This is a genomic window from Streptomyces sp. NPDC054757 (assembly GCF_053612185.1).
The window spans coordinates 1-55,267 of record NZ_JBSHBW010000042.1; the positions used below are offsets into that span (position 1 = coordinate 1).

The following is a 55,267-nucleotide window of genomic DNA, read 5'->3' on the forward strand; positions in this document are numbered from 1 at the left end:
GAGCTGTCGAAGGTGGGACTGGCGATTGGGACGAAGTCGTAACAAGGTAGCCGTACCGGAAGGTGCGGCTGGATCACCTCCTTTCTAAGGAGCACAGTACCGATTGCAGACAAACGTTCTGCACGGTCAGCTCATGGGTGGAACGTTGATTAGTTGGCACGGTTTCCCAAACCCTCTGTAAGTACTGCTTCGGCGTGGAACACAGCATCTGATGGGTCGGGCCGGGCACGCTGTTGGGTATCTGAGGGTGCGGACTTACGGTCTGCTCCTTCGCGATGCCGGCCCCGGTCGGTTCAGCGCCGGCTCGATCGGGGCGGTCGGTTCAGTGCCGGACGGTACGGTACGGCTGGCTCACCGTCGGCCGGTTCGGTACGACCGGGTCAACCTCCGGGTTCAGCGTCGGCGGCGACGGTGCCGACGGCAGGGGTGGGGCGGCTGGTCCGACGCCGGGTGCGGCAGACGGCGCCTGACCTCCGCCATGCCCTCACCGAGATCCGAGAGCCTGATACTCATGGCGCCCACGACCCGGTTCGTGGCGTCGAGCCGTCGGTCCAGGTCGTCCAGCCGACGCGACATCCGCGCCAGTACGGGACCCAGTTCCCGCAGCGCGGGACCGACCTCGCTCATCGCGGATTCGAGCTGAGTGAGGCGGTGGCCGAGCCCGCCGTCGTCCGAGCGGGGGGCCGGTACGGATGCCGTGTGCTGCTCCTCGGTGTCGAGGAGGTAGCTCCGCACCCGGCGGGCAACTTCGCTGTCGCGCAGCAGCATGGCGATGTTGAGGACGGTGCGGCGCGTGTGAACCGTGAGGCCCGAACGGGGCTGTGGATAACTCAGTCCGTGCGAGTGAAAGGGGGACAGGTTGTCCCCCTTGAATCCTTCGAGGTCAGAGCCGTGCAGGACGCGCAGTCCGTTTGATGTGAGCTCCTCTCGGTGGCGTTGGGCCAACTTCTTGATGACCTCTGTGGATACTTCGAAGTACCGCGCCACGTCTTGTGTGCGGAGGTGAATTCCGTCCGGCAACAGTGCGAGCGCCTTGACCTTGTCCAGGACGTCGACACGCCCCAGATGGTCCGCGCGTAGCGCTCGCGATTCGAGCAGGGCGATTTCGGTTGGCATGGATGAGCCTGCCGTTCATGGTCGATGAGTGCATGACAGAAACGGCCCTCTCCCCGGGCTTCAGGGGTGGAGATCCGCTCATCTACGTCACGTACTCAATGACCGGCCCGGCTTCCGCCCCCGGCACCGGCACTCCCCGACTTCACGCGCTCTCGTCGCCTCGAACCCCAGTTGCCTCCACGCTCCCTGACCAACGACCCGACTGTCGTACAAGTCACGCACGCCAGGCACACCGCGCAGGCACACCGCGCAGGCCCCCGCGTGCCGGACCGTTCGGCGGCTGCTCTAGACCCGGCGGTCCCGGGCCGCGAACAGGCCCACCACCAGCGCCACCGCACACACCCCGAGGACCAGGGCGATCGGCAGGGTCCAACTGCCCGTCGCCTGGTACACGGCGCCTGCCGTCAGCGGGCCGACCGCGGCCAGGAGGTAGCCGACCGTCTGTGCCATCCCGGACAGCCGCGCCGCGGTCTGCGCGTCGCCCGACCGCAGCACGATCAGGGTCAGGGCCAGCCCCACCGCGCCGCCCTGTCCGACACCCAGCACCGCCGACCAGAGCCAGGCACCCGATACCGGGGCGACCATCAGGCCCGCGTAGCCGACCGCGACCATCGAGGTGACCAGCACGATCAGCGGACGCTGACTGCGCATCCGGCCGGCGAGCAGCGGCACCCCGAAGGCCCCGGCGACCTGGATCAGGTTGTTGAACGCGAAGATCACGCCCGCTGCCGACCGGCTCATCCCGTGATCCGTGAAGATGGTCGGCATCCAGGCGATCAGCACGTACGACCAGAGCGACTGGAGACCCATGAAGAGCGTGACCTGCCAGGCCAGCGCCGAGCGCCAGATGCTCCTGGCCGGTCCGGTGCCGGCGGGTGCGACACGCACCTCGTGGCCGGTACGTCCGCGGGCGATCAGTACCTGGGGCAGCCATGCCACGGCGGCGACCGCGGCGAGCAGCGACCAGAAGGCCAGCGACGCCTGCCAGCTGTTCCCGAACGCCTTCTCCAGCGGGACCGAGGCCGCGGCGCACAGCGTGGCACCGCCGATCATCGCGCCCGTGTAGACGGAGGTCATCGACGCGGCCCGGTCGGGGAAGTCCCGCTTGATGAGCCCCGGCATCAGGACGTTCAGCAGCGCTATCGCGGTGCCGGCCAGCACTCCGCCGCCGTACAGGGCGAACACCGACGGCAGGACCCGGACCAGGATGCCGACGCCGAGCAGGACGAGCGCACACAGCAGGACCACTTCGGTACCGAACCGGCGGGCCAGCCAGGGCGCGATCACGGCCCCGACCCCGAGGAACAGCACCGGGACGGATGTGACCAGGCTCGACGCCGTCGACGAGAGCCCGAACGTGTCGCTGATCTCCCCGATCAACGGTGACACGCTCGCCAGCGCCGCCCGCATGTTGAGCGAGGCCAGCACGATGCCGACGAGCAGCACCACGGGGTGCGCGATCAGGGCGCGCCGTGCGGCGACACCTTCGGGGGATTGCCGGACGTCGGCCTCCGCGTCGGGAAGCATGTGGCCCAGGTCGAGCTGGTTCAGATCGAGCTGGTTCAGGTCGAGCTGGTCCGGGTCGAGCTGGTCCGGGTCGGGGCGGGACACGTCAGGTACCTCTCAGTGTTTCTGCGCGGTGCTGCTGCTGTGCAGCGGTTCTGTTCGTACGCCGACCAGCCGGCGGACAACGTCCATCGGCACCTGGAGCAGTGCGCGGGCCGCCTGCTCGGCCGCCGCCGGGTCGCCGCTCTCGACGGCGTCGACCAGGGCTTCATGAGCGGCGAAGTCGATCGGCGGCATCTCCCGGTCGCCAAGGGCGGCGACCAGGGACTCATGCATCTGGGTCGAGAAGAAGCGGTACACCTCGGCGAACGTGGCGTTGTGCGTGGCCTCGACCACCCCGAGGTGGAAGGCGAGATCGGCGTCGGCCGCACGGTCGCCCTGCTCGTGGAGGGTGGCGAGGGCTTCCCGTAGCCCTTCGAGGTCCGCCGCCTCCCTGCGGACGGCCGCCAGCCTGGCGGCCTCCGTCTCCAGGGCGACCCGCAGCTCCAGGATGTCCAGCACCCCCGCATGGCTCATCGTGCGGAGCACGGCGGAGGGGTCGGCGGTGGAGCGTACGAAGGTGCCGTTGCCCTGGCGGGACTCCAGGAGTCCGGCGTGTACCAGGACCCGCACCGCCTCGCGGACGGTGTTGCGCCCCACGCCGAGCTGTTCGGCGAGGTCGTGCTCGGTGGGGATGCGGTCGCCCACGGACCACTCCCCGCCGGCCAGCTGGTCCCGTAGCTGCTGGACGACGGTGTCCACGAGGGAGTGCCGTCCTGCCGTACGCAGTGCCATGTCGTCGCCCCGTGTTCGTCCTCACGATGGTGTCCGCGATATCCGGTCACCCGGTTGCCCAGTCATCCTACAACTACCTGCCTGCGGCCATCACTCACCCAGCCGACCAGGACCGGTCACCCCGCCCCGGTCAGCCCCGCAGCAGCCGCTCCAGCGTCACGGCGATGCCATCGTCCTCGTTGGACAGGGTGACCTCGTCGGCCACGGCCTTCAGGGAGTCGTGGGCGTTGGCCATCGCCACCCCGTGCGCCGCCCAGCCGAACATCGGGATGTCATTGGGCATGTCCCCGAAGGCGATCGTGTCCGCGGCCGTGAGCTTCAGCCGCCGGGCGGCCAGCGACAGACCCGTCGCCTTGCTCAGCCCCAGCGGCAGGATCTCCACGACGCCCTCGCCCGCCATGACCACGTCCACCAGATTCCCGACGCACTGCCGTGCGGTGTCCGCCAGCGCGTCGTCGCTCAGCTCCGGGTGCTGTATGTAGACCTTGTTGACCGGGTCGGACCACAGGTCGTCCCGGCTGTCGAAGCCGGCCACCGGGAGCGTGCCCTCGTTCAGCCGGTAGTCGGCGCTCACCAGCACCTCGCCGTCGAGCCCGTCCCGGCTTGCCGCCACCGCCAGCGGTCCGGTCTCCGTCTCGATCTTGGCGAGCGCGACAGCGGCCAGCCGGCGGTCCAGCGTGACGGAGGTGAGCAGCCGGTGCTCCCCCGCGTGGTACAGCTGCGCCCCCTGCGCGCACACCGCGAGGCCCTCGTAACCGAGGCCGTCGAGGATGGGCCGGGTCCATGGCACCGCGCGCCCCGTGACGACGATGTGCGCGGCCCCCGCCGCGGTCGCCTCGGCGAGTGCGGCGCGGGTGCGCTCCGAGACCGAACCGTCGTCGTGCAGCAGCGTGCCGTCGAGGTCGGTCGCGATCAGCCGGTAGGGGTGAGCGGGATTCGTCACTTCGACGCGGGCTCCAGAGTCTCTCGTCCGCCGAGGTAGGGCCGCAGTACCGGCGGGACCCGGACCGAGCCGTCGGCGAGCTGGTGGTTCTCCAGGATCGCCACGATGGTGCGCGGTACGGCGCAGAGCGTGCCGTTGAGGGTGGCCAGCGGCTGGACCTTCTTGCCGTCACGCATCCGGACCGACAGGCGCCGCGCCTGGAAACCGTCGCAGTTGGACGCCGACGTCAGCTCGCGGTACTTGCCCTGCGTCGGGATCCACGCCTCGCAGTCGAACTTCCTGGAGGCCGATGCCCCGAGGTCGCCGGTGGCCACGTCGATCACCTGGAAGGGCAGTTCGAGGCTGGTCAGCCACTGCTTCTCCCATGCCAGGAGCCGCTGGTGCTCGGCCGCCGCGTCGTCGGGGTGGACGTACGAGAACATCTCGACCTTGTTGAACTGGTGCACCCGGAAGATTCCCCGGGTGTCCTTCCCGTAGGTGCCGGCCTCGCGGCGGTAGCAGGGCGAGTACCCCGCGTAGCGCAGCGGCAGTTCGCCGGCGTCGATGATCTCGTCCATGTGGTACGCGGCGAGCGGGACCTCGGAGGTGCCGACCAGGTAGTAGTCGTCCTTCTCCAGGTGGTAGACGTTCTCGGCGGCCTGGCCGAGGAAGCCGGTGCCCTCCATGGCGCGCGGACGGACCAGCGCGGGCGTCAGCATGGGGATGAACCCGGCCTCGGTGGCCTGGGCGACCGCCGCGTTGACCAGGGCCAGTTCGAGCAGCGCGCCGATGCCGGTCATGTAGTAGAAGCGCGAACCCGAGACCTTCGCACCGCGCTCCGTGTCGATGGCCCGCAGGGCCTCGCCGAGCTCCAGATGGTCCTTGGGCTCGAAGCCCTCGGCCGCGAAATCACGGATGGTGCCGTGCGTCTCCAGGACGGTGAAGTCCTCCTCGCCGCCGACCGGGACGTCGGGGTGTACGAGATTGCCGAGCTGGAGGAGCAGGCGCTTGGTCTCCTCGTCGGCCTCGTTCTGCTCGGCGTCGGCCGCTTTGACAGCGGCTGCGAGCTGCCCCGTCTTCTTCAGCAGCTCGGCCTTCTCGTCGCCCGAGGCTTTGGGGATCAGTTTGCCGAGCGTCTTCTGCTCGGAGCGGAGTTCGTCGAACCGGAGTCCGGACGACCTTCGCCGCTCGTCGGCGGAGAGCAGGGCGTCGACGAGCGCGACGTCCTCTCCACGGGCGCGCTGGGAGGCGCGAACACGGTCGGGGTCCTCACGGAGCAGGCGAAGGTCAATCACCCCACCAGGTTACCGGTGCCCGCTTCCGCCACTCGACCTGATATTGGCTGTCCCGTTTGCGGCCCGTATCCAGGCGGCGCTTTGTCCGGATTGGTGCAATATCTATGGAATGGTGCATGGAGTGTCGGTGGGGATATCCGGATGCGGATGCCGGCCCGCTCCTCGCGGGCCCCGGTTCGCGGGCCCCGGTGGTCAATATAAGGTGACCGATTCCCTGGAACGAAGCATTCCGGACGAAATCGTTGACTCATTTCCCTTGCGCCGAGCGGGACTTGGCTTCACTTGTCCACAGGAATCCACAGCCCGGATTAGTTATCCACAGGCTGTGTGGGAAATCTGTGGATGGCGAAGGAGATGGTTCCGAAAGCCTCACAGGTAACCGGCCGTTCGCTGGAACTTCCCCTTCAAACCCCTTGCGTGCACTCATTCAGGTGGGAATTGTTCCCTCTGGAGGGTTGATCGGGAGAATTGGGGTGACAGGCACCCGCCTGTCAGCCTGTGGATGGAAGTGTCGTCACTAGGGCGATTTGTCGACCATGTCGTCTTGGGGTGTCGACTTGTCCCCAGGTCGAAATCCGCCCTGTGGATAACTTTTCCGCAGCGCGGAAATCAGCCAGTACGACGATCGCGGACCAAGCCTGCGCACACCAGAGCACGGTGGTGGGGGCTGAGCCCAGCCCCCACCACCGTGCTCTGGCAGTCCTTCAGACCCGGCCGTCCTGGCTGCGCGCCAGCCAGTCCGAAGCCGCCACGAACCCCGGGTCCGAGGTACCGGACCGCAGCGCCCGTACGTCCTGCGCCGTCACCCCGGCCCGCGGATAGGAACCGAGGAACCGCACCTCGGGGCAGCTCCGCTTGAGCCCCATCAGCGCCTCGCCCACCCTGCGGTCCGAGATATGGCCCTCCGCGTCGATGGCGAAGCAGTAGTTGCCGATGCCCTCACCGGTCGGCCGCGACTGGAGCAGCATCAGGTTGACCCCCCGCACCGCGAACTCCTGCAGGATTTCGAGGAGCGCGCCGGGGTGGTCCTCGCGCTGCCAGACGACCACCGATGTCTTGTCCGCGCCGGTCGGCGCCGCGGGCCTGGCGGGGCGGCCCACCAGGACGAAGCGGGTCTCCGCGTTCTGCGCGTCGTGGATCTCGGTGATCAGCGGTTCGAGCCCGTACGTGGCGGCGGCGAACTCTCCGGCGAAGGCCGCGTCGTACCGGCCCTCCTGGACGAGCCGTGCGCCGTCGGCGTTGGACGCGGACGACTCCCACACCGCTTCGGGGAGGTTCGCCCGCAGCCAGTTCCGTACCTGGGGCTGGGCGACGGGGTGCCCGGTCACCGTCTTCACATCGGTCAGCTTCGTGCCCGGACGCACCAGCAGCGCGAAGGCGATCGGCAGCAGCACCTCGCGGTAGATCATCAGCGGCTCGCCGCCCGACAGCTCGTCGAGGGTCGCCGTGACACCGCCCTCGACGGAGTTCTCGATCGGTACGAGCGCCGCGGCGGCCTCCCCCGTCCGTACCGCGTCGAGCGCGGCCGGCACGGACACCATCGGAACGAGTTCGCGGGTGGCGGCCTCGGGGAGCGTACGCAGAGCCGCCTCGGTGAAGGTGCCTTCGGGGCCCAGATAGGTGAAGCGAGTGGCTGACATACGGTCACCCTAATGGCCCGTACGCCCCGGGTCCCGAGGTCCCGGGGCCCCGGACCGGAGCCTCAGTGGCCTTCGAGCAGGCGCTGGCCCACGTACTCGCCGCGGCCGGGTGCCCCGGGCACCGCGAAGAGTCCGCTGGCCTCGTGCCGGATGAAGTCCGACAGCGCGTCTCCGCGGTCCAGTTTCCGCTGCACCGGCACGAAGCCCCGGTTCGGATCGGCCTGCCAGCAGACGAAGAGCAGCCCCGCGTCCGGTGTGCCGTCCCCGCCGATTCCGTCGTGGTACGAGAAGGTGCGGCGCAGCAGAGCGGCACCGCCGTTCTGTTCGGGGGCCGAGATCCGCGCATGCGCGTTGTCGGGGATGACGAACTTGCCGTCGGGGCCGACCTTGGTCAGGTTCATGGCGGTCGTCTCGGTGCCCCCGGTCAGCGGGGCGCCGTCCTTCTTCCGCCGCCCGATGACCTGCTCCTGCTTCCCCAGCGGGAGCTTCTCCCAGTCGTCGAGGAGCATCCTGATCCGGCGTACGACGGCGTACGAGCCGCCCGCCATCCACTCCGGCTGCGCCTCCGCGCCTTTGCCGCCGCCCGCCGGCACGAAGATCCGCCGCTCGAAGTCGCTCTCCGAGGGCTTGGGGTTCCCCGTCCCGTCGATCTGGCCCATCAGATTGCGGGTGGTCATCGGCTTCGCGGTCGCACCGGGCGAGCGGTTGAAACCGTTCATCTGCCAGCGGACCCGGGCCGCCGAACCCGCCTCGTTCTGGAGTGCGCGCAGGGCGTGGAAGGCGACGAGCGGGTCGTTCGCGCCGATCTGCACCCACAGATCGCCGTTGCTGCGTTTGGCGTCGAGGTGGTCGGACGAGAAGTCCGGCAGCGGGTCGAGCTGGCTTGGGCGCTGCGCGGTCAGTCCGGTACGGGTGAAGAAGGAGCGTCCGAAACCGAAGGTGACCGTGAGGGACGAGGGTCCCGCGTCGAGTGCGATCCCGGTGTCGTCGCCGAGCGGCTCGCCCGCCATCATCCGTTGGGTACTCGCCGACCAGCGGCGCAGCAGCGCCGCGGCCTGGCTGCGGCCGGCGCCGGCTGCCAGGTCGAAGGCGATCAGATACCCGGTGGACTGGGCGGGCGTGGTGATGCCCGCCTGGTGCGCCGCGTGCGCGGATCCGCCGGAATCGCCGCCTCCGGCGGTGTTCGGCGCCGGGTGGAAGGCCACCTCGGTCGACCCGACGGTCGTCAGCGCGGCCGCCGGGTCGGACTCGGTCGCCGCGTGCGCTGCGGCTCCGCCGGCGGCGCCCACGACGAGGCCGCCCGCCCCCACCGCGCCCGCGGTCCCGAGCAGCCGCCTCCTGGAGATGTCGTTCATTGCTGGTCAGCCGATCTCCACCGTCTTGTTCACGGTGGTCTCGTCGATGTCGGACGTCCGTACGGTCACCGCGACGTCCCAGGCGCCCGCCATCGGGATCTGGACGTTGTCCGCGCTCCAATGTCCGGTGAACAGGTGGTCGGGCGCGACGGGCAGCGGCCCGATCCTCTTCGCCTTGAGGGTGAGGGCGACCCGCACCTCGGGGACGTCGTACGGCTTGCCCGCCGGGTCGTTCACGAAGAGGTGCAGCTGGTTCTTTCCGCTGCGGCCCGGGGTGAGTTCGAGCGCCGCTGTCCCCTTGCCCCTGGGGCCGCCGGTGTCGAACGGGAGCGTGGCATTGACCGGTCCCGAAGGCACCGCGGCGGTGGACGACGAGGTGCTCCGTCCGGCCTCCTCCTCGGTCCTGCCCGGCTCGGTGGTGGTCAGGACCGTCGTCACGGCCAGCAGCGCCACGGCGACCACGGTCTCGGCGAGCACCGATTTCCGGAGCCCGGTGCGGTGCGGGTCGGCGTCCCGTACCCGCCGCTCGCGCACCACGTCCCTGGCGGCCCGCTGCCGGGCGAGCTGGGCGGCGCGTCGCGGATCGGCGGGGGGATCGGCCGGCGGGCCACCGGGGGCGGTGGCGCTCTCACCGCCCTCTGCCTCTCCCGTCACAGCGGTCTCAGGGACAACAGCGGTCCCGGAAGAAGCGACGGCCTCCGGGACGGCCGCGCTCCCGGAAGCAACAGCCGGCGGCTGCGTGGCGACAGCCGCTTGCGCGGTGACGGCCGGCTGCGCGGCGACAGCCGTCTCGGAGAGCCGCGCCGTCCAGCGCCGGGAGAAGTACGCGATGCAGACGACCACCGCGACGAGCCCCACCTTGACCATGAGCAGCTGCCCGTATCCCGTACCGAAGAGCGCGGACCAGGAGCCGACCTGCCGCCAGGACTGGTAGAGGCCGGTCGCCGCCAGGGTGCAGACGGCTGCGAAGGCGATACGGGAGAACCGGCGCACAGCGGCGCGTTCGATGGACGGCGTACGGAACAGGGCGACGAGCAGCGCGGCCAGTCCGCCGAGCCAGACGGCGACCGCGAGCAGATGCACGATGTCGACCGGCATCGCGATCCCGGGCTGGAGGCCGACCGACGCGTGCTCGGTGAGCGCCCAGGTCGCGGCGATCCCGGCGGCGACGACGGTCCCGCCGACGGCCAGGCCGAAGGTGAGGTCCTTCCGCTCCTTCGCCGCCTCCGGCTCCGTGGCCGCCGCGCGCCGGGCGTACGCCCCGAAGAGCACGGCGACGAAGAGCGCGGATGCGCCGAGCAGCAGCAGTCTGGAGACGAGCGCGGCGCCGGGTTTGGTCTGGAGCACACCCTTGAGCGCGCTCAGGTCGAAGACGTCCGCCAGGTGCCCCGATCCCGTGTAGGGCGCTCTGAGCAGCAGAAGAACGAGGGTGGCCGCGGTCAGGGTCAGCCAGCCGCGTACGACGAGGCGCTGCAGCGCCCGTTCGTTCGCCCCGCGCTGCCAGCAGGCGATGACGAAGGCGGCGCCGCCGACCAGGATGATGAATCCGGCGTACGCGGCGTAGCGCGCGGCGCCGTAGAGGACGCCGACGAGCCCGCCGCCCACGTTCTCGCCGGTCGCGGAGACGGTGGTCTTCGACGGCGCGCCGATGGAGAAGGTGAAGGCGCCCGATACGGGGTGGCTGTCGGCGGAGATGGCCTGCCAGGCCACGGTGTAGGTGCCGTTGGCGAGGCCGGGGCGCAGGTCGACACCGTAGGTGACCTTGCTGCCCTTGGAGAGGTTGCGGAGTTTCGCGGTGTCGGAGCGCTTGCCCTTCGGGTCGAGGACGCGGATGGACTTGTTGTCCATGGCGACCTGTTCGGAGAAGGTGAGCGCGACATCAGAGGGAGCCTTGGCGACCACCGCTCCGGCCTTCGGATCGCTTCCGAGCAGGGCCGCGTGCGCGGAGGCGGGGGCGGCCGCGGCGAACAGTGCGCCGAGGACCGCCGCCGCGACGAGCAGCAGCCATGCGAGCGGAGGCCCGGAGCGCGGTGGGGCGGTGGTCGCCGTCATGGTGTCAGCTCCTCAACTGTGCTGCGGGTTGTAAGTGGGCTGCTTGACGGGAAGTTCGGCCTTGAGCACGCCGCCCTTCTCGAAGTGCAGTTCCACGGCGACCTTCTGGCCGCGCTTGGGCTGCTTCTTGAGGTGCATGAACATGAGGTGGTTTCCGCCGCGCTCCAGGTCCAGTTCGCCGTGGGCGGGGACCGGGAGGGACTTCACCGCGAGCATCTGCTGGTTCTTGGTCGTGTGCATGGTGACGTCGTCGGAGAGATCACTGGTGACGGAGGTGAGCCGGTCGGCCGTGCCGCCGCTGTTGGTGACGGTTACGAAGCCGGCGGCCATCCCGCTGCCCCCGACCGGCTCGGGCATGAAGGACTCGGTGACCTTCAGCTCGGGCCTGCCACCGGAGCGGCTGTCGGCCGAACCCGAACCCGAACCCGAACCCGATCCCGATCCGGAGCCCGAACCGGACCCCGATCCCGATCCGGACGAGGAACAGCCGGCCAGCGCCACGGCCGCCGCGGCGGCTATGGCGCAGACGGAGGCCGCCCGCCTGCCCCGGTTCACGGCTTCTCACCCCTGACGATCTTCGGGAGGTCCTTCGTGTAGTCCTTGACCGTGGTGTCCTCGCCGTACAGGAGGTAGCCCTTGTCCGTCTTCGGTGAGAAGGCGACGACCTGAGCCCCGTGCATCGAGACGATCGTGCCGTCCTTCTCCTTCTTGGTCGGGGAGATGCCGATGCCGATCTGGCGGGCCCCCGCCTGGATCTTCTTGAAGTCGCCGGTGAGCCCGATGAACGACGGGTCCTGCGCCTTCAGCCACTTGCCCAGCTCGGACGGGGTGTCCCGGCCCGGGTCGGTGGTGACGAAGACGACCTGGAGCTTCTTCTGCTCGTCCTTGGGCAGCGCCTTCTTCGCCACGGCGAGATTGCCCATGGTCAGCGGGCAGATGTCGGGGCAGTGCGTGTAGCCGAAGTAGATCAGCGTCGGCTTGCCCCTGGTCTCCTTGCGGAAGTCGAACTTCTTGCCGTGGGTGTCCGTGAGGACGAAGTCCGGCTTGGTGAACGGGGTGTCGAGCACCGTCGCCGCCTGCGTCTTGTTCTGGCCGGACACATCGGCCACCGCGCTCTTGCCGGAGCTGCTGCCGCTGTCGCTGCCGCAGGCCGCGAGGGAGAAGGCGGCCGCCACCGCGAGGGCGGCGGCCGTGAGCGACTTCATGTACGTGCTGCGTGTCGTGCTGTGCATGGAAGAACGTCCCAAGTGCTGTGGGTGGTGTGGGCCCGTCAGGCGGTACGGCGGCGGCCGGCGAGGACACCGAAGGCGACGCCCGCGATGCCGATGACGATGCCGATGACCCCGAGGATCCTGGCGGTGTTGTCACTGCTGTCCGAGGACGAGGCGGTGGCAGTCTTGGCGGGCGCGCCGCTGTCGCCCGATGATGTCTTGCCGGACGCGCTGCCCGGTGTGGCGCCGGCCGTGTCGGCGGCCGGGGTCAGCTTGAGTACGGGCGCCGGGTTCTGCGGCTCGTCGGCGCCGGGCTTCTGCTCCTCGATCCAGCGCACGACCTCCTTGTTCGAGTACGTCTGCAGAGCCTTGAAGGTCAGCTGGTCGGTGTTGGTGGGCAGCTGGCCCACGGACACCGGGAACTGCTGGAACTGTCCGGGCTCGATCTTCCCGCCGGTCCAGGTGACCTTGGTGACGGCCTTGTCGATCTGCTTGCCCTCGATGGTCAGCGGCTTGGGCAGCTTCGATGTGGTGACGTCGACCTTCCAGCCCGGCACGGGCTCCGGCATCACCGAGGCGAGCGGGTGGTCGGCCGGGAAGTTGACCTCGATCTTGGTGGTCGACGCGTTGTCGCGCTCGTTGGGGACCTTGAACGCGATCGTCGCGTAGCCGCCCTTGGCCGCGTCGCCCTGCGGCTGGACGGTGACGTGCGCGAACGCGGTACCCGCGAGCAGCAGGACGGAGGTGGCGGCGACACCGCCGACCACGGCGATACGGCGGGTGAGCCGGGGGCGCCCGTTCCTGAGGGAGCCGGCGTTCGGCGAGTCGGTGCTCGGCGAGTCGGTGCTCGACGGGCCGGCGTTCAGCGGGTTGATGCTCATACGGAACACACTCCACGGTGCGAAAAGGAAGGTGGCGACCCGCGCGCCGGTGCGCGCGGACAGCACGGCACCCGCTCCCGTCGCTTCTCGCGTGGGGAGGTGCCGCGTCAGGCTGCGAACGCGTAGACCGCGGGCGGCCCGCGCCTGATCACCGTGTGCTGGAGTGCTTCGCCCGCTCTCCACAGGGGCGCGGGGAGAGGCGCGTACCCGGCGCGCGGCCCCTGGGCGGGTGCTCCCGGAAGCCCGGAACGCAGGGCGCGTACCAGCGCGAGCGCGCCGCGCAGATTACGTACGAGCGCCCCCTCGGCAACACCGTGCGACTGCCGGGTCAGACGGAACAGCGCGATCTCGCCGCGCCGCATGACCCAGCCGGTTGCCAGGGCTGCCAGCAGATGGCCGAGCACCATGGGGAGGCTCGGCAGCATGAAGAGGCCCGTCGAGGCCGTGGCTTCCGCCATGTGGTGCGGTGCGGTGGGGGCGGCGGCACCCGCCGCAGGGTCGAGGCCGGCGGCGGCGACGATGCTGTGGGCCCTGGCGGCGCTCATCGGGGCGGCGCCCGCGCCGCAGACCAGCTTCCCGGCGAGCAGGACCAGGGCGGAACTGTCGCTTCCGGAGCCACCTGACCCGGCCGTACCGCCCGTTCCGGACGCCCCGCCCATGCTCATGGCGCCCATCGCCATGGCGCCGTGCTGGCCGAGCCCGAACACCGTGTGCAGCGCCAGCTGGCCCGCGGTCATCGCCGCGGCGATGCCGGGCAGCGAGCGCTCCCGCCCGGCGAAGGGCGCGGCCACGACGAACAGCCCGGCGAACCCGAGGGCCAGCGGCCACCAGGGGACGGCCGCGCCGGAGGCCAGCGCATGCCCCGTCCCGGCCAGCACGACGCAGACCGCGGTGAAGACCGCGGTCCTCAGAAGCCGTGGACCGGCTCCGGCGCGTACGGCAGAGGTAAGCATGGCCGGGCCATCATCGCACTGGGCCCGGGACCCGCATACGGCAGGTCCGGAAGGTCACCATCCGTCCCGCCGGGTCCCACTCGCGCCCCGCGGGGCCCGGCTTCCGCGCCCATGAACCCCACGGCGCACCCGGGACACACCCGCCTTACACCGACGCACGGTGCACGCGCGTCCGCCGAATGAGCGTTATCACGTCAACTGTGTGCTTACGCCCCCGGACCGCGGCAATACGTAACCGTAATGTCGAGCCGCAGCCAGGAGGCTGGAGCATGAGCATCTGGTGGTCTCTGCATCTGCGGCGTGAAGCCGCGAGCGTCCCGCTCGCCCGCCGTCTTCTGCTCGGTGCCATGGAGACCGCCGGCGTCGATCCCGAGATCTCCTTCGAGCTGTCCCTCGCACTCAGCGAAGCCTGCGCGAACGCGGTGGAGCACGGGGGGACCGGAGGGCCGGGCGCCACGTCACCGGGGTACCGGGTGACGGCGTTCCTCGACGGTGAGCGCTGCCGTATCGAGGTCACCGACTCCGGTCCGGGTTTTCCCGCCCGGCAGAAGCGCCGCGCCGCACCTCAGAACGTACTGGCACATCCGGCGGCACCGGCACCGGCCGCGGCCTGCGCCGAGAGCGGCCGGGGCCTGGAGCTGATCGCGGAACTCTCCGACCACGCCGACTTCCGGAACAGGCCGGGCCGAGGCGCGATGGTCCGCTTCGACAAGGTCCTGAAATGGCGCGAGGACGCACTCCTCAGGGCCTCGTGACCGGCCCGCGGCGCGACCGTACGGGCCGGTTCGGTCACCTGGCCGCGCCGGCGAGGCCCTCGTGACCTCCCGGCCCGTGTGAACGTACGAACTTGACCGGGGCGCGCCGGGTCAGTGGGGGGCCGGCCATGACACGGCCGGACTCACCCCCACTGGTCCCGCTGCCCGGTTCACCAGGCCCGCGGGCGGATCAGCCCTGCTTGACCGAGGCCATCCAGGTCTCGACCTCGTCGGCCCGGCGCGGCAGCGCCGACGACAGGTTCCGGTTGCCGTCCGCGGTGACGAGGATGTCGTCCTCGATCCGGACCCCGATGCCCCGGTACTCCTCGGGCACGGTCAGGTCGTCCGCCTGGAAGTACAGACCGGGCTCGACCGTGAGGCACATACCGGGCTCCAGCGTGCCGTCGACGTACGCCTCGGTGCGCGCGGCCGCGCAGTCGTGGACGTCGAGTCCGAGCATGTGACCGGTGCCGTGCAGGGTCCAGCGGCGCTGCAGGCCCAGTTCGAGCACCCGCTCCACAGGGCCTTCGACCAGGCCCCACTCGACGAGCCTCTCGGCGAGCACACGCTGGGACGCGTCGTGGAAGTCACGGTAGGCGGCGCCGGGCTTGACGGCCGCGATACCCGCCTCCTGCGCCTCGTACACCGCGTCGTAGATCTTGCGCTGGAGCGCGTTGAAGCGTCCGTCGATGGGGAGCGTGCGCGTCACGTCGGCCGTGTAGAGGGAGTGCGTCTCCACGCCGGCGTCGAGCAGCAGCAGTTCGCCGGAGCGGACGTCACCGTCGTTGCGCACCCAGTGCAGGGTCGTCGCGTGCGGTCCGGCGGCGCAGATCGAGCCGTAGCCGATGTCGTTGCCCTCGACGCGGGCGCGCAGGAAGAACGTTCCCTCGATGTAGCGCTCGGAGGTGGCCTCGGCCTTGTCGAGGATCTTCACGACGTCCTCGAAGCCGTGCACCGTCGCGTCGACGGCCTTCTGCAGCTCGCCGATCTCGAAGTCGTCCTTCACCGCGCGCGCCTCGGAGAGGTGGACGCGCAGCTCCTCGTCGCGCTCGGCGGTGACCTTGTCGGTGAGGGCGGACTCGATGCCGGCGTCGTAACCCCGGACGTTGCGGACCGGCCCGGTGGCCGCGGTGAGCGCGGCGGGCAGCTCGCGGACGTCCTTCGCCGGGATCCCCAGCAGCTGCTCGGCCTCGGCGAGCGAGTGCCTGCGGCCGACCCACAGTTCGCCCTGGCCGCTCAGCCAGAACTCGCCGTTCTCCCGGTCGGAGCGGGGCAGCAGATAGACCGTGGCGGTGTGCCCGCCGTCAGCGGCCGGTTCGAGGACCAGGACGCCGTCCTGGGTCTGGTCGCCGGTGAGGTACGCGTACTCGCTCGCGGCCCGGAAGGCGTACTCGGTGTCGTTGGAGCGGGTCTTGAGACGGCCGGCGGGGATCACCAGACGCTCACCCGGGAAGCGCGCGGAGAGCGCGGCGCGGCGGGCGGCGGTGTGTGCTGCCTGGGCGATCGGCTCCAGACCGTGCAGCTCGGTGTCGGCCCAGCCGGACTTCATGTTCGCGGCGAGCTCTTCGGACACGGCCGGGTAGAGGCCGTTCTTCCGGGGCTTGACGGCTTCCGCCGCCGGGTTCTCCAGGGATTCCGGGGTTTCCGGGTTCTCCGGGGTGAGCTCCTCAGACACGTTTCTGTCTCCTTGAGTACGACACTGGGCCCCCTCCATCGTACGGGTGTACGGAAGGGGGCCCAGGGCCGAAAGGCCTCTTACCGGGCGGCTCCCCGCACCTGCCGAGTCCGGCGGAACCCGTGCGGACCTCAGTCGAAACGGGCCGCCAGAATGACCACGTCCTCGGCGTCTTCCCGCTGGTCGGGACCGTCGGGGAGCATCGTCCGGAGGATGTGGTCCGCGAGCGCCGCGGGATCGTCCCGCAGCGCCCGCGGCAGGTTCGCCGCCGCCGAGTGGAGCCGGGCGTACGCCCGGTCCGCGGGGTCACCGGTGCGGCGCAGCAGCCCGTCGGTGCAGAGCAGAACCGTCTCTCCTGGTGCGGGTGAGAACTCCGCGCCCGGCGCTTCCCAGCAGGCGAGCATCCCCAGCGGCGCCGACAGCGAGGTCTCGACGAACTCGGTGCGCCGCTCGCCCGTGATCAGCGGCGGTGTGTGGCCCGCGCCGGAGAACACGACCGTGCGCCGCGCCGGTTCGCAGTAGGCGAAGAGCGCGGTCGCCGAGCGGGCGGGCTCGGTGAGCCGCAGCAGCAGTTCGAGGTCGGACAGGACCGCGACCGGGTCCTCGCCCTCCATGACGGCGTACGCCCGCAGCCCGGCCCGCAGCCGTCCCATCGCCGCGATGGCACTGGGGCCCGAGCCTGTGACCGATCCGACGGCGAGACCGAGTGCGCCGTCGGCCAGCGGCAGCGCGTCGTACCAGTCGCCGCCGCCGAGTGGCCCGGTGCGGTGGCAGGCGGCGAGCCGGACTCCGGGCACCCGGGGCAGCCGGCGGGGCAGCAGTTCATCGGTGAGGGCGGTCACGCGGGCGCGGGCACGGGTCAGTTCGACCAGCCGGGCCAGGTGTTCGCTCGCGTACCGCGCGTAGAGGCCGATGAGACGCCGGTGGCGGTCCGCGGGTTCGGCCGGTTCGTCGTAGAGCCAGACGGCCGCGCCGAGCGGTCCGGCCGTCGCGGTCGAGAGCGGGACGGCATAGCTGGCCGCGTAGCCGACGCGGACGGCGACCTCGCGGTGGCGCGGGTCGAGATGCTTGTCGCCGAGGATGTCGGGGGTGGCGACGCCATCGGCGGTGGCGTCGGCATCGGCCGGGGCGGCGGTGGCGGTGTTGGTGTGGGAGCCGCGCTGCGCGCCGGAGTGTGCGCCGGGGGGAGCGCCCGCGACGCCGTCGAGCATGCGTCCGTACGCGGTGACGCCGCGGGGAACCGTTTCGATGTGGCCGAGTTCGGCATGGGTGAGCCCGAGCCCCGCGGTGCGGGCGGGGCAGGGGCCGTACGCGGGGCCGTCGGGTGCCGGGGTGTCCGCGGGCTCCAGTACGACCAGGCCGCGGCGGGCACCGGCCAGGGAGGCACCCGCGCGCAGGAACTCCTGGAGCGCTTCGTCCAGGGTGCGGGTGGCGGCCAGCCTCTCGGTGAGCTCGTGCAGGGTGGTGAGGTCGAAGACCCAGCCGGCCAGCCGGTCCTGGATCAGGGCGCCGGGGGCCTGAACGGGGGCGGGGAGCGGTGCGGCAGTGTGCGCGGAGGCCGGGACGGTGGAGTCGATTCCAGCCACTTTCGGCAGGTGAGATGCGCTCATGGCAGCCGGCTTTCTGACTGGTGCGTTTCTCTCCATAGCATCGCAAATCCCCCTGCCATTCTGCGTAGCTACCAATGGATCCACATGTACACGCAGAAGCGAGGAGATGTCCAGCATTGTCCCCTTCGGCCCCCGGTGTCCGCGGGAGGATCCTGTCTCTCTCCAGTAGATAACCAACTTGGCTGGAAAGTGCCCCCCTGTGCGGCTATTTGATGTCGACTGAGGTCGTCCGGCAGAGCGTCACACCGACTGCGGTGGGTACGTAATCGGTGATGGCCAGGGGCAGTTGAGACCGCCCCGGAACCTGGCGGCAGGCCCGGACGTCTATACCGCTGTGGGTCACTCCCCATCCCCGAATGGCGGGGTCCGCGCAAGCGGCACAGTGGCACAGCTCTTCAGCGGCACGGCGATTCACCGGCACAGCGCACAGCACAGACAGCAAGCACAGACAGCACGGGACAAGTACGCGCCACGCAGCGCCACTCCTGGCCATGCTTGAGCAGTGAACTCGGTCCAGGCTCCGTCCTGCCGGTCATCGTCACCGCAGGCCAACAGTGTGTGTACGGACAGTGTCGCGACGTATCCATGGCGCGATGCGGACCTCGGCGTTCAACGGAAAGGAACGAGCGCCCATGCGCGAGATCCTCGGAAGGCGACGCGGACTCCGGTTCCGGCGCAGCGGGAGGCACGCCCAGCTCGATGCGGCGCTGACCTGCGCAACCGGCTGGCAGTGGCCCGTCGTTCCCGGCGTGGGGCACACGGCTGCCCCCGCCGGCCGGGAGCGCGGCTGCGGCTGCCCCGACCCGGAGTGCGTCGTGCCCGGCGCACACCCCTTCGACCCGGGACTCCTCACGGCGACCACGGACGAGCGCATGGTGCGCTGGTGGTGGACCAGCCGCCCCGAAGCCCCCGTGATCATGGCGACCGGGGGGCGTGCGCCGTGTGCGCTCAGCCTTCCCGCCGTCGCGGGCGCGCGCGCCCTGGTGGCGCTCGACCGCATGGGCGTGCGGCTCGGACCGGTCGTGGCGACGCCCACCCGCTGGTCGCTGCTGGTCGCCCCGTACTCACTCGAACGACTCGGTGAACTGCTGCACGCCAAGGAGTGGGTGCCCAGCTCGCTGCGGTTCCACGGGGAGGGCGGGTATCTGGTGCTGCCGCCGTCCGAGACCGGCAAGGGCCCCGTCTGGTGGGAGCGGGCCCCCGCACCTGCCCCGGCCGCACGGCCGCTGCCGGGCGCGGACGGCCCCGCCGCCCGCGGAACTGCGGCGCCCTGGCTGCCGGATGTGGAGACGGTGGTGGACGCGCTGGTCGAGGCGAGCACCGGCGCTCCCGGCGGCGGCAGCAGACTCGCCTACTGACAGCCGGGCGGCCGGACCGGCGGTCGCGCGGCGGCGACAACTCGTCCCCGGGGGCCGGGCGGCGCCCTGTGCGCGCACAGCCGGGGGCCGTCCCGTACGCCCGGTCCCGTACGCCCGGTCCTGTACGCGCACGCCCGGTCCTGTACGCGCACGCCCGGCGCGCGGAGCGGCCCGAGTCTGTGGTCAACCGGCCTGTGTGCGCTGCGGACAACTGCGTACCTGCGGATCCCCGCGTACACACCGTGAGGGCGCGGGACCGCCGGATCCGCGGTGACGGACCGGGCCCCGCGTTCCGTGAAAGGAGCCCCGCCCCCGCGTGAGCCGGTGCGCGCGACGCGCACACGGTGCGGGAGCGCGGCCGACAGCGCGCGGGCGGACGGCGCAGGGATGGCGCGCTACGGCAGTGCCCGCGAGGCAACTACGCGCTCCCCGCCGGGCATTGACAACCCGGGCATGGAAAGGCCCGGCCGTTGGCGACGGGGGATGCACCAACGACCGGGCTACTAGAACGGTAACAAGAGATCGGCGGTTCGCAAATTCGATCTCACGTATTCGGACAGCGACTTACCTGTCTGTACGGCCAGTTGTGATCGGAGTCACCTGCTGTCCCGCCCCGTTCGTCACTCTCAGCTGAGGGTCACCTGGCGGTTGGTGAGGCCGCCACGGGCCCGGCGCTCGTCCGGGGTGAGCGGGGCGTCGGTGGCCAGGGCGGCGGTGAGCCGCTCGGCGAACTCGGCTGCGGGCTTCTCGCACTCCTCGGCGTTCATCGCGCTCGGCAGGTCCCAGACCGGGACCGTCAGCCCGTGGGCCCGGAAGGACCCGACCAGCCTGGTGCCGACGCCGAGCGAGGAAGTGCCCGCGGCGTGCAACCGGGCCAGGGCGTCCAGAAGCTGCTCCTCGGGGTGGAGCATCACCCAGCGCAGATGGTTCTTCTCGGGGGTCTCGCACCAGTACGCGGAGTCCACCGACGTGAGCCTCGCGGTGGGGATGGCCGCCTCGTTCGCGCGCTCCAGCGAGGCGGAGACCTCCGGGGTGGCGTTCTCCGAGCCGGGCACCCAGAAATCGAACCCGGGGTGCACCACCGGCTCGAAGGGCGCGCCCGGGTCCAACAGCTCCTGGAGCCGGGGCCCGTCGGGCGCGGCCTGCTGACCGGCGACGGGGGTGCCGGGATCGGCGGCCAGCGCCCGCTGCAGGGTGTCGGCCAGGTCGCGGCTGAGGTCGCCGGAGGGGGTGTCGTTCTGCAGGCCGAGCAGGACGGAGCCGTCGTCACGGCGCAGCGCGGGCCAGGCCATCGGCAGCACGGTCGCGAGAGTCACGGACGGCACGCCGTCGGGCAGTCCGCCCTTGAGGGTGAGTTCCACGGTCGCCGCGGGCACCAGCTCGCGCAGCGCGACCCAGTCGCCCTCGCCGGGCAGCCCGTCGAAGGGGCGCTGGACCAGCTCGGTCACGGCGTTCGCGGCGGCCCGGCCGTGGCAGGCCTTGTAGCGGCGGCCGGAGCCGCAGGGACAGGGCTCACGGGCCCCCACCACGGGTACGTGCTCAGCGGCGCCTGCGGAGCGGGCCCCCTTGGTTCCGTGAGGGGCCTTCGTCTGAGGACGCTTCTTCGCCATGGTGCGGCTCTCTCCCGACTGCGCTGGACCTGTGTCTGGCGCGAGCCTATGGGATGTCCGCCCGTTCGCGCGGGGGCTCACGGAGAGCGGGCCGCTGCCGCCCACCCGTCCGGAGCCCGGTCAGTCGGTCCCGTCGCCCCCGTCGAAGCCCGGGAATCCCTCGAAGGCGTCGAATGCCTCGAACGCGTCCGAGAAGCCGGAGACTTCCGGGAACTGCGAGATCTCGGTGACCTCCGACAGCGCTGCGAAGCCCGCGACAGCCGGGACGACGGGAGCGGCCGGCGCGACCGGAACGGCCGGCACGACCGAAGCGACGGATGCGGTCGGGGCCTGGGCCTGGGCCTGTGCCGGGAAGCCGGTGGTCTCCGGCCCCTGGGCGGGCCCGGCCGCGGTGAAGTCCTCACGGCGCGCCTCGGTGAGGAGCACCCAGACGGTCACTTCGCCCGACGCGTTGTCCCGTACACCCCACTCCTGGGCCAGCGCACTGATGATGTTGAGCCCCCGGCCGCCCCGTGCCGTGACCGAGGGAGTGGCCGGAACCGGTCGGGTCGGACCGCCCCCGTCCGTCACTTCAACGGTCAGTCTGCCTGCCTTGTCCACGCGCCAAGCAGCGCGGACGTCACCGTCACCGATCTCCGCCCGGCCCAGCGGTCTGCCGTGCCGGCAGGCATTGCTGAGCAGTTCGGAAAGGATCAGTACCGCATCGTCGACGACCGAGTCGGACACTCCGGTCCTGCGCAGCTGATCGCGCATCCGGTGCCTTGCTTCCCCCACGCCCGCAGGGCCATGGGGTACGGCCATGCTCGACGACGCGGGCACTTCCTGTGCCACCACCAACGCCACCCCCGAGACCTCCTTTGCCCCCACGCCACCGATTGGATGCCCCAGTGGACTGGGCCGGAAACCGGCCAAAGGAGGCCCGGTGACGCATTCGACGTGCTCGAATACGGACCGAACGCGCCGGTGCACTCCCTGTCAGGGCATTAATCCGGCCGAAATACCATCAAAAAGGGCTAATAACCCGTAGGGCATCGAACGGCCTCAATGGGTCAAAGGCCTCAAGAAGCCTCAGATACGGCCCAGTTGGGACAGTACCTGCTTGGGGCGGTTGGTGATGATGGCGTCCACGCCCAGCTCCGCGCAGAGAGCGACGTCCTCGGGCTCGTTCACCGTCCACACATGCACCTGGTGCCCGGTCCGGTGCAGCCGCTCGACGTAGTCGGGGTGGCTCCGCACGATCCGCATACCGGGGCCGGCGATCCCGGCACCGGCGGGCAGCCGGCCGTCACGCAGCCGCGGCGAGAGGAACTGCAGCAGATAGACGGTGGGAATGGCGGGCGCGGCGGCGGCGATCCGGTGCAGTGAGCGGGCCGAGAAGCTCATGATCCGTACGGGCGACGACTCACCCGCCCCCGGTGAGTCCAGGCCGAAACGGGCCAGCGAAGCGAGCAGCTTCTCCTCCACCTGGCCCGCCCACCGGGTGGGGTGCTTGGTCTCGATGGCCAGCTCAACGCGCCTGCCCGAGTCGGCGACCAGCTCCAGGAGCCGGTCCAGGGTGAGGACGGACGTACTCTCCCGGTCCCAGTCCGGGGACTCCTCCCGGTCCCTCCAGTCCCGCCAGGACCCGAAGTCGAGAGCCGCGAGATCGGACAGCTCCAGCGCGGAGACCGCGCCCCGGCCGTCGGACGTACGGTTCACCCGCCGGTCGTGCACACAGACGAGATGGCCGTCGGCGGTGAGCCGCACATCGCATTCGAGGGCATCGGCGCCGTCCTCGATGGCGCGCGTGTACGCGGCGAGGGTGTGCTCGGGAACGTCCTCGGAGGCCCCCCGGTGGGCGACGACCTGGATGCTGTGCTGTCGTACGTGGGTCACCGCGTCATGGTGCCACCGTGGCGGGGCAGGCGAACGCGGAAGCGTACGGGCAGGTGTGTGAAGGCGCGGTTTCTTCTCCTTCTCGTCCTCCTCGTCTCCTTCTCGTCGTTCTCATCCTTCTCATCCGAAATAAAGGATGTGCGGAGAGGGTGCGGGGAGAAGACCAGTGAAACAGTCGAGTACGACAACCCACTGAGATGACGAAGATGCACAGCTCCCGCTTACAGTGCCCCGACGTGCTGTGGGAAAAGCTGTCCGCAGACACTTGCACAGCGGGACTCTGACCGAGACGACGTGGAACCGAGGAGAAAGAGCTGTGAGCACCGAGAACGAGGGCACCGAGGGCACGTCGGCCGAGACCGCACCACCCGCCCCGTCCGCACCTCCCGTGCCGGTTGCCGCTCCTGAGGGCACGCCCGCTTCCGCCACCGAAGCCACTGCGCAGCTCCCCGGGCCGGTGCCCGCATCCGCGCCCGAGCCCGTCCGGGCCGCGGACGCCGGCTGGCCCCCGCCGCCGCCTTCCCTCCCCTCGTACGGGGGCGGCGGCAACGGCGGATACGGAGAGGGCGGCGGCCCCGTATGGGGTGCGCCCGTACCGCCTCCGCCCGCCCCGCCGAAGAAGCGCGCGGGCGGTCTCATCGCGGCGGTGGTCGTGGCGGCGCTGGTCGCGGGCGGTATCGGCGGTGGCATCGGGTACTTCGCCGCGGAGCACAGCGACAACGCGACGGGCTCGACGACCGTGTCGGCGCCGGGCAAGGGCCAGGAGGTCAAGCGCTCCCCCAACACCGTGGCGGGGATCGCCGCCAAGGCGCTGCCGAGCGTGGTGACCATCGAGGCGAAGAGCGGCAACGGCGACGGCGGCACCGGTACCGGCTTCATCTACGACACCCAGGGCCACATCCTCACCAACAACCACGTGGTGGCGGAGGCGGCCGACGGGGGCACCCTGACGGCGACGTTCTCCAACGGCAAGAAGTACGACGCCGAGGTGGTCGGCCGTGCGCAGGGTTACGACGTGGCCGTCGTCAAGCTCAAGAACGCCCCCTCCGGGCTGACCCCGCTCGCGCTCGGCAACTCGGACCAGGTGGCGGTCGGCGACTCGACCATCGCGATCGGTGCGCCGTTCGGCCTGTCCAACACGGTGACGACCGGCATCATCAGCGCCAAGAACCGCCCGGTCGCCTCCGGTGACGGTTCGGGCAGCAAGGCCTCGTACATGAGCGCCCTGCAGACCGACGCCTCGATCAACCCGGGGAACTCGGGCGGCCCGCTGCTCGACGACCGCGGGGCGGTCATCGGCATCAACTCGGCCATCCAGTCCGCCAGCAGCGGCAGCCTGGGCGGCGGCGATTCACAGGCCGGCTCGATCGGCCTGGGCTTCGCCATCCCGATCAGCCAGGCGAAGAACGTCGCCCAGCAGCTGATCAAGACCGGCCAGCCGGTCTACCCGGTGATCGGTGCCACGGTCGCCATGGACGAGCAGGGCAACGGCGCCAAGATCTCCGACCAGGGCGCGAGCGGCACGGCCTCGGTGACGGCCAACGGCCCGGCGGCCAAGGCCGGCCTCAAGCCCGGCGACGTGATCACCAAGCTGGACGACACAGCGATCGACAGCGGCCCGACCCTGATCGGCACGATCTGGACGCACAAGCCGGGCGACAAGGTCCAGCTCACCTACAAGCGCGACGGCAAGGAGCACACGGTCGAGGTCACCCTGGGCCAGCGCAAGGGCGACAGCTGACGCGCTAGTCTGTTTCCCGCATCACCCCGACGGGGTGGCGCGGGGTGGGTTGCCCGAGCGGCCTAAGGGAACGGTCTTGAAAACCGTCGTGGCGAGAGTCACCGTGGGTTCAAATCCCACACCCACCGCTTGCAGGTCCGAGTACGGACAGTAGAGAAGGGGCGTCCCCGTTCGCGGGGGCGCCCCTTCCACTTCGAGCGGGCGCATACCTTTACCGGCACACACGACCTCAGCGTGCGTACACCGCCACGAAATCCCGCGTCGCCTGGTTGTAGTAGCGCTCCGGCGGGTTCTCGAAGTCGAGGATGTTCGTCGGCTTCGGATTGGCCGGGTCGGCCTTGCCGTCGTAGCTCATGAAGGACGGCCAGGCCCGGTTCATGTCCAGCGGCATGGCCCGTACGGCTCCGGCGCGCTGCATCAGGTCCGCGAGTGTGTGGGCCGTGAGCGCCTGGCCGACCACCATGACGATGTCGCCCTTGGCGGTGACACCCACGCCTGAGCGTTCCACGAACATCCTGCTCTGGTCGGTGGCGCCCCACTTGGAGTCGCTGTCGATGTCCGGGACCACCTTCCCGCCGTCGACCATCAGCTCCAGACACTGGCGTACGCCGACGACGTCCGGTGTCATCCGCACGTCACGGCCCCAGACGCCGAGCTTGAACGAGCCGTCGCGGTAGAAGACCTCGGATGCGGCACCGTCGCGGAGGGATCCGGCGGTACGTCCATTCAGGTAGAAGCCGCCGTGGGAGCCACCGTCGGTGACCTTGAAGCCGCCGTTCCAGGTGGCGATGAGCCCGGTGCGCTGCCCCCTGGGGATGTTGGGCGGGACCGAGAAGGTGCCGCCGGGTTCCCGTACGCCCGGGTGGAGCCGGAAGCGGGCGTTCTTGGCGCTGATCCAGGCCACGGCCGCTTCGTACGAGGTGTGCTGGGCGTCGGGGCGCACGTACGTCCCCTGCACGACCGGCCGCCCCTTGCTGTCGTTGACGAGCGTGCGGTAGACGCCCTCGCCCTTGAGCGCCGGTGCTACGAGCGGGCGCATCGGGGCGCGCAGCGGTACCTCGGGGTGGACGCCGTGCGGGGGTGCCTGCGCGGCGGCGGTCTGGTTCATCCGGGCCTGGGCGTCGGCCGACAGTGCGCCGCCGACCTTCGGGGGGTCGAGGTCGTACCTGATGTTCTCCAGCTTGTCGACCACGACGCCGAGTGAGTGCTCGCGGGCCCAGCCCGCCAGCCGCGCTGCCGTGCTGTCGTCGCCCGGGTAGGTCAGGGCCCCGCTGACCGACCAGCCGAGGGCTCCGACGCAGACCAGAAGGGCCGCCAGCACCGCCCGGGTGGCCTTTCTGCGGGGGAGCAGGCGGCGCTTCCGGGGGCCTGGTTCCGTTGCCTGGGACATGACGCTCCTCTGCCTGACGCGCGCTTACCTGACGTCCCATCGGAACCCGGCTTCGGAAATCCGCCCAGCCGGGAGGGGCCAACCGGGTGGTGTTGATCGGAAGAACGCCACTATCTGTGCGTTGGTCCCTGTCTGTCCGAACCACATCCGCATCATGTGAAAAGTACGTAGAACGTCCCACCGTAAAAACCGCTGTAAAGCACAGAAATGAGGGGCTGTCATGACCAGCCAGGCCAAGAAGGCGTGGGCCGCCTTCACCAGCGCGTTCTTCGCGCTCGTCGCGATGCTCGGATTCTCCACCTCGGCTCGCGCCACCACTGTCCCCGCCGGTGCGGCCGCCCCGGCCCCCGCTGATCTGGCGGGGCGCGCTGTCCGTACGACGGGCATTCCCGCCGTGCGAACTGCTCCGGAGGCTGCGGTGCCGGCACCAGCACCAGCACCGGCCTCCGCCGAGCGGAAGCCGGTCGACGTCGAACCGGCGCAGGTCGCCTGGTGGGCGCTGCCCAAGGACCGTGCGCTGCCGCCCACCATCAAGCAGCGCATCCGCGCCGAGGCCCACGGGTCCACGCCCAGCACGCGGCACCTCCCGCTCGACACCGACACCTCGTCGGACGACGCGATCACGGACGCCGCGGTCGGCGAAGCGGTACTCCAGCCGGCCTGATCGTGCGACCGGGGTTGCACGGGGCGCAGGAGCTGCACGGATCGGGCAGGTTGCCCGGATCAAGCAGACCGCGGGGATCGAGCAGACCGCGGGGATCGAGCAGACCGCAGGGATCAGGTAGGCCGCAGGGATCAGGTAGGCCGCACAGAGCAGGCCCTACGGATCGAACAGGTCACGCCGATCACACAGGCCCCACCGATCAAAGAGGCTGCCCCACCGATCAAAGACGTCGCACCGATCAACGAGGTCGAACCGATCACTCCGACCGCACAGGTCGTACCGATCCCTTCGATCGCACAGGCCACACAGGCCACACAGGCCGCACCGATCACAGCGACCACAGAAGCGATCACAGTGTGGGCATCGCCAGGCGGGCTGCCGAGGCGATGGTGGCACGGGCCTCATGCTCGGTGAGTCCGGTACGGACAGCCGCGGCGGTGAGCCGGTCGGCGAGTTGGTCGCCGAGACCGTTCTCATAGGCGCGGCAGGCGGCCCAGAACAGACGGGTGTTGCGCTGACCCTCATGGGCGGCGAGTACGAAGTGCACCAGGCCCTGGCCCTGAGCGGGCCGGCCGGTGGAGTGCGGGGAACGCGCGGGAGGCGTGAGCAGACGGAGCAGAGCACGAGGACAGGGCGCGGGCGCGAGATGTGCCGTGCCGGGCGCGAGGCGGTAGACACCGTGGGCCGTGAGTGAGCCGGGCCCCACGAGGTAGCCACCGGCGCCCCGGATGTCGATACCGGGAGCGAGCCGGCTCGCCGAGTTGGGGACGATCCTGTCGGGTGGTCCGGTCAGCCAGAGATGGCTGCCGCCGCTCGGCGTGAGCACGGTGACGGTTTCCGGGATCTTGAACAGATGCGTGAGTGCGAGGCGTCGCAGAGCGGCCGTGGAGTCGGTCTCCGCCTTGGTGTCGAGGTCGATGCCGATCAGATGGTGCGGCGGCCGGCCGCAGGCGATGCCGTAGCCGGTGGCCCAGGGGGCGGCGGCGAACAGTGCGCGCACGGCTGCGGGGTCGGCCGTCGCGTCGTGGACGCCGTGTCCCGTACGGCCGCAGGCGCCGCGGCAGCGGACCGGGCCCGCCTCCCCGTGGTGCGGCGAGGGGATCGCCGGGAGCTTGGTGCGGGTCAGGGGGATGACGGGGAGCCCGAGCTCGGCGGCGGAGAGCGCATGGGCGAGGGCCAGGGTGGCGGAGTGCCTGTCAATGGCGGCCATACGTTCATCATCGCGCATGCGTTCGAATACGGAAAGTGGGGCGCAAGGCCGGTTCGCGCCCTTCCTTGGCGTGATGCAGGAACGCTTCACCTCCTGGGGTGCCCGGGTTCTGTCGCCTGGGGCCCGTCGTGGATCAGGTTCGTGACGTGAGGGGGGTTTATCGACTTAAGGTCATGCTTGCGAGGGAATCAGGTCTTCCAGGCTGGTTCGGTGGGGGTCCCGTGGGCAACTCTGATCTCGCGACAGTCGTGAACCACTCACCGGGGCGGTCGGCCAACCACCCCGGAATCAGCCGCACTTCTGGTTCCTGGAGGAAATGACATGGCACACATCCGTACCGTTCGCGTCCTTGCCGCCGTCGCAGCCCTGCCGCTGGCAGCGGCCCTCTTCACCGGTGTGGCGACCGCGGACAACGGCGCCGTCGCGGGCAGCGGATCCAACGCCAGTGTGGCCGGGGTCGTCGGCAGCGGCGTCGGGCACAACAACAACGGCAACTCGACCACCACGCAGCAGGTCGCCACCGGCTCCGGAGCGTCGAACCAGAACAGCACGGCGAGTGTGAACGGTTCGGCCTTCACCTCGATCGACCAGGCCCACTACACGGTGAACTTCACCCGGCTCTGGTGAGGACCGGCCCGATGGGGGTCGGGGGTGTGGGGGGCGTGCGGGGACCGCACGAGTACTGCACGGGGTGAATGACTGTCCGGGCGACGGTGCTGAGGCATCGCCGCCCGGACGGTTTTCTGCGTGCTGCGGCGGAAGTTGCGGCCGGGTTCCGGTCTTGACACTGGACGTGTATCTGACGGACAGTCAGAAGCCCTGATCCGGAAGCCAGGGAGGCCGCCGACGTGCACCTCGCCCCGACGGAGAGGCAGTTGGAACTCCGTGCCGAACTCCGCTCCTATTTCGCCGATCTGATGCGCCGGGAGCCAGTGCCCGGCGGTGGTCCCGGCGCCGACTCCGGCCCGTGGCCCAGCGGTGGATTCGCTCCCGGCCCCCCAGGTGAACGCGCTCCCGGACCAGGCGGTGGCTCCCCTACGGGCTCCGGCGCACGCCCCGAGGAACAGCGGGCGCTGCTGCGGCGCATCGGCGCGGACGGAATGCTGGGACTCGGCTGGCCCGTCGAGTACGGCGGCAAGGGGCGGGGCCCCGACGAGCAGTTCGTCTTCTTCGACGAGGCGTACCGGGCGGGCGCACCCGTCTCGATGGTCACGCTGAACACCGTCGGGCCGACGCTGATGAAGTACGGGACGCAGGCACAGAAGGACTACTTTCTGCCGCGCATCCTCTCCGGCGAAATCGTCTTCGCCATCGGGTACAGCGAGCCGTCGGCCGGTACCGATCTCGCCTCGCTGCGCACACGCGCGGTGCGCGACGGCGATACGTGGGTGATCGACGGACAGAAGGTCTTCACGTCCAACGCCCAGAACGCGGACTGGATCTGGCTCGCCTGCCGGACCGACCCCGAGGCGCCCAAGCACCGCGGGATCTCGATCATCCTGGTCCCCACCGACGCCCCCGGCTTCTCGTGGACCCCGATCGAGACGGTGGGCGGGCAGACCACGACCGCCACGTACTACGACGGGATCCGGGTGCCCGTGGGTCATCTGGTCAGCGCCGAGAACGCCGGCTGGAAGCTGATCACCAACCAGCTCAACCACGAGCGGGTGGCGCTGGCAGCGATCGGTATGCAGGCGGAGGACTGCTACGCCGATGTCCTGGCGTACGCCCGCACACGCGACCCGTACACCGGCGCACGGCCGGCCGACCAGGCGTGGGTCAGAGCGCGGCTCGCGGAGGTGCACGCCCGGCTCGCGGCCGTCAGATTGCTCAACTGGCGGCTGGTCGGGGACGTGGGGGCCGGGGCTCTCGCACCGGGTGACGCAAGTGGGGTCAAGTTTCTGGGAACCGAATGCGCCGTAGAGGTGTATCGAATGTGTCAGGAAATTGCGGGTGAAACAGCGCTCATCCGGGCGGGGTCTCCGGGGGCCTTCGGGGGCGGGGAGCTGGAGCGGATGAACAGGGCGGCGCAGATCAACACCTTCGGGGGCGGGGTGAGCGAGGTGCAGCGGGAGATCGTCGCGACGATGCGACTCGGGATGAGGAGCCGGAAGAGGTGAGCGGTGAGGTGGTGGGGAATGAGGCGGTGACAGACGTCGACGGGAGCGGCGGCGGGGCGGCGAGCGCCGGTGCTGTGAGAAACGGCGGGGTGAGCGGTGGGGCGGCAAGCGGGGCGGCTGGGAGTGACGGGTCGGTGGGCGGAGGGGCTGGGAGTGACGGGTCGGCGAACGGCGGCTCGGCGAGCGGCGGGTCGGTGAACGGAGGGGACCCGCTGTACGAGCAGCTGAAGGCGTACGAAGGGCGGCCCGCCGCGACTTCCGGGGTGGGCAAGGACACCGTCAACGAGCCGATGATCAGGCACTGGTGCGAGGCGATGGGAGACGCGAACCCGGCCTATCCGGCTGTAGCGCCACCCACCATGCTCCAGGCCTGGACGATGGGCGGGCTGTCGGGGCACACGGGCAGGACCACTGCCTATGACGAGTTGTTCGCGCTGCTGGACGGAGCGGGATGCACGGCGGTCGTCGCGACCGACTGCGAACAGGAGTATCTGCGGGATCTGCGGCCCGGCGACCGGATCACCTTCGACGCGGTCATCGAGTCGGTGTCCGAGCGCAAGAAGACTGCCCTGGGGACCGGATATTTCGTCACCACGCGGATGGATGTCCGGGGCGATGGCGAGCTGGCGGGGACGCACCGCTTCCGGATCCTCAAGTACGCACCCGGGGCGAGGACGAAGCCACCGGCTCCGGCGGCGGGAGCGCCGGGGGCCGGGGGCCGTGGTCCGGGGGCGCGGCGGCCGCGACCGGTGATCAACCGGGACAATGCCGGGTTCTGGGAGGGGGTGGCCCGGCATGAGCTGCTGATCCAGCGGTGTGTGTCCTGTTCGGCGCTGCGCTTCCCCTGGCTGCCGGGCTGCAATGCGTGCGGCTCGCCCGAGTGGGACACGGTCGCGGCGAGCGGTGCCGGGACGGTCTATTCGTACGTGGTCATGCACCATCCGCCCTTTCCGGCCTTCGACCCGCCCTACGCGGTGGGCCTGATCGAGCTGGCCGAGGGGGTGCGCATGGTGAGCAACGTGACCGGGGTGCCGTACGACGAGGTGCGGGTCGGTATGCCCGTGAGCCTCGAATTCCTGCGCGTGGACGAGGAATGGGAGCTGCCGGTGTTCAGGGGAGGCGGGGGCTGAGATGGACTTCACACCGACGGAGGAGCAGGAAGCGGCGCGCGACCTGGCCGCCCGGATCTTCGGGGACCTCTCCACGCACCAGCGGCTGACCGCGGCGGGCACGGGGACAGATGCCGAGCTGTGGAAGACGCTGGTGGCGGCGGGGCTGGTGGGGGCGGCCGAGGAGACGGGGCTGCTCGGTCTGGTGCTGCTCCTGGAGGAGCAGGGCCGGGCCACGGCACAGGTCCCCTTCACCGTGACCTGTGTCTACGGGCTGCTGGCGGTGGCCGCCCACGGCACGGACGAGCAGCGCGGGAGACTGCTGCCGGCGCTGCGGGAGGGGACAGCGGTGGCGACGGGTGCGCTCCCCGCGCGAGGAGGTGTACGGGCGGACGCCTCCGGCAGGCTGAGTGGGACGGTGCCGTTCGTGCCATGGCTGCGGGACGCCACTCTGGTGCTGGTGGCCGACGAGGACCTCGGGCTCTGGCTGGTGCGGGTGGCGGACGCGCGGACGGAGCCGGTGGAGAGCACCGCGCCCTGGTCGGGAGGGCGGCTGGTCCTCTCCGGGACACCGGCCGAGGCGCTGGGTGGTCCGGGCGCGTACCAGCAGGTGCTGGCCGTGGCGCGGGTCGCGTTCGCGGGGCTCCAGGCCGGAGTGTGCGCGGGTTCGCTCGCACGTGCCGTGTCGTACACCTCGGAGCGGGAGCAGTTCGGACGGCCGCTCTCCACGAACCAGGGGGTGCAACTGCGGGCCGCGGACGCGTATATGGACACCGAGGCGATACGGGTCACGGCGTACGAGGCTGCCTGGCGGCACGACGAGGGGCTGCCGTTCGCGGCCCATGCCCTCACCGCCGCCTGGTGGGCATCGGAGGCCGGCAAGCGGGTTGTGCACACGGGCCAGCATCTGCACGGCGGGCTGGGTTCCGATCTGGAACACCCCGTGCACCGGCACTTTCTCTGGGGGCGGCAGCTCGACGCGTATCTGGGCTGTGGCAGCGAAGTGCTGGACCAGCTGGGGGTGTTGCTCGTGGATGGAGATACGGCGGGAACCGCAGAGAGGGAGGAGCCGGTATGAGAGTCGGCGATGAACTGGCGCCGCTGGAGATCCCGATCACCCGCACGCTCATCGTCGCGGGCGCCGTCGCCTCCCGCGATTTCCAGGACGTGCACCACGACGCGGAGGCTGCCAAGGAGAAGGGCTCCCCGGACATCTTCATGAACATCCTCACCACCAATGGGCTGGTCGGCAGATACATCACCGATCGATTCGGCCCCGGATACAGGCTGCGGAAGGTCGCGATCCGTCTTGGGGCGCCCAACTACCCGTGGGACACCATGGTGTTGACGGGTACGGTCACGGCGGTCGAGGGGGACGACACGGAGGTCCGGATCACCGGCGCCAACGGGTTGGGCCGCCATGTCACGGGCCGTGTGACGGTCACCGCCCGGAGCGGGGAGGCGACCGCGGGCGCGGACGAAGCCGGTGAAGTGAACATTCGCTCCGGCTCCTGCCGCGGATCCGATACCGATACCGGCACCGGCTCCAGCACCGTCGCCGGCTCCAGCACCGGCTCCTCCGGTACCGGCGGCGGGGCGCACCCCGGGAGTGGGGTGGCCGCGTGAGCAGGAACAGGCGTGACTCACTCGGCGGTAAGGCCGCCATCGCCGGGATCGGGGCGACCGAGTTCTCCAAGGACTCCGGGCGCAGCGAACTCAAGCTGGCCGTGGAAGCCGTCCACTCTGCCCTCGACGACGCGGGCCTCACCCCCGCCGACGTGGACGGTCTGGTCACCTTCACCATGGACACCAGCCCCGAGATCACGGTCGCCCAGGCCGCCGGTATCGGGGAGCTGTCCTTCTTCTCCCGCATCCACTACGGAGGTGGCGCCGCCTGCGCCACTGTGCAGCAAGCCGCGCTCGCTGTCGCCGCCGGAGTGGCGGACGTGGTCGTCTGCTATCGGGCGTTCAATGAGCGCTCCGGGCGGCGATTCGGTTCGGGCGTCCAGCACCGGGAGCCGTCGGCCGAGGGCGCCGCACTCGGCTGGGCGTTGCCGTTCGGTCTGCTCACACCCGCCTCCTGGGTGGCGATGGCCGCCCAGCGGTATCTGCACACGTACGGCCTCGCACCCGATGTGTTCGGCCACGTCGCGGTGACCGACCGCCGGTATGCGGCGCGCAACCCGGCGGCGTACTTCTACGAGAAGCCGATCACCCTCGCCGATCACGCCGCCTCAAGGTGGATCGTGGAGCCGTTGCGGCTGCTGGACTGCTGTCAGGAGACCGACGGCGGGCAGGCGATCGTCGTCACCAGCGCCGAGCGGGCCCGTGATCTGCGCCGTCCGCCGGCGGTGATCGTAGCTGCGGCGCAGGGGGCGGGCCGGGCACAGGAGCAGATGACCAGTTTCTACCGGGACGATCTGAGCGGGCTGCCCGAGATGAGTGTGGTGGCCCGACAGCTCTGGCAGACCTCCGGGCTGCGGCCCTCCGACATCGACGTGGGCATCCTCTACGACCACTTCACCCCGTTCGTACTGATGCAGCTGGAGGAGTTCGGCTTCTGCAAGCCGGGTGAGGCGGGGGCCTTCGTCGCGGAGGAGGCGCTTGCGCTGAACACCCACGGTGGTCAGCTGGGGGAGGCGTATCTGCACGGCATGAACGGCATAGCGGAAGCGGTGCGGCAGGTGCGCGGCACTTCGGTGAACCAGATATCCGGTGCGGCCACCACGCTTGTCACCGCGGGGACCGGCGTACCCACATCCGGGCTCATCCTCGGCACGGACGGCTGACACTGCGGCGTGGACGTTGGGCGGTCCGGGGAGGCGGGCCGTTCACTGCGCCCTATGCAACGACAAAAGATGTTCTTGTCCCATCTTCTCGGCGCAGCCGTCGTCATGGCTCTCACAGCCCCTACCGCGGATGCCGCACCGGCCGTCACCTCTTCCCTGCCAGGCGTACCGGCGGGTGCGGCGGCCGACGCAGCAGGCGGTGCCCAGCCGGGCGGGCAGCCCGGTACGGGGGCAGCCGCCGAGACCGACACCCTGGGAGACCCGGTGCTCGGCACCCGAGAGCCGCGGGCCGACGAGCGGCAGGCCAGTGAGCCGCAGGCCGGGGAGCCGTTGACCAGGGAGCCGTCGACCGGAGAGACAGCGGCCGGTGAGCCGGGTGCCGGGGACAGGGACGCAGCCTCTTCCGCGTCTGCCGCCGCTGCCGGGCCCGACCGGTTCGACGGCTACGGGTTCGACACCTGCGTCACACCGTCTCTCGCGACGATGCGCGCCTGGAAGTCCTCCCGGTACCGGAGCATCGGCGTCTACTACGGAGGCCGCGGCCGGGGCTGTCCGAACCAGCCCGAGCTCACCAGGGACTGGGTGTCGAGCGTGTACGGGATGGGCTGGAAGGTGCTGCCGGTGTTCGTCGGCTCGCAGTCGCCCTGTGTGGCGGCCGACAGTAAACGGAAGGTCGCCATCGGTTCGGATCCCGCCGGCCAGGGAGCCGAAGAGGCCCGCGACGCGGTCGAGCAGGCCGGGGCGCTCGGGATGGTGAAAGGGTCACCGCTCTACCTGGACATGGAGGCGTACGACCAGGGCGACCGCGACTGCGCGGCCACCACCCTCTCGTTCATCCGTTCCTGGGACCGGGAGGTGGAGCGGCTCGGTTATGTCGCCGGCTTCTACAGCAGCGCGGATTCCGGAGTGGCGCAGCTGGGTGCGGAACGCAGGGCGGGTACGTCGGACCTGCCCTCGGTGATGTGGTTCGCCCGCTGGAACGGCGAACCGTCGGTGGCGGAGGAGCCGTCGTTGCGGAGCGAGGACTGGTCGCCGCATCAGCGGATCCACCAGTACGCGGGTGAGGTGAAGGAGGAGCACGGAGGCCAGGAACTCACGATCGACCGGAACCGGGTCGACGCCCCGGTGGCCCGCATCGCCGACTAGCCCGGACAGGACCGGACCTGGTGGGCCCCGGCCCCCTGCGGCAAACCGACCCAGCGAGCCTTGCTGACCCGGCGGCCGCGGCCGCCCTCGCTCGCCCCCACGCCCTCCCCGGAATCCGTACCGGTCCATCACGGGAACCCCGATGAGGGGAGGGCCGTCCTCCACCTTCAGGAGGTGGGGCTACCACCACTCCTACAACCTGAGGGGGACCCGCCTTCGGCACCTGTGGGCGATCTGCTCAGGGGCTTCGGCTCCTAGCGTGGAGCTATGACCACGCCAGTCTGTACCAGCGCAGCGAAGGCAGCGACGCCGTACTCGTCGTTCGCCACCTATATGCGTGCCCGGGGGCCCGTTCTGCTGCGTACAGCCCGTTCTCTGACCGCCAATCCGAGTGATGCCGAGGATCTGCTCCAGACCGCGCTGACCAAGACCTATGTCGCGTGGGAGCGGATCGAGGACCATCGTGCGCTGGACGGGTATGTCCGGCGGGCGCTGGTGAACACCCGTACGTCGCAGTGGCGCAAGCGCAAGGTCGACGAGTTCGCCTGCGAGGACCTTCCCGAGCCGGAGGCCGCGCCGGAGCCCGACGCGGCCGAGCAGCAGGCACTGCGCGACGCGATGTGGCACGCGGTGATGAAGCTGCCCGACCGGCAGCGGGCCATGCTGGTGCTCCGCTACTACGAGGACCTCAGCGAGCAGCAGACCGCCGAGGTGCTCGGGGTCTCGATCGGTACGGTCAAGAGCGCGGTGTCCCGTGCGCTCGGCAAGCTCCGTGAGGACCCGGAGCTCTCCCCCGCACGCTGAGCCCGCCCGGGGCGGGACCGGGGCGGGGCCAGGGCGGGAGCCTGGGCTTGTGCTGAGCCGACGGGGTGCTGAGCCGACGGGTGCTGAGCCGGAGCGGGTGGTGAGAGCGGACAGCGGGCCGGAGCGGCGGGAGAGCGGTGGATTTCCTGAGGGCGGGTAGTGACATACCAGCTGGTATGTGCGCAGAATTGCGACACATTACCCATGCGTAGGCAACGCTGCTCCCCAGGAGGACGCCGTGCTGAGCACGATGCAGGACGTACCGCTGACAGTGACCCGCATCCTCGTCCACGGAACGCTGGTACACGGCGCCTCCCAGATCACCACCTGGACCGGCGATGCCGCAACACCGCAGCGCCGTTCCTTCGCCGAGACCGGCGGGCGCGCCGTACAACTCGCCAACGCCCTCCGGGACGAGCTGGGGGTCGAAGGCGACCAGCGGGTGGCAACGCTCATGTGGAACAACGCGGAGCATGTGGAGGCGTACTTCGCCGTTCCCTCCATGGGCGCCGTTCTGCACACCCTCAATATCCGGCTCCCCGCCGAGCAGCTGACCTGGATCGTCAACCACGCGGCCGACCGCGTGATCATCGTCAACGGCTCCCTGCTGCCGCTGCTCACGCCCCTGCTGCCGGACCTGCCGACCGTCGAGCACGTGGTGGTGAGCGGCCCGGGAGACCGCTCACTGCTCGCCGGGGCCACGGCGACCGTCCATGAGTACGAGGAACTGATCGCGGGCCGCCCGACGAAGTTCGACTGGCCCGAGATCGACGAACGGCAGGCCGCAGCCCTCTGCTACACCTCGGGCACCACGGGCGAGCCCAAGGGCGTCGTCTACTCCCACCGTTCGATCTACCTGCACTCCATGCAGGTCAACTCGGCCCAGTCGATGGGGCTCACGGACCAGGACACGACGCTCGTGGTCGTGCCGCAGTTTCATGTCAACGCCTGGGGTCTGCCGCACGCGACCTTCATGTCGGGCATCAACATGCTGATGCCCGACCGTTTTCTCCAGCCCGAGCCGCTCGCCGAGATGATCGAGCAGGAGAAACCGACGCACGCGGCGGCCGTGCCCACGATCTGGCAGGGGCTGCTGGCCGAGGTGACCGCCCATCCGCGTGATCTGAGCTCGATGGCGCGGGTCACCATCGGCGGCGCCGCCTGTCCGCCCGCGCTGATGGAGGCGTACGACAAGCTGGGCGTCCGGCTCTGCCACGCCTGGGGCATGACGGAGACCTCACCGCTGGGGACGACGTCCAACCCGCCCGCCGGTCTGACCCCGGAGGAGGAGTGGCCGTACCGCGTCACCCAGGGCCGCTTCCCCGTGGGTATCGAGGCACGGCTCGCCGGGCCCGGTGGCGGCATCCTGCCGTGGGACGGTGAATCGGCCGGTGAGCTGGAGGTACGGGGGCCGTGGATCGCCGGGGCGTACTACGGCGGCGCGGGCGGCGAGAACTTCCGGCCGGCCGACAAGTTCAGCGCCGACGGCTGGCTGAAGACCGGCGATGTCGGGGTCATCAGCCCGGACGGCTATCTGACGCTCACCGACCGTGCGAAGGACGTCATCAAGTCCGGCGGGGAGTGGATTTCGAGCGTCGACCTGGAGAACGCGATCATGGCCCATCCCGCCGTGGCCGAGGCCGCGGTGGTCGCCGTCCCCGACGAGAAGTGGGGCGAACGGCCGCTCGCGACGGTGGTGCTGAAGGAGGGTGAAAGCGTCGGGTACGAGGAGCTCAGGGCCTTCCTCGCCCGGTCCGTCGCCAAGTGGCAGCTGCCGGAACGATGGGCCGTCGTGCCGTCGGTGCCGAAGACGTCGGTCGGGAAGTTCGACAAGAAGGTGCTCAGGAAGCAGTACGCGGACGGTGAGTTGGACGCGACCGAGTTGCGCACGGCTGACTGAGGTGGACGCGGCTCGGTCGGGCCTGGCCTGGTGGGCCCAACCGGGTTGAGCCCGGGGCAGCTCCGACGCCGGGCCCACCGGAGAGGCCCGGTATCAGAGCGCCCCGGCCCGACCGCCGCCCCGCCTGATCGCCCCGGCCCGGTCTACGGCCTCAGTTGGTGCCGATCTTCGCCAGCAGGTCGACGATCCGGCCCTGCACCTCGGCGCTGGTGGAGCGTTCCGCGAGGAACAGCACGGTCTCGCCCGACGCGAGTCCCGGCAGTTGGGCCGCGTCCATCCCGGCCGAGGTGTAGACGACCAGCGGGGTGCGGTTCAGCTGCCCGTTCGCGCGGAGCCAGTCGACGATCCCGGCGCGGCGGCGGCGTACCTGCATCAGGTCCATCACCACCAGGTTCGGCCGCATCTGGGCAGCCAGGGCGACGGCCTCCGCGTCGGTGCCGGCCCGCGCCACCTGCATACCGCGTCGCTCCAACGTCTCCGTCAGGGCGAGCGCGATCTCCTCGTGCTCCTCGATCAGCAGCACACGCGACGGGTGCTGCTCCGAGTCGCGCGGGGCCAGCGCCTTCAACAGGACGGCTGGGTCAGCCCCGTAGGCCGCCTCCCGCGTCGCCTGCCCGAGCCCCGCCGTCACCAGCACCGGCACCTCGGCCGCCACCGCCGCCTGGCGCAGTGACTGCAGCGCCTTACGGGTGATCGGCCCGGTCAGCGGGTCGACGAAGAGCGCCGCCGGGAACGCGGCGATCTGGGCATCGACCTCCTCCCGCGAGTGCACGATCACCGGGCGGTAGCCGCGGTCGCTCAGCGCCTGCTGAGTGGAGACGTCGGGCGCGGGCCAGACGAGCAGCCGCCGCGGGTTGTCGAGCGGCTCGGGAGGCAACTCGTCGTCCACCGGCTGCGGCTGCGGCCGGTTGGCCACCTCCACGGCGCCACCGGGCCCGTCCAGCGGTTCGGGCCCCTCCGCCCCCTCGTCCGGGGCGCCGATGGCGTACGAACGGCCCTCCGACTGCGGTGAGAGGCGTCGCTGGGACTGCTGATTCTGCAGCGACTGCGCGGCCTGCTGGGACTGCGGCGGCTGCTGGGATTGGGAGGGTTGCGCGGCCTGTGGAGATTTCTGGGCCTGCTGGGGAAGCTGAGCCTGCTGTGGCATGGGGGGCTGCTGGGCCGTATGAGCCGAGGGGGGCATCTGACCCGGCCGGTTCTGGTTCGTCCCCTGCGGCGCCTGGCCCTGCATCTGGTGGCGCTGCATCTGGTGGCCCTGCGGCGAGCGGCCCTGCCGCTGTGCGGTCGGCTGCTGTGCGCTCTGTTCGTGCGGTGCGCCCTGCTCGCCGGTGGCCTGGGGGTGTGGCCGGGCGGCCGGTTCGGGGCGCTCGCCCTCCGGCGGGGCCGCGAGCTTGCGCCGGCGTCCGGAACCCAGCGAGTGCGGCTGGTTCTGCTGTGCCGCGAACTGTTCGGCGAACGGCATACCCTGCCCGAGCGTCCGCACGCTTATGGCACGTCCCTGCGTGCCATCGGCGGCCACCGGCTCCTCGGCGGGCAGCGGCTGGGCCGCGGCCTCGTCGGCCGCCGCCCGCTCGGTGACGGAGGCCCAGCCCTCGGGCGACGCGTACAACGTGCCGTCCTTGGGCACCTCTTCACCCGCCTCCATCCCCGCCGCCGGATGGTGCTGCGGCGGCGCGAGCGGTTCACCGCCGGTCCGTCCGTCCGCCCGTACGGAGTCGTGGCGGCCCGGCAGCGAGCCCTCGGGCGGTACGGGGCCCGGCTGCGGCTGTCCCTGTACGCGGTCGGCGTCCGCAGGGGGAAGCGCGAACGGCGTACGCGGGCGCTCGGCCTCTGCGGCCGCCGATGCCGAAGCGGTGGCCAGAGCCCGGCGCGCCCGGCGGCCCGGGGGTGGAGTCTGCGGCTGGCCCGGCTGGCCCGGCTGGTTGTGTGCCGCGATTTCCTGCTGGGGAGCGGCGGGCGCCGGGCCCAGGGCGGGGCGGGTGTTCTCGATCTCACGCACCCCGTCCGTGCGCCGTGCGCGCCGCCCGGTGGGCACCGGCGCATCCGCCGGTACGCCCTGCGGCGGCACCGTCGCCCCGCGCTGTGCGTGGCCACCGGGCGCGCCGCCCCGCGCGTTCTCGGCGGCGGTCACCACGGACCCCTCCGACGGCATGCCTCCTGCGGCAGGCATGGAGCCCATGGAGCCCTGGGGGCCGCCGGCTCCATCCGACAGCTCCGTACGTCCGCCGAGCGGTGCGTCCGTACGCCCGCGCCTGCGCCCTGTCCCGCCGTCACCGGCGCCGTTCTCCTGCGCGGGAATCGACGGCCCGGTGCGGCCCGCTGCCGCACTGCCCGCACTGCCCGGCACACCCCTGGCTCCGCCCCCGGCCGCGTCGGCACCGGAAGGCACCGTTCCGGGCCCGCCCCTGCCGGTCGGACCCGCACCGGACCCGTCCGTACGGGCCGCACCCGGAGCGTCCGACGGAGCTGGAGCCAACGCCTGAGCGGGGCCGGGCGCGGGAACCGCCACGCCGATACCACCGGCACCACCGGAGCCACCGATACCACCAGCACCACTCGGCCCACCAGCACCACTCGGCCCACCGGAGCCACCAGGCGCACCGGCGCCACCCGGCCCGGCCTCCCCACGGCGTGCCCTGCGTCGGCCCGTGGGCGGCTCCGGCGCACCGGCACCCGTGGCGTCCGCCGGGTTCGCGCCCCCGTCGCCCCCGGAGCCCTCCAGGAAGGCATCCGTGGAGGAGCGCCTGCCCCGCCGCCGTCCGCCGCCCGCCGACGCGTTCGGCCGGTCCTGCGCCGTACCGCCACCGCCGGGCTCGGCCGGTACGGCACCGTTCGCGGCGGCCGGGTCCAGCGTCCCCGAACCGTTCCCGATGGGCAGCTCCAGTACGTACGCACTGCCGGTCGTCCCCGGCACCTCATGGGTCTGGAGCACGCCGCCGTGCGCCCGGACGATGCCGCGCACGATCGGTTCGTGCACCGGGTCGCCGCCGCCGAACGGCCCGCGCACCTCGATCCGTACGACCTCGCCGCGCTGCGCGGCGGCCACCACGATCGTCGAGTCCACATAGGCGCCGCCGGGCGAGACCCGCGCCTTGCCGGTGGCGTCCACACCGGCCACATCGGCGATCAGATGCGCGAGAGCGCTCGCCAGCCGGCCACCGTCGACCTCGGCCTCTATGGGCGGAGCGTGCACCGCGAACTGCACCCGGCCGGGCCCGATCAGCTCGACCGCGCCCTCCACACCCGCCGCCACCACGGTGTCGAGCATGATCTTCGCCCTGGTCAGCTCCTCGGTCCCGGCGGCGAGCCGCTGGAAGCCGAGCACGCTGTCGACGAGCGTGGTCATCCGGGCGTATCCGGCGGCCAGATGGTGCAGGATCTGGTTGGCCTCGGGCCACAGCTGTCCGGCCGGATCGGCGGCGAGCGTGCCCAGCTCGGCCCGCAGCTCCTCCAACGGCCCGCGCAGGGCGTCGCCGAGGACCGCGGTCAGCTGCTGCTGCCGCTCCTGGAGCGCCTCGTACTGTTCGGTCCGCGCGGCCAGTTCGGCCGCGTGCTGCTCGTCGCGGGCGGCGAGTTCGTCCGCGTGCCGCTTGTCCCGGGCCGCGAGTTCGTCCGTGTGCCGTGCATCGGCGGCGGCGTTCCGCTCGTCCTTGGCCCGGAGTTCGTCGGCGTGCTGCTTGGCCTGCTTCTCGTACGGGCGGCGGTCGGCGAAGGTCAGCACCGCGCCGACGAGCTGCTCACCGTCCCGTACCGGCGCCGTCGTCAGATCGACCGGCACCGGGCTGCCGTCCTTCGCCCACAGCACCTGCCCGCGCACCCGGTGCTTGCGCCCGGACCTCAGCGTGTCGGCGAGGGCGCTCTCGTCGTACGGGAACGGCTCACCGTCGGCGCGGGAGTGCTGCACCAGCGGGTGCAGCTCCTTGCCGCCGAGATCGCTCGCCCGGAAGCCGAGGATCTGCGCGACGGAAGGGTTGACGAGTACGACCCGCCCGTCGGTGTCGGTGCCCACGACGCCCTCGGACGCCGCGCGGAGGATCATCTCGGTCTGCCGCTGCGAACGGGCCAGTTCGGCCTCGGTGTCGATGGTGCCCGACAGATCGCGTACGACGAGCATCAGCAGTTCGTCACCGGTGAACCCGCCGGCGCGCGGGTCGTAGGCCTCCCGGCCGTCCTCCAGGTTCGCGCTGGTCACCTCGACCGGGAACTCCGCGCCGTCGGTGCGCCGCGCGAGCATCCGCGTCGGCTTCGTCCTGCCCCGCTCGTCCGCGCCTTCGGGCCGCCGCATCGAACCCGGGATCAGCCGCGAGTCGAAGTGCGGCAGCAGATCGAGCAGTCCCCGGCCGACGAGTGCCGTGCCCGGTGTCTCGAAGGCTTCGAGGGCGATGGAGTTGGCGTTGACGACCGTGCCGTTGCAATTGACGAGCAACAGCCCGTCCGGGAGGGCGTCAAGTATGGCTGCGAGGCGAGCAGCGCCTCGGGATGGCCTGCTGCTCACGACGACGCTTCCTCCCTGAACTACTGCACCTTGCTGACAACCCGGCCCATCTTGCCCCTCGGGCCACGGTGTGTCACTGCTGGAAGTCTAAAGGCAGGCGCTCCGGACATGCGGCGGATGAGGGGGAGCTCTCACCAAGGTTGTGTGCACGAACGGCCTGGCACGGCAGGTCTGAACGGTCTGGCACGGCCGGTCCCGGGTGCTCCCGGCCGTCCCGGGACGCTGTTGTCGCTCCAGGGCCCTCCCGGTCGCTTCCGGCTGAACTTTCAGGCGACGGTACGCGGAAGGACAGGTTCGAGCGCGTCCCAGCGGGCGACCTCGCACCCATTGGTACGCCGGAACGTCGCATCGACGGGCTGCCCCCGCCAGACCCCGGTGATGTGCGCGGTGGCCGGGCCGCCGTACTGCATCGTGCACATCCTCGTGGCGGGGACGGGCGCGAACGGCTTCCGCCCGTCGGCGGCGAGCTGGTCCAGCCGGTCGCATGCCTGCTGCGGCGAGGCGTGCGTCCCTCCGGCGGGCGCGCAGACGAGCCGACGCGTGCCGTCGGCGGCGCGGGCGCCGGAATCGGAGACGCTGATGGTGAGCCGGTCACGGACCCGGGGATCGGGAAGCCGGTGGCCGGGTTGCGTGACGGGGGCCGGGACCGGGGCGGTGGCGGCCGGTGCGGTGGTCTCGGCTGTCGCGGCGACGGGGGCGGCGGCCAGCGCGGACAGACAGACGACGGCGGTGAGGGCGATGCGGCGCAGCATGACGTAACTCCTCGGCGGGTCGGGTCGGCGGACATGAATGAGGAGTACGGCTACGCAGTACGACTCATCAGTGGTACGGCTCGGGGGCGGTGGCGCCCCTGCCTCTCTAACGCTCCTGAGCGCCGTGCGTTGCGCGCCACGAACGACTTTGCTCTGCCGCCCCACGGCCTAGTACCGTGGGGCGCGATTGGTGACGGCCCGCAAAGCTGTGTCATCATCTGCACGCACCACTTCGCGCTCGCGCGACTGTGTTCGGTGTGCTGGAGGCGTCGCCTAGTCCGGTCTATGGCGCCGCACTGCTAATGCGGTTTGGGTTTTACGGCCCATCGAGGGTTCAAATCCCTCCGCCTCCGCCAGCTGGATCACTGAAGCCCCGTCCGTGAAGGACGGGGCTTCAGTCGTCCCGCGGCATGGTCCGCAGGGCGTGGGCTGGGTGAGTTTCCGCAGCTCAGTGAGGGTGCGGCCAATGGATTTCACCTGACGCCGCAGGTCATGTAATGTTGTTCTCGCAACGCGGACGGGGCAGAAAAGCCCGGAACGCCAAGCACTCGTAGCTTAACGGATAGAGCATCTGACTACGGATCAGAAGGTTGCAGGTTCGAATCCTGCCGAGTGCACAGCAGGCAAGAGGCCCCGGAGAGATCCGGGGCCTCTTGCGTTTCACTGGCGTACGGCGGCGAAGCGCAGCAACTTGATCATCCGGTGCCACCCATCACGCCGGACAGCAGCTCGATCGCCGGGCAGCTCGATCGCCGGGCGCGCCTCTTCCTGCGCCCAGGGGTGTGTGGGCGTGGGTCATGGCGTGGCCCGAGTGTTCCGGAACGCCGTGGTGTCTGGCCCCGGCGACGATGAGCAGGCCGACTGCCCCGAGGGCGGCGGCCGATACGGCGATCACGGTGACGCCCAGGCTTTGCAGCAGGAGGCCACCGATGATGCCACCCAGGGCCATCGCGGCGTTCCAGAGGGTGACGAGGACGGCTTGTGCGGTGTCGGCGGCAGCGCTGCTGTGCCGCATTCCGGCTTGTCCGGCTGCGGTTTGCAGCAAGGTCGGGGCGCCGCCCCACCCCAGTCCCCAAAGAACAGCGGCGACCCAGACGATCGCGTGTGTGGTGCTGACGGCAAGAGCTGCGGTGGCGAGAGTGAACAGCGCCGAGCCGGTGATCATCAGAGTCCGTAGTCGGCGGTCGACATGGCGTCCGACGTACCAAATGCTCACCAGGCAGGCGACACCGAAAGCGAGGAGAACCGCGTCGGTCGCCGCCCCGAGCCCTGCGTGCTGCAGGTAGGGAGCGATGTAGGCATAGATGATCGTGTGCCCGAGAACGAATGTCGTGACCGTGACCATGATCGGCGCGACACCGGGCAGCGCCAGGGTCTGCCGCAGGGGCGATTTCGGTGATTCTGGTGCGGGGTCCGGGCGGTTGGTGCCGGTCTGTTCCATGGCGGGTTGCCGCACGCCCGGGACGGATGCGCTGATCCAGCCGATGACGGCGAGAGTGACCAGGGAGACAGCGCCGAACGCCGCCCGCCATCCCACCTGTTCACCGATCAGCGTGCCGACCGGGACTCCCAGGGACAACGCCACTGGGATCCCGGTCATCGCCACTGCGATGGCGCGTCCTTCCAGGCCGGCAGGTGCGATACGGCGGGCATAGCCGGCGAGGATCGCCCAGGCCAGGCCGGCGGCCACTCCGGCGAGGAACCGGCCCGCAAGCAGGACGGCGTATCCCGGGGCAGCCGCAGTCAGGGTGTTGGCCACCAGGAAGACGGCCATGGCACCGAGCAGCAGTGGTTTCCGCGGAACAGACGCTGTCGCCCTGGCGAGCGGGATCGCGGTCAACGCCGTACCGGCCGCATAGACGGTGACGGCCTGGCCGGTAGCGCCTGAACTGGTGCCCAGTGAAGCCGACATCTCAGGCAGCACACCGGCGGGCAGAGTCTCCGTCAAGCTCGTGATGAAGACGGCAGTCCCCAGTGCCAGCAGCGCCGACCATGGCAGGCCGACCTGTCGCGTACGAGACTGTGTGTCAGAAGACGTGGTGGTCATGGGCCGAATCCTGAAACCTTCACATAGATGTGAGGGTCAAGTCGGGGTGCGCCGAGTAGCTTCGGTGGGTGTGAGGATCGGTGAGTTGTCGCGACTGACGGGTGCGTCCCGTCGGCTCCTTCGCTACTACGAGGAGCAGGGGCTGATTGTCCCGGACCGGGGCGCGAACGGGTATCGGGAGTATGACGAGCGCTACGTGGACCGGGTCAACCAGATCCGTGGCCTGCTGGATGCGGGGCTCCCCACTCGCATCATCAAGCAGATCCTTCCGTGCCTGGACAAACCTCGGTCGATCCACTTTCCCGATGCGACACCGGAGATGCTCGCCTTGCTGGCCGCCGAGCGGGACCGGCTCACCGAGCGGATCGACGTACTCATCCGCAACCGTGATGCGATGAGCGAGTACCTGACTGAAGTCGGACAGTGCCGAGCGCCGGTGCCTGGCAGCTCTCACGCAACACTGAACTGCCCTTCGGTGTCAGCAACGTCCTGATCCGCGACAACAGCTGTCGGCCCGGCCAGTTCTGTACTGCCGGATGGTCGCCGACTTCGCCTCGAACTTGCGGTCGTGCGAGGCACCAGGCTGAGCCTCTGGAAACCCTCAATTCCCTTGCCGTACGAAGAGCACGCCCGGCACGGTGATACACATGGCAGCTATGGCGGGATGGAACAGGAAGAACGACTTCGTGCTGGTCATCCGGGACGCGGACGTGGTCGCGGCGGCCCTGAGTCAGGCGCTGGCCGATGCGTCGCCCGAGGACCGCCCGGGGCTGGAACGTGCCGCCGCTCTCGTGGAGTCGACCGCCGCGGCCACCGAGAGCCAACTGCGGGCCCGCTGGGTACGGTCCCGGCTGGCGGCTGCCGGGTTCACCGGGGAGATCGACTCGGTCGCGGCGGTGAAGGCGCTGCGCCGGGCCGAGCCGAAGCTGAGCCTCCTTGCGGCGGTGCAATTCCAGAAGGAAGCGCTGAACCATCCGGAGTGATACGGCATGGGGATGGGGTACGGCGGGGCATGGCGACGCTCACTTCGGCCGGCCATCCCGGGTTCGCGGTCTCCTCCGGGCAGGTCTCAGGAATCGAGCACGGCAGCCACGGCCTCGATCTCGACGAGCTGGTCGCTGTAACCGAGCACGGTGACGCCCATCAAGGTGCTGGGTACGTCGTGGTCGCCGAAGGTGTCGCGGACTACCTGCCAGGCGGCCACCAGGTCCTCCCGCCGGGTTGATGCGACGAGCACCCGGGTGCTGATGACGTCCTGGAGTGATGCGCCCGCGTCGGTAAGAGCGGCTTGCATGTTCTCGATGGCTTTCGCTGCCTGGCCCGCGTAGTCCCCGATCGCTGCCGTGGAACCGTCCTCGTTCAGCGGGCATGACCCGGCGAGGAAGATCAGGCGTGACTCGGGCGGCGCGGTGGCTGCGTAGGCGTACTCGGCGACGTCGGACAGGGAGGCGGAGCGGATCAGAGTAATGGCGCGGGCCATGGCGCGGGGCCTTTCTCCTCGGGTGCTGAGCGCGGCCATCCTGCCAGCACCCTGGCGGCTCCCGCTCCCCAATTTCGCGGCCGCACGGTCCCGCCGCCCCCCCCCCGACTCCCGTAACGGGTTATGTGGCCGTCTCCGACCGTCCGGGCCGGAGTTGCGGAGACCGGGTCGCTGTCGCCTATCGAGTGAACTTGCCTTTGACCGGGCGGAGTTGCATATGCCTGCGGCTAGGTTCCGGGGCGGAGGTGGTGCTCGATGCGCGAGCAGGACACGCCGGATGACACGCCGGATTGCACGTCGGGTGACGAGCCGATGGCGCACTGCCGGGACGCGGTCGATGTCAGCGACTTCGTGTATGCGGCGACCGGCGCGCGGGTGCGGCGGTTGACGTTGCCCGACGGGACGCACTGGTTTCCCGCGGTGGATGTCGCGGGGAGTCTCGGTTACGCGAACACCCGGCAGGCGCTGTTGTGGCATGTCTCGCCGGACTGCCGGCAGAGCCTCGGCGATCTTGCGCGAAGTGTCTACGGGGCAGACGCTTCCCGCAGGATCGCCGGTCACGGCCTGAAGAAGTCCATGAAGATGGTGACGCTCGCCGGACTCGTCCAGCTCGTCAACGGCTGTACGAAGCAGGAGGCCGCGCCCTTCAGGAGATGGGTGGCCGATGTGGTGGCCACGGTGCAGCGCGACGGCGGCTACGCACTCGTCCCGGCCCCGGTGCAGCCCGCACCCGATCTGCGTACCGCCTTTGTCATGCCGGAGGAGATCGTCGACGCGATCGTACGGCTGGAGGAGCGGAGCATCCGGGCCGAAGAGGCGTGGGCGGCCCGGGAGGAGGAGCGTCATCTGCTCCTGCGTGAGGTCAACCGGGGACAGCACCTGCTGACCCAGGCCTTCCACCGGATCGCCGACTCGCTGGACCGGCTCGCCGAGCGCGCACAGCCGGGGGCGTCCGCTGCTTCGGCGGGTACTCCGCGCGAACTGCTCGCGTGCTGGCAGGACCGGAATCTGGTCATCACCGAGGACATCCGTACGGTCGCGACGGTGCTGGCGCCAGGCCTGGTGGAGGGGGCCGCCCGTTGCAGTACGGACGAGATCGCCGCACGTACTGGCCTGTCCCCCGCCCGGGTCCGGGACTGTGTCCGGCATCTGCTGCGGCGCGGATGCATACGTCAGTCGGGGTGCGCGGCGGACGGTGCGCCGGTCTACGTACTCGTCTGAGCCGAGGGGCGCGGAGCCGCCATCGGATCTGGGCGCGCGACGCGTCTCCGTGCCGGGCGGCTGCCGGGTGAGGGCCCACTGTCAGTGGTGGGTGGCATGCTGCGAGTAACTCGGATTCGCCGTCGGTGTGCGAGTGGATCACCCCTGTACGAGTGGACTGCGACCGTGGCTGTGCGGGTGGATCAACCACCGTCACTGTGCGGGTGGATCAACGTGTACGAGCGGGTCACCGTGTACGAGCGGGGCGGGAGAGCGGAAGAGCAGGAAGGGAGGGGCGGGGTCATGTGGCGTTCCGGTGGGCTGCGGTGGGGGGACGAGGGGCCGTGCCTCGTCTGGGAGGGGCGGGACCGGGCCAGTCCGCTGGTCTACGGGGCCGACCTCGGCTTCCGGGTCGAGGCGGCGGGGGAGCGTAGGTGTGTCGGCGCGCGGGGACACCCCTGTCCGGTGGGGGCGCGGGTGCCGGGGCGCGGTACGCAGGCGCGCTGCGGGGAGTGCGCGCGGCTCGACCGGGCGCACTCGGTGGCGGCCGACACCATCGCCGACGACCCCCGGGTCTACCGCGTCTATCTCGCCTGGTTCGGGCCCCGGATGGTCAAGGTGGGGATCACGGCGGAGGCGCGCGGTCCGGCGCGGCTGAAGGAGCAGGGGGCGGTGGCCTTCAGCTGGCTGGGGCGGGGGCCGTTGATGGCAGCGCGGCGGACCGAGGAACTGTTGCGCACGGCGCTCGGGGTGCCGGACCGGATCCCGTACGCCGACAAGCGGGCGGTCCGGTCCCGGCTGCCAGGGCGGGAGGAGCGGGCGGCTGAGATACGTGAGGTGCACGCGCGGGCCGTCGCGCTGGCCGGGTGGCCGGATTCGCTGGAGCGGATGGTCTGCGAAGTGGCGGACCACGGGGAGGTGTTCGGGCTTGCGGGGCTCGGTGAACCGGCGGGGGTGGTGAGTGAACTGGTGGCGGGCGGGGCCGTCGCCGGGCGGCTGGTGGCTGCCGCAGGGCCTGACCTGCATCTTGCCGGGGAGGACGGTTCGGTGACCGTCCTCGACACCCGGCTGATGGCCGGCTGGGGGCTGACGGGTGCGGAGCCGGACGCGGGGGTGACCGTGCCGGTGCGTGCGGCGCCGGCAGAAGCGGAGGTGGAGCAGCCGGGGTTGTTCTGAGGGGGGTGCCGTGGAGCGGTAGGGCATGGGGCGGTGAGGGTGCGGCCTGTCCCTGGGGGGCGGTGCGGGGCAGTGCGGTGTGAGCGCGGGGCGGTGCCGGTGTGGATGCCGGTGCGGGTGTGGGGCCATCCGGGGCCGGGGCGGTTGCTGTCCGGTGGGGGCCGGGTTTCTCAGGAAATTCACAGGATGGGGAAAGGGGTCTCTCAGAGGTTGCTCGGAGGGTGGGTGCATGACTACGACCTCGCCCCAGGGGCGTACCGGAATGTGCAGGCCCGACGGCACCGCGGTGCGTGTTCTCGTCGTGGACGACGAGGCCTCGCTCGCGGAGCTGCTCTCCATGGCGCTGCGCTATGAGGGCTGGCAGGTGCGCAGCGCCGGTGACGGGGCCGGAGCGGTGCGGGCGGCGCGTGAGTTCCGGCCCGATGCCGTGGTGCTCGATGTGATGCTCCCGGACATGGACGGCATCGCCGTGCTCGGCCGGATGCGCCGTGAGCTGCCGGATGTGCCGGTGCTCTTCCTGACCGCCAAGGACGCCGTGGAGGACAGGATCGCGGGGCTGACCGCGGGCGGTGACGACTATGTGACCAAGCCGTTCAGCCTGGAGGAGGTCGTGGCCAGACTGCGCGGGCTGATCCGGCGGTCCGGTACGGGGGCGCAGCGCAGCGAGTCGCTGCTCGCCGTCGGCGATCTGACCCTCGACGAGGACAGCCACGATGTGACCAGGGGCGGCACCAACATCCATCTCACCGCGACCGAGTTCGAGCTGCTGCGCTTCCTGATGCGCAACCCGCGCCGGGTGCTGTCCAAGGCGCAGATCCTCGACCGGGTGTGGTCGTACGACTTCGGCGGCCAGGCCAATGTCGTCGAGCTCTACATCTCGTATCTCCGGCGCAAGATCGACGCGGGGCGTACGCCGATGATCCACACCAGGCGCGGTGCCGGATATCTGATCAAGCCCGGGGAATAGGGGAGTCGCGGGTGTCGGTGCGTCGCAGCTGGTCGCTGCGGACTCGGCTCGTTGTCTCGGCCGTGGCGCTGATCGCCGTGGTGGTGGCCGTGATCGGTACGGTCACCACGATCGCCATGCACTCCAATCTGGAGCACCAGCTGGACAAACAGCTGACGGCGGCGGCCCGGCGGCCGGACCACGATCCGATGGGCGCCGACCGTCCCATCGTCCAGCAGCCCGGCCTGCCGATAGGAACCGTCGGCGGGCGCACCGTCGGCGGCAGCGGCGACCTGGTCGACGGGGTGAAGAGTGTGGCCGCGCCCGGTGCGCTGCCCGGTAGCGAGCCGCTCGGGGACGACCAGCTCGACGCGCTGAAGTCGGTGCCCAGGGACGGGCACACGCACACCGTTTCGCTCCCCGGGCTCGGGGACTTCCGGGCGGCCTACTCCCCCGGCGGTACGTTCGTGCTTGCGTTTCCGCTGACCGGTGTCCAGTCCACCGTCACCACCCTGATCGTGGTCGAGGTCTGTGTCACGGCGGCCGGGCTGCTGGCGGCAGTCGTGACGGGGACCGCGCTGGTCGGGATGGCGCTGCGCCCGCTGCGACGGGTCGCCGCGACCGCGACCCGGATCTCCGAACTCCCCCTGCACAGCGGCGAAGTGGCCCCGCTGGAACGAGTTCCGTATGCGGAGGCCGATGCGCGGACCGAGGTCGGACAGGTCGGCGCGGCGCTCAACCGGATGCTGGGCCATGTGGGTTCGGCGCTGGCCGCCCGGCAGGAGAGCGAGACGCGGGTACGGCAGTTCGTCGCCGACGCCAGCCATGAGCTGCGGACCCCGCTGGCCGCCATCCTGGGCTATGCCGAACTGACCCGGCGCGGCCATGAGGAGACCGGCCCGGACACCCGGCACGCGCTGGCGCGTATCGAGTCGGAGGCCGGGCGGATGACCGGCCTTGTGGAGGATCTGCTGCTGCTCGCGCGGCTGGATGCCGGGCGCCCGCTCGCGTACGCGAGAACTGATCTGTCGCCGCTCGTCATCGACGCGGTGAGCGACGCGCGCGCGGTGGGGCAGGACCACATCTGGCGGCTCGAACTGCCCGACGAACCGGCCCTGGTGTCGGCCGACGGGGCCCGTATCCAGCAGGCCCTGGTCAACCTGCTGGCCAATGCCCGTACCCACACTCCGCCCGGCACCACCGTCACCGCCCGGGTACGCCGGGACGCGGGCGCCGGCGCCGGTGGCGGGGGCGGGGGCGGCGGGGGTGGGATCGTGGTGGAGGTGCTGGACGACGGGCCTGGTATTCCGGCCGAGTTGCTCCCGTATGTCTTCGAACGGTTCGCCCGTGGGGACGCCTCACGGTCGCGGCACGCCGGTTCGACCGGGCTGGGTCTCGCGATCGTGCAGGCGGTCGTGGCGGCGCACGGCGGGACGGTGACGGTACGGAGCGCGCCGGGGCGGACGGAGTTCGCGGTGCGGCTGCCTGCGACTCCGGGCACTGCGGTCCCGGGTACCCCTGCGGTTCCGGGTACTCGTGCGGTTCCGGGCAGCCCTGCGGTTCCGGGCACTCATGCAGCTCCGGGCAGCCCTGCGGTTCCGGGTACTCGTGTGGTTCCGGGCAGCCCTGCGGTTCCGGGTACTCGTGCAGCTCCGGGCACCCCTGCGGTTCCGGGTACTCGTGCAGCTCCGGGCACCCCTGCGGTTCCCGACACCCCTGCGGCTCCGGCCGTCCCCGCTGCCCCGCCGTTCTCCACGGTGTCGGCCGTGCCCGCTGCCCCGTCGGCCTCCCCGGCTGGGCCAGTCCCGGCCACCCCCGCTGTCCGTCCCCCCGACTCACAGCCCCTCGCCGTCCCACCCCCAAACTCACAGCCCCCCCGCCGCCCCACCCTCACACCCCCCGACTCACAGTCCCACCACAGGCTGAGCACACAGGGATGACAGCGCGGCTGGCGAGTGTCGTCGGTATGCGAACCGATACTTCTCCAGGCGCCCTGCCTGCGCGGGAGCACCTCCCCGTGACGGCGGCCGATGCGCCCGTGCCCGACGCGCCCGTGCTCGATGTGGTGATCCCCGTGTACAACGAGGAGAAGGACCTCGAACCATGTGTGCTGCGGCTCCGTGACCATCTCGCCGGCACGTTCCCGTACAGCTTCCGCATCACGATCGCCGACAACGCAAGTACCGACCGGACGCCCGATGTGGCCGCCGGACTCGCGGCCACGCTGGACGAGGTGCGGACCGTCCGGCTCGACCAGAAAGGGCGCGGCCGGGCGCTGCGGAGTGTGTGGTCCGCGTCCGAATCTCCCGTGCTCGCCTATATGGACGTCGATCTCTCCACCGGGCTCAACGCGCTGCTGCCCCTGGTCGCCCCGCTGATCTCCGGCCACTCGGATCTGGCCATCGGCTCCCGGCTGGCGAGGAGTTCGCGGGTGGTGCGGGGCCCCAAGCGCGAGTTCATCTCCCGCGCGTACAACCTGATCCTGCGCTCGTCGCTCTCCGCCCGGTTCAGCGACGCCCAGTGCGGGTTCAAGGCCATCCGCCGGGATGTCGCGCAGCGGTTGCTGCCGATGGTCGAGGACACCGGGTGGTTCTTCGACACCGAGATGCTGGTGGTCGCCGAGCGGGCCGGGCTGCGGATCCATGAGGTTCCCGTCGACTGGGTCGACGATCCGGAGTCCACCGTGCGCATCGTGCGGACGGCCGTCGACGACCTCAAGGGCGTCTGGCGGGTGGGGCGCGCGCTGGGAGTCGGCGCGCTCCCGCTCGACCGCCTTGCGCGCCCCTTCGGGGAAGACCCCCGCGACCGCGAACTGCCGGGTGTACCGGGCGGGCTGGCCCGCCAGCTGGTCGGTTTCTGCGTCGTCGGCGCGGTCTCCACCCTGCTCTATCTGCTGCTCTACTCGCTGTTCCGTACGGGCGTGAGCCCCCAGATCGCCAACGCGGGCGCTCTGCTGGTCTCGGCGCTGATCAACACCGCCGCCAACCGGAAGCTCACGTTCGGGGTGAGCGGGCGCGACAGCGCGGTACGCCATCAGGCCCAGGGGCTGGTCGTGTTCGCGATCGGCCTCGCCCTCACCAGCGGGTCGCTCGCCGCGCTCGGCGCAGCGTCCGACGCCCCCTCGCACGGCACCGAACTCGCCGTGCTGATCGCGGCCAATCTCGCAGCGACGGTGCTGCGTTTCCTGCTCTTCCGCGCCTGGGTGTTCCCCGAGCGGCGCACCGACGACCCGAGGACCGCACGATGACCACCACCGGCATTCACCAGATCCCGACCACCGCCGCGCCGCCGGCCATGTCTCCGCGCCTGGTCCGGCTGTGGCGCGGACGCCCCGATGACCCGCGCTGGGCGCGCCCCGCGTTCCTCGGGCTGCTGCTGCTCACACTCGTCGCGTACCTCTGGGACCTCAGCGCGTCCGGATACGCCAACTCCTTCTACTCCGCGGCGGTCCAGGCCGGAGGGGAGAGCTGGAAGGCCCTCTTCTTCGGCTCGCTCGACTCGGCGAACGCCATCACGGTCGACAAACCCCCGGCCGCCCTCTGGCCGATGGCGCTCTCGGTGCGGATCTTCGGGCTGAGTTCCTGGTCGGTCCTGGTCCCGCAGGCGCTGATGGGGGTGGGGACGGTCGCGGTGCTGTACGCGGCGGTCAGGCGCCGGTTCAGTGCGGCGGCCGGGCTCATCGCGGCGGGTGCGCTGGCGACGACTCCGGTGGCGGCGCTGATGTTCCGCTTCAACAACCCGGACGCTCTGCTGGCGCTGCTGATGACGGTCACCGTCTACCTCGTGCTGCGGGCGCTGGAGGACGGCCGGACCAAGTGGCTGGTGTGGGCGGGTGTGGCGATCGGTTTCGCCTTCCTGGCCAAGACGCTTCAGGCCTTCCTGATCCTGCCGCCGCTGGCTGTCGTGTACGCGGTGTTCGCGCCCACGACGGTACGCAGGCGGCTGGCCCAGATCGGGCTGTCCGCGGTGGCGGTGGTCGTCGCGGGCGGCTGGTGGACGGCGATCGTCGAACTGTGGCCCGCGTCCTCACGTCCGTACATCGGCGGCTCGCAGAACAACTCGTTCCTGGAGCTGACCTTCGGCTACAACGGGCTCGGCCGGATCAGCGGCGACGAGACCGGAAGCGTCGGTGGCGGTGGCGGTGGCGGTGGTGGCGGCCGGGGGATGGGCGGCTGGGGTGAGACCGGTCTCGACCGGATGTTCAACTCCGAGATCGGCAGCCAGATCTCGTGGCTGCTGCCCGCCGCGCTGATCCTGCTGGTGGCCGGCGTCGTCATCACCTGGCGGGCGAAGCGTACGGAGACCGCGCGCGGGGCGTTCCTGGCGTGGGGCGGCTCCCTGCTGATGACCCTGCTGATCTTCAGCTTCATGGCCGGGATCTTCCACCAGTACTACACGGTGGCCCTGGCGCCGTACATCGCCGCACTCGTCGGAATGGGCGTCTCGGTGCTCTGGGAGGAGCGCGGCCGGTTCGGTTGGTCGGCGGTGCTGGGTGTCGTGGTCGCGGCGACCGCCGTCTGGGCGTATGTGCTGCTGGGCCGGACGCCCGACTATCTGCCCTGGCTGCGCTGGGCGGTGCTGGTCGCGGGGCTCGCCGCCGCGCTCGGCCTGGCGTTGGCGGGCCGGCTGAACCGCCGGCTGGCGCTGGGCGCCGCGGGTGTGGGGCTGGTGGCCTCGCTGGCCGCGCCGTTCGCGTACACGGTCTCCACGCTGGCCACCCCGCACACCGGCTCGATCGTGACGGCGGGCCCGGCGGGGGCGAGCCGGATGGGCGGCATGGGCGGCGGCCCCGGCGGGGGCGGCCCGCGGATGGGGAAGCTGCCGAACGGGAAGGGCGGCGGGATGGTCGGCGGAGCCGGTATGAACGGCCGGCCGGGTACGAACGGCCAGGCCGGGGGGGATAGCCGGACCGGGGGGAACGGTCAGGCCCCGGGCGGTGGTCCCGGCGGACAGCAGGGTCAGCCGCCGACCGGTCAGCAGGGCCAGGGGCAGGGCCAGACCCAGAACGGCCAGGGTCAGGGGCAGGGTCAGGCGCAGAACGGCCAGGGCCGGGCGGGCCGTGGTGCGGGTGGCATGGCCGAGGGCGGCTTCCCGGGCGGCGGCAGGGGCGGTGGCATGGGCGGGCTGCTCGACGGTCAGCAGGTCAGCGCCAAGGTCAAGGCCAGGATCAGCGCCCACGCGGACGATTACACCTGGATGGCCGCAGCCATCGGCTCGCAGAACGCCGCGAGTTACCAGCTCGCGACCGAGAAGCCGGTCATGGCGATCGGTGGCTTCAACGGCAGCGATCCCTCCCCCACGCTCGCGCAGTTCAAGAAGGACGTGACGGAAGGGAAGATCCACTACTTCGTCGCAGGCGGTGGCATGGGCGGTGGCACGGGACCCGGCGGTTCCGGCAGCGGCACCGCTTCGAAGATCACGTCCTGGGTCGAGGGCCGGTTCGTGAAGGTGACGGTGGGTTCGACGACGCTGTACGACCTGACGCAGGTGAAGGCGGCCGGCACGAGCTCCTCCGGCAGCTGAGGCACAGCCGCCGAAGCGACCGCCGCAGTGATAACCGCGGCGACCGCCGAAGCAAGAAGCGCGGCGACCGCCGAGGCGGCCGCAAGAAGGGGCGGGGGCGGGGGGGGCTGCCCCGGCCCCCCCCGGG

The 55,267-nt window shown here is 70.8% G+C and carries 41 protein-coding genes, 3 tRNA genes, 1 rRNA gene and 3 pseudogenes; 25 read left to right on the top strand and 23 right to left on the bottom strand.

Annotated elements, in window-relative coordinates; all coding sequences use genetic code 11:
- A 16S ribosomal RNA gene (locus ACWGKJ_RS32080) occupies positions 1-84 on the top strand; the annotation flags it as partial.
- 309 nt (positions 85-393) lie between these two features.
- On the opposite strand, the gene ACWGKJ_RS32085 is transcribed toward ACWGKJ_RS32080, so the two are convergent.
- The 12 genes from ACWGKJ_RS32085 to ACWGKJ_RS32140 all read right to left on the bottom strand — a co-directional run bounded on the left by ACWGKJ_RS32085 (position 394) and on the right by ACWGKJ_RS32140 (position 13,765).
- A complete protein-coding gene (locus ACWGKJ_RS32085; RefSeq protein WP_385033870.1) occupies positions 394-1,116 on the bottom strand; it encodes a hypothetical protein in 723 nt (240 codons plus the stop codon).
- 285 nt (positions 1,117-1,401) lie between these two features.
- On the bottom strand, positions 1,402-2,643 hold the full coding sequence (locus tag ACWGKJ_RS32090; protein ID WP_385033882.1) for a CynX/NimT family MFS transporter: 1,242 nt from the start codon (positions 2,641-2,643) through the stop codon (positions 1,402-1,404).
- Positions 2,644-2,739: 96 nt separating this feature from the next.
- Complete coding sequence (locus ACWGKJ_RS32095) at positions 2,740-3,456, bottom strand: FadR/GntR family transcriptional regulator (RefSeq protein ID WP_385033873.1); 717 nt, start codon at positions 3,454-3,456, stop codon at positions 2,740-2,742.
- A gap of 130 nt (positions 3,457-3,586) precedes the next feature.
- Positions 3,587-4,399, bottom strand: coding sequence for an HAD family hydrolase (locus ACWGKJ_RS32100; RefSeq protein ID WP_385033876.1), 813 nt, complete (start codon positions 4,397-4,399; stop codon positions 3,587-3,589).
- Positions 4,396-5,673, bottom strand: a complete 1,278-nt coding sequence (serS, locus tag ACWGKJ_RS32105; protein ID WP_385033879.1) for a serine--tRNA ligase — start codon at positions 5,671-5,673, stop codon at positions 4,396-4,398. Before serS ends, ACWGKJ_RS32100 begins: the two co-directional genes overlap by 4 nt.
- A gap of 704 nt (positions 5,674-6,377) precedes the next feature.
- On the bottom strand, positions 6,378-7,313 hold the full coding sequence (gene pheA, locus ACWGKJ_RS32110; RefSeq protein ID WP_385026599.1) for a prephenate dehydratase: 936 nt from the start codon (positions 7,311-7,313) through the stop codon (positions 6,378-6,380).
- Positions 7,314-7,375: 62 nt separating this feature from the next.
- Positions 7,376-8,668 (bottom strand): iron uptake transporter deferrochelatase/peroxidase subunit, encoded by a 1,293-nt coding sequence (gene efeB, locus ACWGKJ_RS32115; RefSeq protein WP_385026596.1) that lies wholly within the window; start codon positions 8,666-8,668, stop codon positions 7,376-7,378.
- 6 nt (positions 8,669-8,674) lie between these two features.
- Entirely contained in the window at positions 8,675-10,720 is a 2,046-nt protein-coding gene (locus ACWGKJ_RS32120; RefSeq protein ID WP_385026593.1) for a copper resistance CopC/CopD family protein, read from the bottom strand.
- A gap of 12 nt (positions 10,721-10,732) precedes the next feature.
- Positions 10,733-11,275, bottom strand: a complete 543-nt coding sequence (locus ACWGKJ_RS32125) for a copper chaperone PCu(A)C (protein WP_385026590.1) — start codon at positions 11,273-11,275, stop codon at positions 10,733-10,735.
- Positions 11,272-11,952, bottom strand: a complete 681-nt coding sequence (locus tag ACWGKJ_RS32130; RefSeq protein ID WP_385026587.1) for an SCO family protein — start codon at positions 11,950-11,952, stop codon at positions 11,272-11,274. The genes ACWGKJ_RS32125 and ACWGKJ_RS32130 overlap by 4 nt, the downstream gene beginning before the upstream one ends.
- A gap of 38 nt (positions 11,953-11,990) precedes the next feature.
- Positions 11,991-12,812, bottom strand: a complete 822-nt coding sequence (locus ACWGKJ_RS32135; RefSeq protein ID WP_385026584.1) for a YcnI family copper-binding membrane protein — start codon at positions 12,810-12,812, stop codon at positions 11,991-11,993.
- A gap of 107 nt (positions 12,813-12,919) precedes the next feature.
- Positions 12,920-13,765 carry a hypothetical protein gene (locus ACWGKJ_RS32140; protein ID WP_385026581.1) on the bottom strand — a complete coding sequence of 282 codons (846 nt, stop codon included), beginning with the start codon at positions 13,763-13,765 and terminating at the stop codon, positions 12,920-12,922.
- Between the two features lie 269 nt (positions 13,766-14,034).
- Here ACWGKJ_RS32140 and ACWGKJ_RS32145 point away from each other — a divergent pair, with 269 nt between their 5' ends.
- Complete coding sequence (locus tag ACWGKJ_RS32145; RefSeq protein ID WP_385026578.1) at positions 14,035-14,520, top strand: ATP-binding protein; 486 nt, start codon at positions 14,035-14,037, stop codon at positions 14,518-14,520.
- Positions 14,521-14,710: 190 nt separating this feature from the next.
- Here ACWGKJ_RS32145 and ACWGKJ_RS32150 read toward each other — a convergent pair whose 3' ends face one another.
- Positions 14,711-16,195, bottom strand: coding sequence for an aminopeptidase P family protein (locus ACWGKJ_RS32150; protein WP_385026575.1), 1,485 nt, complete (start codon positions 16,193-16,195; stop codon positions 14,711-14,713).
- 131 nt (positions 16,196-16,326) lie between these two features.
- Positions 16,327-17,922: a PP2C family protein-serine/threonine phosphatase gene (locus tag ACWGKJ_RS32155; protein ID WP_385026572.1), complete on the bottom strand. Its 1,596-nt coding sequence runs from the start codon at positions 17,920-17,922 to the stop codon at positions 16,327-16,329.
- Between the two features lie 515 nt (positions 17,923-18,437).
- Here ACWGKJ_RS32155 and ACWGKJ_RS32160 point away from each other — a divergent pair.
- Positions 18,438-19,163, top strand: a complete 726-nt coding sequence (locus tag ACWGKJ_RS32160; RefSeq protein WP_385026569.1) for a bifunctional DNA primase/polymerase — start codon at positions 18,438-18,440, stop codon at positions 19,161-19,163.
- A 626-nt stretch (positions 19,164-19,789) separates the two neighbouring features.
- On the opposite strand, the gene ACWGKJ_RS32165 is transcribed toward ACWGKJ_RS32160, so the two are convergent.
- From ACWGKJ_RS32165 to ACWGKJ_RS32175, 3 genes and pseudogenes are all read right to left on the bottom strand, one after another.
- Positions 19,790-20,773: a DUF5926 family protein gene (locus ACWGKJ_RS32165; RefSeq protein WP_385026566.1), complete on the bottom strand. Its 984-nt coding sequence runs from the start codon at positions 20,771-20,773 to the stop codon at positions 19,790-19,792.
- 387 nt (positions 20,774-21,160) lie between these two features.
- Positions 21,161-21,704, bottom strand: a pseudogene (locus ACWGKJ_RS32170) (ATP-binding protein); the annotation flags it as partial.
- Positions 21,705-21,841: 137 nt separating this feature from the next.
- Positions 21,842-22,648: a glycerophosphodiester phosphodiesterase gene (locus ACWGKJ_RS32175; RefSeq protein ID WP_385026563.1), complete on the bottom strand. Its 807-nt coding sequence runs from the start codon at positions 22,646-22,648 to the stop codon at positions 21,842-21,844.
- A gap of 316 nt (positions 22,649-22,964) precedes the next feature.
- On the opposite strand from ACWGKJ_RS32175, the gene ACWGKJ_RS32180 reads away from it, so the two are divergent.
- Both ACWGKJ_RS32180 and ACWGKJ_RS32185 read left to right on the top strand, forming a co-directional pair.
- Complete coding sequence (locus tag ACWGKJ_RS32180) at positions 22,965-24,389, top strand: S1C family serine protease (RefSeq protein WP_385026560.1); 1,425 nt, start codon at positions 22,965-22,967, stop codon at positions 24,387-24,389.
- A gap of 43 nt (positions 24,390-24,432) precedes the next feature.
- Positions 24,433-24,517, top strand: a tRNA-Ser gene (locus ACWGKJ_RS32185).
- A gap of 101 nt (positions 24,518-24,618) precedes the next feature.
- Here the strand turns inward: ACWGKJ_RS32185 and ACWGKJ_RS32190 are convergent.
- A complete protein-coding gene (locus tag ACWGKJ_RS32190) occupies positions 24,619-25,779 on the bottom strand; it encodes a phosphodiester glycosidase family protein (protein WP_385026557.1) in 1,161 nt (386 codons plus the stop codon).
- A gap of 220 nt (positions 25,780-25,999) precedes the next feature.
- Here ACWGKJ_RS32190 and ACWGKJ_RS32195 point away from each other — a divergent pair, with 220 nt between their 5' ends.
- On the top strand, positions 26,000-26,443 hold the full coding sequence (locus ACWGKJ_RS32195; RefSeq protein ID WP_385026554.1) for a DUF6344 domain-containing protein: 444 nt from the start codon (positions 26,000-26,002) through the stop codon (positions 26,441-26,443).
- A 349-nt stretch (positions 26,444-26,792) separates the two neighbouring features.
- On the opposite strand, the gene ACWGKJ_RS32200 is transcribed toward ACWGKJ_RS32195, so the two are convergent.
- Complete coding sequence (locus ACWGKJ_RS32200) at positions 26,793-27,653, bottom strand: bifunctional DNA primase/polymerase (protein ID WP_385026551.1); 861 nt, start codon at positions 27,651-27,653, stop codon at positions 26,793-26,795.
- A gap of 321 nt (positions 27,654-27,974) precedes the next feature.
- Here ACWGKJ_RS32200 and ACWGKJ_RS32205 point away from each other — a divergent pair, with 321 nt between their 5' ends.
- The 9 genes and pseudogenes from ACWGKJ_RS32205 to ACWGKJ_RS32245 all read left to right on the top strand — a co-directional run bounded on the left by ACWGKJ_RS32205 (position 27,975) and on the right by ACWGKJ_RS32245 (position 37,521).
- Positions 27,975-28,280: a hypothetical protein gene (locus ACWGKJ_RS32205; protein ID WP_327296549.1), complete on the top strand. Its 306-nt coding sequence runs from the start codon at positions 27,975-27,977 to the stop codon at positions 28,278-28,280.
- A gap of 221 nt (positions 28,281-28,501) precedes the next feature.
- Positions 28,502-29,773, top strand: a complete 1,272-nt coding sequence (locus ACWGKJ_RS32210; protein ID WP_385026546.1) for an acyl-CoA dehydrogenase family protein — start codon at positions 28,502-28,504, stop codon at positions 29,771-29,773.
- A gap of 194 nt (positions 29,774-29,967) precedes the next feature.
- A complete protein-coding gene (locus tag ACWGKJ_RS32215) occupies positions 29,968-30,903 on the top strand; it encodes a bifunctional MaoC family dehydratase N-terminal/OB-fold nucleic acid binding domain-containing protein (RefSeq protein WP_385026543.1) in 936 nt (311 codons plus the stop codon).
- A 1-nt stretch (position 30,904) separates the two neighbouring features.
- On the top strand, positions 30,905-31,960 hold the full coding sequence (locus ACWGKJ_RS32220) for an acyl-CoA dehydrogenase family protein (RefSeq protein WP_385026540.1): 1,056 nt from the start codon (positions 30,905-30,907) through the stop codon (positions 31,958-31,960).
- A pseudogene (locus ACWGKJ_RS32225) lies at positions 31,957-32,340 on the top strand (MaoC family dehydratase); the annotation flags it as partial. The gene ACWGKJ_RS32220 and the pseudogene ACWGKJ_RS32225, both read left to right, overlap by 4 nt.
- A 164-nt stretch (positions 32,341-32,504) precedes the next feature.
- Entirely contained in the window at positions 32,505-33,671 is a 1,167-nt protein-coding gene (locus tag ACWGKJ_RS32230) for a lipid-transfer protein (protein WP_385026537.1), read from the top strand.
- A 105-nt stretch (positions 33,672-33,776) separates the two neighbouring features.
- A complete protein-coding gene (locus ACWGKJ_RS32235) occupies positions 33,777-34,817 on the top strand; it encodes a DUF1906 domain-containing protein (RefSeq protein WP_385026534.1) in 1,041 nt (346 codons plus the stop codon).
- A 267-nt stretch (positions 34,818-35,084) separates the two neighbouring features.
- Entirely contained in the window at positions 35,085-35,621 is a 537-nt protein-coding gene (locus ACWGKJ_RS32240; protein ID WP_385026531.1) for a SigE family RNA polymerase sigma factor, read from the top strand.
- A gap of 238 nt (positions 35,622-35,859) precedes the next feature.
- Positions 35,860-37,521: a long-chain fatty acid--CoA ligase gene (locus ACWGKJ_RS32245; RefSeq protein ID WP_385026528.1), complete on the top strand. Its 1,662-nt coding sequence runs from the start codon at positions 35,860-35,862 to the stop codon at positions 37,519-37,521.
- A gap of 151 nt (positions 37,522-37,672) precedes the next feature.
- Here the strand turns inward: ACWGKJ_RS32245 and ACWGKJ_RS32250 are convergent, their stop codons facing one another.
- Complete coding sequence (locus ACWGKJ_RS32250) at positions 37,673-42,016, bottom strand: PAS domain-containing protein (protein ID WP_385026525.1); 4,344 nt, start codon at positions 42,014-42,016, stop codon at positions 37,673-37,675.
- A gap of 266 nt (positions 42,017-42,282) precedes the next feature.
- Positions 42,283-42,768 (bottom strand): SSI family serine proteinase inhibitor, encoded by a 486-nt coding sequence (locus ACWGKJ_RS32255; protein WP_385026522.1) that lies wholly within the window; start codon positions 42,766-42,768, stop codon positions 42,283-42,285.
- A 262-nt stretch (positions 42,769-43,030) separates the two neighbouring features.
- Here ACWGKJ_RS32255 and ACWGKJ_RS32260 point away from each other — a divergent pair.
- Positions 43,031-43,124, top strand: a tRNA-Ser gene (locus ACWGKJ_RS32260).
- Between the two features lie 188 nt (positions 43,125-43,312).
- Positions 43,313-43,385, top strand: a tRNA-Arg gene (locus ACWGKJ_RS32265).
- A 95-nt stretch (positions 43,386-43,480) separates the two neighbouring features.
- Here the strand turns inward: ACWGKJ_RS32265 and ACWGKJ_RS32270 are convergent.
- Positions 43,481-44,815, bottom strand: coding sequence for an MFS transporter (locus ACWGKJ_RS32270; RefSeq protein WP_385026519.1), 1,335 nt, complete (start codon positions 44,813-44,815; stop codon positions 43,481-43,483).
- Between the two features lie 70 nt (positions 44,816-44,885).
- On the opposite strand from ACWGKJ_RS32270, the gene ACWGKJ_RS32275 reads away from it, so the two are divergent.
- Together ACWGKJ_RS32275 and ACWGKJ_RS32280 are read left to right on the top strand one after the other, a co-directional pair.
- A complete protein-coding gene (locus tag ACWGKJ_RS32275) occupies positions 44,886-45,308 on the top strand; it encodes a MerR family transcriptional regulator (RefSeq protein ID WP_385026516.1) in 423 nt (140 codons plus the stop codon).
- 154 nt (positions 45,309-45,462) lie between these two features.
- Positions 45,463-45,798, top strand: a complete 336-nt coding sequence (locus tag ACWGKJ_RS32280) for a hypothetical protein (RefSeq protein WP_385026513.1) — start codon at positions 45,463-45,465, stop codon at positions 45,796-45,798.
- 86 nt (positions 45,799-45,884) lie between these two features.
- Here ACWGKJ_RS32280 and ACWGKJ_RS32285 read toward each other — a convergent pair whose 3' ends face one another.
- Positions 45,885-46,295, bottom strand: a complete 411-nt coding sequence (locus ACWGKJ_RS32285) for a RidA family protein (RefSeq protein ID WP_385026510.1) — start codon at positions 46,293-46,295, stop codon at positions 45,885-45,887.
- A 255-nt stretch (positions 46,296-46,550) separates the two neighbouring features.
- Between ACWGKJ_RS32285 and ACWGKJ_RS32290 the strand changes: the two genes are divergently transcribed.
- The 6 genes and pseudogenes from ACWGKJ_RS32290 to ACWGKJ_RS32315 all read left to right on the top strand — a co-directional run bounded on the left by ACWGKJ_RS32290 (position 46,551) and on the right by ACWGKJ_RS32315 (position 55,140).
- Complete coding sequence (locus ACWGKJ_RS32290) at positions 46,551-47,516, top strand: BRO family protein (protein ID WP_385026507.1); 966 nt, start codon at positions 46,551-46,553, stop codon at positions 47,514-47,516.
- Positions 47,517-47,798: 282 nt separating this feature from the next.
- On the top strand, positions 47,799-48,671 hold the full coding sequence (locus tag ACWGKJ_RS32295; RefSeq protein ID WP_385026505.1) for a DUF2797 domain-containing protein: 873 nt from the start codon (positions 47,799-47,801) through the stop codon (positions 48,669-48,671).
- Between the two features lie 229 nt (positions 48,672-48,900).
- Complete coding sequence (locus ACWGKJ_RS32300; protein WP_385026502.1) at positions 48,901-49,638, top strand: response regulator transcription factor; 738 nt, start codon at positions 48,901-48,903, stop codon at positions 49,636-49,638.
- A gap of 17 nt (positions 49,639-49,655) precedes the next feature.
- A pseudogene (locus tag ACWGKJ_RS32305) lies at positions 49,656-51,131 on the top strand (HAMP domain-containing sensor histidine kinase); the annotation flags it as partial.
- 452 nt (positions 51,132-51,583) lie between these two features.
- Positions 51,584-52,864, top strand: a complete 1,281-nt coding sequence (locus ACWGKJ_RS32310) for a glycosyltransferase (protein ID WP_385026499.1) — start codon at positions 51,584-51,586, stop codon at positions 52,862-52,864.
- Positions 52,861-55,140, top strand: a complete 2,280-nt coding sequence (locus ACWGKJ_RS32315) for an ArnT family glycosyltransferase (protein WP_385026496.1) — start codon at positions 52,861-52,863, stop codon at positions 55,138-55,140. Before ACWGKJ_RS32310 ends, ACWGKJ_RS32315 begins: the two co-directional genes overlap by 4 nt.
- The last annotated feature ends 127 nt before the right edge of the window (positions 55,141-55,267 follow it).

What these genes read in the sequence shown, in the direction of transcription:
- ACWGKJ_RS32085 (WP_385033870.1), bottom strand. Translation starts at nt 1,116, where the DNA reads ATGCCAACCGAAATCGCCCTGCTCGAATCGCGAGCGCTACGCGCGGAC.
- ACWGKJ_RS32090 (WP_385033882.1), bottom strand. Translation starts at nt 2,643, where the DNA reads ATGCTTCCCGACGCGGAGGCCGACGTCCGGCAATCCCCCGAAGGTGTC.
- ACWGKJ_RS32095 (WP_385033873.1), bottom strand. Translation starts at nt 3,456, where the DNA reads ATGGCACTGCGTACGGCAGGACGGCACTCCCTCGTGGACACCGTCGTC.
- pheA (WP_385026599.1), bottom strand. Translation starts at nt 7,313, where the DNA reads ATGTCAGCCACTCGCTTCACCTATCTGGGCCCCGAAGGCACCTTCACC.
- efeB (WP_385026596.1), bottom strand. Translation starts at nt 8,668, where the DNA reads ATGAACGACATCTCCAGGAGGCGGCTGCTCGGGACCGCGGGCGCGGTG.
- ACWGKJ_RS32120 (WP_385026593.1), bottom strand. Translation starts at nt 10,720, where the DNA reads ATGACGGCGACCACCGCCCCACCGCGCTCCGGGCCTCCGCTCGCATGG.
- ACWGKJ_RS32130 (WP_385026587.1), bottom strand. Translation starts at nt 11,952, where the DNA reads ATGCACAGCACGACACGCAGCACGTACATGAAGTCGCTCACGGCCGCC.
- ACWGKJ_RS32135 (WP_385026584.1), bottom strand. Translation starts at nt 12,812, where the DNA reads ATGAGCATCAACCCGCTGAACGCCGGCCCGTCGAGCACCGACTCGCCG.
- ACWGKJ_RS32140 (WP_385026581.1), bottom strand. Translation starts at nt 13,765, where the DNA reads ATGCTTACCTCTGCCGTACGCGCCGGAGCCGGTCCACGGCTTCTGAGG.
- ACWGKJ_RS32145 (WP_385026578.1), top strand. Translation starts at nt 14,035, where the DNA reads ATGAGCATCTGGTGGTCTCTGCATCTGCGGCGTGAAGCCGCGAGCGTC.
- ACWGKJ_RS32155 (WP_385026572.1), bottom strand. Translation starts at nt 17,922, where the DNA reads ATGCTGGACATCTCCTCGCTTCTGCGTGTACATGTGGATCCATTGGTA.
- ACWGKJ_RS32160 (WP_385026569.1), top strand. Translation starts at nt 18,438, where the DNA reads ATGCGCGAGATCCTCGGAAGGCGACGCGGACTCCGGTTCCGGCGCAGC.
- ACWGKJ_RS32165 (WP_385026566.1), bottom strand. Translation starts at nt 20,773, where the DNA reads ATGGCGAAGAAGCGTCCTCAGACGAAGGCCCCTCACGGAACCAAGGGG.
- ACWGKJ_RS32190 (WP_385026557.1), bottom strand. Translation starts at nt 25,779, where the DNA reads ATGTCCCAGGCAACGGAACCAGGCCCCCGGAAGCGCCGCCTGCTCCCC.
- ACWGKJ_RS32195 (WP_385026554.1), top strand. Translation starts at nt 26,000, where the DNA reads ATGACCAGCCAGGCCAAGAAGGCGTGGGCCGCCTTCACCAGCGCGTTC.
- ACWGKJ_RS32200 (WP_385026551.1), bottom strand. Translation starts at nt 27,653, where the DNA reads ATGGCCGCCATTGACAGGCACTCCGCCACCCTGGCCCTCGCCCATGCG.
- ACWGKJ_RS32205 (WP_327296549.1), top strand. Translation starts at nt 27,975, where the DNA reads ATGGCACACATCCGTACCGTTCGCGTCCTTGCCGCCGTCGCAGCCCTG.
- ACWGKJ_RS32220 (WP_385026540.1), top strand. Translation starts at nt 30,905, where the DNA reads ATGGACTTCACACCGACGGAGGAGCAGGAAGCGGCGCGCGACCTGGCC.
- ACWGKJ_RS32235 (WP_385026534.1), top strand. Translation starts at nt 33,777, where the DNA reads ATGGCTCTCACAGCCCCTACCGCGGATGCCGCACCGGCCGTCACCTCT.
- ACWGKJ_RS32240 (WP_385026531.1), top strand. Translation starts at nt 35,085, where the DNA reads ATGACCACGCCAGTCTGTACCAGCGCAGCGAAGGCAGCGACGCCGTAC.
- ACWGKJ_RS32255 (WP_385026522.1), bottom strand. Translation starts at nt 42,768, where the DNA reads ATGCTGCGCCGCATCGCCCTCACCGCCGTCGTCTGTCTGTCCGCGCTG.
- ACWGKJ_RS32270 (WP_385026519.1), bottom strand. Translation starts at nt 44,815, where the DNA reads ATGACCACCACGTCTTCTGACACACAGTCTCGTACGCGACAGGTCGGC.
- ACWGKJ_RS32280 (WP_385026513.1), top strand. Translation starts at nt 45,463, where the DNA reads ATGGCAGCTATGGCGGGATGGAACAGGAAGAACGACTTCGTGCTGGTC.
- ACWGKJ_RS32285 (WP_385026510.1), bottom strand. Translation starts at nt 46,295, where the DNA reads ATGGCCCGCGCCATTACTCTGATCCGCTCCGCCTCCCTGTCCGACGTC.
- ACWGKJ_RS32290 (WP_385026507.1), top strand. Translation starts at nt 46,551, where the DNA reads ATGCGCGAGCAGGACACGCCGGATGACACGCCGGATTGCACGTCGGGT.
- ACWGKJ_RS32295 (WP_385026505.1), top strand. Translation starts at nt 47,799, where the DNA reads ATGTGGCGTTCCGGTGGGCTGCGGTGGGGGGACGAGGGGCCGTGCCTC.
- ACWGKJ_RS32300 (WP_385026502.1), top strand. Translation starts at nt 48,901, where the DNA reads ATGACTACGACCTCGCCCCAGGGGCGTACCGGAATGTGCAGGCCCGAC.
- ACWGKJ_RS32310 (WP_385026499.1), top strand. Translation starts at nt 51,584, where the DNA reads ATGCGAACCGATACTTCTCCAGGCGCCCTGCCTGCGCGGGAGCACCTC.
- ACWGKJ_RS32315 (WP_385026496.1), top strand. Translation starts at nt 52,861, where the DNA reads ATGACCACCACCGGCATTCACCAGATCCCGACCACCGCCGCGCCGCCG.